A 55946-nucleotide genomic window follows, 5' to 3' on the forward strand; every position below is an offset into this window, starting at 1 on the left:
ATCCGGTGATCGCGGTGCTGCTGGGTGCGGCGTTGAACGGCGAACGTTTCGGCTGGCGCGACTTCCTGGCCATGGCAGTGATACTTCTGGGTGTGGTGGTACTGACAATGGCAAGGACACGCAAGCGATGAGCATGGACGAGAAAGAACAACGCCGCGGCCTGCTGGTTACCGCGTCCACCTTCGTGCTGTGGGGGCTGGTGCCGGTCTACTGGCATCTGCTGAACGAAGTGCCGTCGTTCCAGATCATCGCCCACCGCATCATCTGGAGCACCGTGCTGGTGGTGGCCTGGCTGCTGATCGCATCGCGGCTGGGTTGGTGGAAGAAGATCGCCGCGCAACCGCGCGCGCTGCCGATCCTGGCGGTATCGAGCCTGACCATCGCCTTCAACTGGGGCCTGTACATCTGGGCGGTCAATGCCGGTCACGTGATCGAGACCAGCCTGGGCTACTTCATCAACCCGCTGGTGAATGTGCTGCTGGGCGTGCTGGTGCTGAAAGAGCGCCTGCGCCGCGTGCAGTGGCTGGCCGTGGCCATCGCCGCGGTGGGCGTGGCCTGGTTGACCATCGATGCGGGTACGCCGCCGTGGATCGCGCTGGGCCTGGCCTGTTCGTTCGGCCTGTACGGCCTGCTGCGCAAGTTGGTGTCGGTCGACCCGGTGGCCGGGCTGGGAGTGGAAAGCCTGTATCTGTTCCTGCCGGCGCTGGGCTTTGCGCTGTGGGCTGAGAACGGCCATGGCGGCGGCTTCTTCGGTGGCTGGGGCTGGGGCAACGATCTGCTGCTGATCTTCGGTGGCGTGGTCACGGCGGTGCCGCTGATCGGTTTCGCCTACGGCGTGAAGCGCATTCCGCTGTCGCTGGTTGGCATCCTGCAGTACATCGCACCGAGCCTGCAGCTGCTGCTGGGCGTGTTCTTCTTCCACGAGGCCTTCGACACCGGCAAGGCGATCGGCTTTGCGGCGATCTGGGCCGGGTTGATCCTGTTCGTCGCAGACAACGTGCGTGCGATGCGCGCCGCCAGGCGGTAGCGGTAGCGCCGGGCCATGCCCGGCGAACCTATGGGTCAGAGCCCTTCGCGGAGCGAAGGGATCCGACCCCGCAAAAAAAGAACGGCGCCCCGAGGGGCGCCGTTCTGCTTCCATCCACGGCCAGGAGAGAGTTGGCCGGGGCGGGAACGCGGTTGCAGGCTTAGAAGCGCTGCTGGTACTTCATGTACATGAAACGACCGATATCGAAGCCACCGTAGTAGGTGAAGCTGCTGTTCGGCTGGCTGTACATGATCGGACCCTGGTGGTCGAACACGTTGTTCAGGCCCAGCGACACGGTGCCATCCCACGGCAGGCTGTAACGCACCTGCAGGTCGTGGAAGGTGTTGGAACCCACCTTGCGGCTCGGCTGTGCATCGGTATACGGCGAGGAGAAGTCGGCCATGTTGCAGTCCGGGCCACCGCCCAGATCGTACGAGCAGGCTTCCTTCATGCCCGAGTAGTAACGGGCGGTCCAACCGATGCCCAGGTTGCCGTACTGCCAATCCAGGTTGACGGTCGAACGCACGCGGAAGTCGCCGGCCCAGCCCACGCGCTGTTCCACCGGGGTGGTGGCGGCGCTGTCGTTGCGCTGCTCCAGGTAGTCGGTGTAGGTGGTGTTCCAGTTGATGGCGAACTTGCCGTATGCGGTTTCCGGCAGGCGGTAACGCACACCGATGTCATAGCCGGCGGTTTCGCGGTAGCCGGCGTTGACCAGCGAGCGATCCAGCGCCGAGACCTGGCCACGGGTGGCCGCAGCGGTGGAACGGGTGAAGCGACCGCAGGCCGAATCCACACCCTGCACGTAGCATTGGTTGAGGATGTCGGTGGCCGACTCGCCGACGATGGCGTTGTCGATGCGGATCTTCCACCAGTCCAGGCTGACGTCCAGGCCCTGCACGAACTCCGGGCTGTAGACCAGGCCGACGGTCCAGGTCTTGGCGGTTTCCGGCTTCAGTTCCGGGTTGGAACCGGAGTTGAAATCGGAGGTGGCCTGCTGGCCCGGGCGGTTGGCAAGGTTGCCGTCCGAACCGGTCTGCTGACGGAAGTTGGCCGGAACGTTCAGCGCCTGGCAGCGTGCTGCCACGGTCGGGCTGCTGGCGGCGATGCCGAACTTCGTATCGCACGGATCGGTGAACGAATCGCGGCTGGACACCGCGCCGCCGTAGAGATCGTCCACGGTGGGTGCACGGAAGCCAGTGCCGTAGGTGGCGCGCACCAGCAGGCTGTCGATCGGCTTCCACTTCAGGCCGAACTTGCTGTTGGTGGTCGAACCGAAGGTGTTGTAGTCGGTGTAGCGACCGGCCAGGTCCAGCGACAGCTCACGGGCGAAGGCCATGTCGGCCAGCAGCGGCACCTGCATTTCCAGGTAGACCTCGTTGAGCGAGTAGTCGCCACGGGTCGGCTGGCCGGTGGTACCGGCGATCTGGCCCTTCTGCACCATCAGGTCCGGGGTGTAGCTGGCTTCTTCGCTGCGGTGCTCGAAGCCCATCGCGCCCATGATGTCACCGGCCGGCAGGGTGAACAGCGAGCCGGAGATGTTGGCGCTGGCGACCTTGGTGGTGCTGCGCATTTTGTCGACGAAGCGGGTGAACAGGTAGTCCTGCACGTCCTGGTTGCCCAGCGAGCCCGGGCCGGTGTAGCCCATCGGTGCAGCCGGATTCCACGGCACGCAGCCGGCGATCACCGCACCCGGCGTACCGCAGCGGGCAACGCCGCCGTCCATGAAGGACGGGCCGACGGCCAGGTTGACGTGCGGCTGGTACATGCTGCCGGTGCCAACGCGCTCGCCTTCATTGCGGTTGTACATGTAGCTGACGTTCCAGTCCCAGTAACGCGAACCGGTTTCGAAGCTGCCTTCCAGGCCGAGGCTGGCACGCTTGGTCTCCAGCGTGTTCTCGGTACCGCGCGGCAGCTCTTCGGTGCGGTGCGAGAACAGCACGTCCTGGCCCCACTTGTTGAAGGTGCTGTCCTTGGACAGGGCAGCGCGGGTGCCGTTGCGGGACTGCGCAGCCGAGACCGAGTACGGGTAGCCGGCCAGGTGCTTGGTCGACTCGCGCTTGCTGTACAGCGCGTCGGCGACGATGCGCAGGTTGTCGGTGATCGAGAAGCCGCCGTTGGCGAACACCGAGGTGCGCTCCAGGCCGCTCAGCAGGCTCATGTTGGTCTTGGCGTTGGCACCATCGGCCGGGTTCGGCGTGTGGAAGTTGCCAGCACTGCTCGGGTCGCCGCCCGGGCCGACGGTCAGCGGCTTGCCACCGACGGTGACGGTGCCCCACTGGGTGGTCGGGCTCAGCGCGTCGACGTCGTCGGCGTGGCGCGGGCCGCCCGGGTAGCGGCTGAACTCGCGCGCATCGCCGAGGATCTCGTCTTCCTTGGTGCGCTCGGCGCCGACGCTGAACCAGCCGCGGTCAAAGGTCTTGCCGAAGGTGGCGCTGTAGGAGCGCTTCTGGCCGTCGCCTTCGCCGTACTGGCCGACATAGACGCTGGCTTCGCCACCGTCGAAGTTCTTGCGGGTGATGATGTTGACCACGCCGGCGATGGCGTCCGAGCCGTACAGCGCCGAAGCGCCGTCGGTCAGCACTTCCACGCGCTCGACGATGGCGGACGGAATCGAGGCCAGGTCGGAGTAGCCGCCGGCGCTGACGCCCATGCGGCGGCCGTCGATCAGCACCAGGCTGCGTTCCGGACCGAGGTTGCGCAGGCTGACATACATGCCGCCGAAGTCGCGCGAGGAGCTCAGCGAGGACGAACGGCTCAGGCTCGGTGCACCGGCTGCCGTGACGTCCTGCAGGATGTCGGCGACGTTGACGTAGCCCTTCTTCTCGATGTCGGCGCGGTTGAGTGCCACCACCGGCTGCGCGGTCTCGACACTGGCCTGGCGGATGCGCGAGCCGGTGATCTCGATGCGGTCGAGGTTGGTGGGGGTATCGCCGGCTTCCTGTGCGAAGGCGGGCGTGGTGCAGCTGGCGGCCAGCGCGATGACGATCGCGTTGCGCAGCGGGGTGGTCTTCAGGGACATCCGTGAAATCTCGTGTTTCAGAAAAAACATGCGTCCGTTCTATGGACGCGTGGGGTGCTGCAAACCAACGTGGGGGCCGGATTCTAGAGTGTTTTCATCGGTAACTGTTTGTCCGCGCGCGCTGTAACGCCGCGAAAATGAATCGCAACCAACAATCCACAGGTGCACTGTGCGCAACGTCACGCCCGTTGTGTCTGCGATGGGCAGAGGCATCGATAGCGGCGGTGTTTGCGCAATCTGTAGCGATGCGAGTGCGCATGCATCCATCCACGCATGGCGTGGATCTACTGGATCCCGCACGCGCCACATCGGTAGATCCACGCCATGCGTGGATGGCGCGCAAACAAAAAAAAGGGACGGAGCCTTCGCTCCGTCCCCTGCGCAACGCTCATTCAATCAATCCCTGGTGCTCAGGTCTCGCGCAGCGCCGTGGTGATCGGCAGCCGTGCTGCGCGCAGCGCCGGGAACAATCCACCCACCAGGCCGATGCCCAGCGCCCACTTCAACCCACTCCACAGCAGTTCCGGCGATACATGGAACTTGAACACCACCGCGCTGAAGTTGCTGCCGATGGTGGACACGCTGTAGCCGTTGAACAGCAGCCACGCCACCGCGCACCCCAGCAGTCCGCCGAGCAGGGCCAGCAGCATGGTTTCCAGCATCACCGCAGTCACCACCGGCAGGCCACGGAAGCCGATCGCACGCATCGTGGCGATCTCGCGTGCGCGCGTGGCCACGGCGGCATACATGGTGTTGAGCGCGCCGAACACTGCGCCTACCGCCATGATGGTGCCGATCACCTTGCCAAGGATGTCGATCAGCTTGGTCAACCCGCCACCCTGCTTGCTGTAGTAGACGCGGGTGGTTTCCACGTCCAGCTTCAGGCGCGGATCGGCGGCGACGGCGGCCTTGAACTGCTCGAAGCCGGCCTTGCCGTCGGTGCGCACGCTGATCGACTGCCAGGCGCTGCGCTGGTAGGTGGTGGCCAGCGTGTCAGCGTCGGTCCACAGTTCCGAGTCATGCGCATCGCCGGTAGCGAACACGCCCACGACCGTCCAGGTCTGGTTGCCCAGGGTGAGCGTCTTGCCAACGTCCATGTCGCGGAACTGGCTTTTGGCGCCCTGGCCGACCACGATCTCGCGCAGGCCGGCGGCGAACCGGCGACCTTCGACGATCTTGACCTTGTCATGCACGGCCCACGCCTGCGGGCCGACACCGCGGAACTGCGCGTTGACGTCGGTGCCGTCGGCCTTGGACACCAGGTTGACCACCTGCGAGAGCTCCGGCGACAGCAGCGGCCGCCCCTGCGCATCGCGGGTGATGCCGGGCAGCGTGGACAGCGTGGGGACCTGTTCGCGGGTGATGACCGAGTTGGTCTCGGCCTGCGAACCGCCGCGCAGCACGATCGCGGTGGTGTCATCGCCGGTGTTGTTGAGCGTGGCCTGGAAGCCTTCGCCCATCGCAAGCATCGCCACCAGCACACCGACCACGCCGGCGATGCCGACCACGATCACCGAGGACGCGCCCCAGCGCTGCGGCAGGCTGGCAATGCCGATGCGGGTGGCGGCCAGTGCCAGCCGTCCACTGCGGGTAAGCGCCAGCCACAATCCCACCAGCACCGCGATCGCCAGCACGCCGATCCACGGCAGGCCGATCCACACGGCCAGGCCGACGGCCAGCAACAGCACGGTCACCGCGTTTCCCAGCCATTTCTTGAGCTTGTTCATGTCGGTGTCCTCTTCAGCGGCCGGCGAGCGCGTCGACGATCTTCAGGCGCTTGGCGCGCAGTGCGGGCAGCAGCCCGACCACGATGCCGATCACCACGATCAGGACGATGCCCACCAGCCAGGTCGGCGTCGGTACGTGCGGCGGCAGCATGCCCATGCTCTTGGGGCTGATGGCCGGCAGGATCAGCGCCGCCAGGCCCATGCCGAGCAGTCCACCGAGGCCGATCAGCAGCACCGATTCGACCATCACCAGGGTCAGCACCGTGCTGTCCTTGAAGCCCAGCGTCTTCAGCGTCGCCAGTTCCGGAACGCGCTCGCGCACCGCCTGGGCCATGGTGTTGCCGGTCAACAGCAGCAGGGTGAAGAACACCGCGCCCATGATCGAGGTGACGATCATGCCGATGTCGGCGAACTGCTTGACGAACGCCTGCTGGAACGCCGACTCGGTCTGGGTCTTGGTTTCGTGGTCGGAGTTGGCCGAGATCGCATCGATGGCCTGTGCCACCCGCGAAGACTGCTCCGGGTTGTCCAGCGTCACCGTGTACCAGCTCACCTGGTTCTTGATGTAGTCGTTGGACTCATCGAAGTACTTCCAGTTCATCATCAACTGGCGTTCTTCATTGGCCGCCAACGCGCGATCCTTCGAGCGGTAGATGCCCTTCAGCTCCAGCGGCCAGTCGTTGCTGCCGCCACGCGGGAAGATGGTGGCCTGCAGCGGGATGGTGTCGCCGACCTTCCAGCCGAACTGCTTGGCCAGCGTCTCGCCGACGATCGCACCGGTGCGGGTCTGCTGCCAGTCCTGCAGCTGCGCCGGGTCGATCTGCAGCTCACGGTAGACATCGAAGTAGTTGGGCGCCACCGAGAAGTTGGGGAAGAAGTTCTTCGGGTCCTGGTAGATGCCGCCGAACCACATGCCGTAGGTGACATCACGCACGCCGCTGACCTGGCGGATCTGCGTTTCCAGGCGGATCGGCAGCGACTGGGTGATCGACAGGCGCGAGGCTGTCACCAACCGGTTGGCGCCTTCCACGCTGCCACCGGAAGAGAACGCCACACGTACCGAGTCGAGCATGCCGAACAGCAGGAACGCGGCCACCACCGACAGCAGGGTCAGCAGGGTGCGGGTGCGGCTGCGGAACAGCTGCGCCCAGACCAACGAGAAGTATTTCATCGCTGTGGCCTCCGTCAGTGGGCCAGCGGGGCGTCAGCCAGCTCGCCCTTGTCCAGGTGCACCGTGTGGGTGGCGTACTCGGCGGCCTTCGGGTCATGGGTGACCATGATGATGGTCTTGCCGTGTTCGCGGTTGAGCTGCTGCAGCAGGCCCAGGATCTCCTCGGCGGACTGGCGGTCGAGATCGCCGGTCGGTTCGTCGCAGATCAGGAAGGTCGGGTCGGAGACGATCGCGCGGGCGATCGCCACGCGCTGCTGCTGGCCGCCGGACAGTTCGTTGGGGCGATGGCTGCGGCGGTCGGCCAGGCCGACCAGGGTCAGCGCGATCTCGGCATTGCGCTTGCGCTGCGCCGCGCTGAGGTGGGTCAGCAGCAACGGCAGTTCCACGTTCTTCTGCGCGGTCAGCATCGGCATCAGGTTGTAGAACTGGAACACGAAGCCGACGTGATGGCTGCGCCACGTCGACAGCTGGCCGCCGCTCATCTGATCGATGCGCTCGCCTTCGATGCTGATCTCGCCGCCCGTGGGGTTGTCCAGGCCGCCGATCAGGTTGAGCAGGGTGGTCTTGCCGGAACCGGACGGGCCCATCAGCGCGACGAAATCGCCGCTGGCGATATCCAGGTCGATGCCATGCAGCACCTGTACCTTTTCGGGGCCACGCTGGTAGGTCTTGGTGATGTTGCGCAGTGAAACCAGGGTCGACATGGGTGGTTCTCCACGGAAGGCGGGAAACGGGGAAGCGCACCGGCGGAGGCCGCGGGCGTGCGTCGAGCGGTACTGCCGGCGGCGCCCGTGGGCGCCAGGCCGTTACTGCGCTTGTTTCTGTTGCACCTTGGTGCCATCGCGCAGGGTATCCGGCGGATTGACCACCACCGACTCCCCCGCGCTCACGCCCTTGAGGATCTGGCGGTCCTTGCCCATCGCCTGACCGGCTTCGACCGTGCGCTGCTGCACGCGGTTCTCGTCGCCCAGCACGAAAGCCACGGAGGCGCCCTCGCGCTGGACCACGGCACCGCCCGGCACGCGAACACCCTGCGGCTTGCTGGCCGCCTGCGACTGCGCCTGTTCCAGGAAGCTGACCCGCACGCCCATCTCCGGCACGATGCGCGGGTCTTTCACTTTCAGCGCCACCCGCACCTTTACCGTGGCCTTGCCGCGGTCAGCGGTGGGAATGATGGCGATCACCTCGGCCGGGATCTTCCAGTCCGGGTACGCGTTGAGCGTAGCTTCCACCGGCATCTTCGGCTGCACGCGGCCGATGAAGGCTTCACCGACCTCGACTTCGATCTCCAGCGATTCCATGTCGACGATGGTGCCGATGCCGGTACGGGTGAAGCCACCGCCGGCCGACAGCGGCGAGACGATCTCGCCGGGCTGCGCGGCCTTGGCGGTGACCACGCCGGAGAACGGCGCGCGTACGATGTTGTTGTCCACGCCGAGGTCGGCGATGGACAGCTGGTCGTTGGCAACCTTGACGTTGCGTCGTGCGGTTTCCAGCTGCGCACGCAGGCTGTCGCGCTGGGCCACGGCCTGGTCGTACTGTGAGCGCGAGACCAGCTGCTGGCCGACCAGTGCCTGCAGGCGGCTGGCCTCGGCGGTGGCCTGCCTCTGCTGGGCTTCCAGACCGACCACCTGGCTGCGCGCGGACTGCAGCTGCGAGGCATACAGGCTGCGCTGCGCGTCGGCGTCGATGGGGTCCAGGGTGGCCATGATCTGCCCCTGTTCCACCCGCATGCCTTCTTCGATCATCACCTCGCGCACCTTGCCGGTGATCTTGGCCGACACCGTGGCCATGCGCCGGGCGACCACGTAGCCGCTGGCATCGAGCACCGAACTGCTGGCGCTGCCCTGCTGGATGGCCACGGCCGGCGCGGTGTCCACTTCCACGGTGGGCGCACGGCCGAACAGCGCGAACGCACCGCCGGCCAGCAGCACGATGATCACGACCACGGCGACCCACAGCCAGCGGCGGCCACCACTGCCGCCACTGGAGGCCGGCGGCGGCGATTTGCGGTCGATACGGAGTTCCTTCAACAGCTCGGCAGAAGCGTTCATTCGTTCCATCACAGGCGTTCGGGCGGGTGTGACCGGAAGGGCAGGCAGCGGCGGTTCCGGCGGTGGAGCGTGCGGCACAGCATGAAGGCAGGTGCATCGGCGATGGCAGTGACAGCTGTCATCCGATGTCATTGACGGCGGCAACTGCGAAATGTGACCACGGCGGCACAGGATGGCAACGTCCCCGCTACCGGTACTGCCCATGGATCCGATCGCTCCGTCGCTGGCCCGCCTGCAGCAGGTGCAGGTGCGTTACCGCGACCATACCGCCCTGCACGGCATCGACCTGCAGGTCCGCGCTGGCCAGGTACTGGCCCTGCTGGGCCGCAACGGTGCCGGCAAGAGTACCGCGATCAGCGTGTTGTTGGGCCTGCGTCGCGCCGACGCCGGCCAGGTCGAGCTGCTGGGCGGTGATCCGCAGCAACGCGATCATCGGCTCGGCCTCGGCGTGATGCTGCAGAGCACCAGCCTGCCGCCGATGCTGCAGGTGGATGAACTGGTGGCGCAGGCCAGTGCCTGCTATCCGGATCCGCTGCCGCTGGGCGACGTACTGCAGCGTGTGGGCCTGCAGGACCTTGCCCGGCGTCGCTATGGCCAGCTGTCCGGCGGGCAGCAGCGCTGCGTGCAGTTCGCCATTGCCATCTGCGACCGCCCGCGCGTGCTGTTCCTCGATGAGCCCACCACCGGCCTGGACATCCAGGCGCGGCAGGCGATGTGGCAGGCGATCCGGCAGCTGGTGGCCGAAGGCTGCGGTGTGCTGCTGACCACCCACTACCTGGAAGAAGCCGAGGCGCTGGCGCAACGGGTGGTGGTGCTGGAGCAGGGCAGGGTAGTGGCCGATGCGCCGCTGTCCGAACTGCGCCTGGCCGACCGGCCGCGACGCATCCGCTGCCGCAGCACGCTGGCTGCCGACGAGGTGCAGCACTGGCCCGGCGTCCAGCAGGTGCAGCGCGATGGCGAACATCTGCAGGTGCTGGCCAGCCCGGCCGAGCCGGTGGTGGCCCGCCTGCTCGCCGCCGATGCGCAGCTGCGTGAACTGGAAGTACAGGGCGCGGCACTGGCCGACGCCTTCCTCGACCTGACCCGGGAGGCAGCATGAACACCTTGACCCGTACCACCGGCGCCGCAGCGCCCTCCGCCTGGCTGCGTGTGCTGCGCCCCTATCGCGCTGAACTGCTGGCCGAGCTGCGTCGCGCCTGGCGCTCGCCATCATTCGTGCTGCCCTCGTTGTTGTTCCCGGTGCTGTTCTACCTGTTGTTCGGCGTACTGCTGGGCCGTGGCCACGCACCGGTCTATCTGCTGGCCACTTATTGCGTGTTCGGCGCGATGGCGCCCTCGCTGTTTGGCTTTGGCGTGCAGCTGGCGCTGGACCGCGAAGGCGGCCTGCTGACCCTCAAGCGCGCACTGCCGTTGCCTTCTGCAGCGCCGCTGCTGGCGCGGTTGGCAATGGCCATGCTGTTCGCGGTGCTGATCGCCGCGATGCTGATGGCGGTGGCGTGCCTCTTCGGTGGCGTGCAGCTGCAGGCGGTGCAGGTATTGCAGCTGCTGGCCGTGGCGGCGTTTGCGGCATTGCCGCTGGGGTCGATCGGCCTGCTGATCGGCAGCCACGTCGGCGCCAGCGCAGCGCCGGCCATCGTCAACCTGGTCTACCTGCCGCTGGCCCTGCTGTCGGGGCTGTGGCTGCCGTTGTCGGCGTTGCCGACGGTGTTTTCGACGATGGCGCCGCTGTGGCCGACCTGGCATCTGGCGCAGCTGGCCCTGCCCATTCTTGGCCAGCCGGCACGTGGCGGTGCCGTTGGCCATCTGCTGGTGTTGCTGGGTGTGAGTGCAGTCGCACTGCTGCTGGCGCGTCGCCGCCTGCGCCGGGTTGGCTGAACTGGCATGATCGGCAGCGATCGTCCCCGCCTGGAATCTTCCGTGCCACCGAGCTGGCTTGCGTCCCTGCTGCGCCCCGCACCGGATTCGGCGGTGGCCGACAACCTGCGCCGTGGCAAGCCGGTGTGGGCCGACGCTATCCACCTGCTGTGGACGGTATGGGTGTTCATGACCCCGGTGTTCAGTGGCGGCTACACCCTGCGTTGGGTACTGCTGACGCTGGGCAGCTATCCGCTGTTCCTGCTGCTGTACGTGCGCCTGTTGTTGTCGCCGCGCCACCACGCGCCACGCTATGCGCTGGCGATGGTCGCCTTGGCCACGCTGCTGGTGCCCTGGTACCCCTCCGGCATCAGCTACTTCATCTTCGGCTGCGTGATGCTGCGCGTCTGCGGGCGTGGCAGCTGGTGGCTGTACCTGCTGCAGCTGGCGGCCCTGAACGCGGTGTTCTGCACGGTGGCCATGCTGTCGCACTATCCGTGGCAGAGCCTGGTCTGGATACCGGCCGTGTCGTTCATCATCGGCATGGTGGTGAACGTGGAAGCAGTTAACAAGGACAAGGACGCGGCCCTGCAGTTGTCGCAGGAGGAAGTGCGGCGCCTGGCCACCACCGCCGAGCGTGAGCGCATCGGCCGCGACCTGCACGATCTGCTCGGCCACACGCTGTCGCTGATCACATTGAAGCTGGAGCTGGCGCGCAAGCTGTACGACCGCAACGATGCGCGTGCACGGCAGGAAATAGGTGAAGCCGAAGACATCGCGCGCGAGGCACTGGCGCAGGTGCGCAGTGCGGTCACCGGCATCCGTGCCAGTGATCTGGCGGGTGAACTGGCCTCGGCGCGGCTGCTGCTGGAATGCCAGCAGGTGCATCTGCAGTACGCCGTACCGCCGCCGATGCCGGTGGATGTGGAACGTGGATTGGCTTTGGTGCTGCGCGAGGCGGCCACCAACATCGCGCGGCACGCACAGGCCACGCAGGCACGGGTGGACTTCATGATGGAAGGACGACAGTTGGCGATGCATATCCGCGATGACGGCCGGGGCGGCGTGCAGACCGAAGGCAATGGGCTGTGTGGCATGCGCGAGCGCGTGGTGGCTCTTGGTGGCCAGTTGGCGGTGCAGTCGGCGCGTGGCGAAGGCACGGTGTTGACCGTGCGCGTGCCACTGGCAGCAGCGACATCACCGCTGCCCGCCGCCGCACCATGGGTACAGGGCGGTGCCGCATGATCCGCATCGTATTGGCCGAAGATCAGGCGATGGTGCGCGGCGCATTGTCGGCGTTGCTGGGCCTGGAACCGGATATCGAGGTACTGGGCAGTGCTGCCGACGGCGAAGCCGCCTGGCGCATGCTGCAGCAGCTGCAGCCGGACATCCTGGTCACCGACATTGAAATGCCCGGGCTGAGCGGGCTGGAGCTGGCCCAGCGCATCGCCCGCCATGAACTGCCGATCAAGGTGGTGATCGTGACCACCTTCGCCCGCGCCGGTTTCCTGCGCCGTGCGCTGGAAGCGGGCGTGCTGGGCTATCTGTTGAAGGATGCACCGGCCGAGAACCTGGCCGAGGCGCTGCGCAAGGTGAAGCAAGGGATCCGCGCGATCGATCCGCAACTGGCGCTGGATGCCTGGTCGCAGGCCGATCCGCTGACCGACCGCGAGCGCCGCGTGCTGCGCCTGGCGGGCGAGGGCCGCACCGCCAGCGAGATCGCTGAGCAGCTGGGGCTGTCGCACGGCACGGTGCGCAATTACCTGTCCGAATGCATCGGCAAGCTGGGCGTGGCCAACAGGATCGAGGCGTATCGGTTGGCGCGGCAGAAGGGGTGGTTGTAGGGGTCATTTCCGCGACCGCGGGGGGTGTCACTTTCTTTGCTCGTGCAAAGAAAGTAACCAAAAAAACACGCCGCCAGGTCGCGAGCCGGTGCTGCGCACCGGTGCCCTGCGCTTCTCGGTGAATCAGGGGACGGCGCCGAACTCGCTGCGCTCAGACATCGGCGCCTCTGCGCCCCTGATTCCTCTGCGATGCTCGGCTCGCTAGAAGGCGGACCCAACTTCAAGGGCAACAGCTGCACCCAGTAGATCCACGCCATGCGTGGATGCTGTTGCTGTTGCTGTTGCTGTTGCCCTTGCCCCTCCCGTCCGCCTTGAGCGAGCCGAGCACCGCAGGTCCGGCGAGGGCGCAGAGGCGCGGGTGTCTGAGCGCAGCGAGTTCCCGCGCCGTCCCTCGACGGACCGAGGAGCGCAGGGCACCGGCGTGCGAAGCACGTCGGCTCGCGGCCGGCGGAGCGTTTCTTTGGTTACTTTCTTGATGGCGCACATCCATGTGCGCCACCCTACGGGCCGGCTACGCCGTTCCGCGCTGCTCCTGCAGCGCGGTGCACGAGCAAAGAAAGTGACACTCCTCCGCGGTCGCGGAAATGACCCGCCGGGAACAACCGGCAAACCCCGTCAATCCTTCCCGCGTGCCATCGCCTGGAACATGCCATCGCGGCGCACCCACAGGTGGAACAGCGCCGCACCCACGTGCATCAGTACCGTGGCGAACAGCACGTAGGCCAGCAGACTGTGCGCATTGCGCAGCGCGGCGTACAGCGCTGGAGCGTGCGGCACGATCGGTGGCAGGTGCAGACCACCGCCCAGCACGATCGGGTAGCCGCCGGCCGACAGCATCGCCCAGCCGATCAACGGCATCGCCAGCATCAACGCGTACAGCATCCAGTGCGAGGCCTTCGCCGCCAGCACCTGCCACGCCGGAAGATCCGCTGGCAGCGGTGGTGGACGGTGGCGCAGGCGGTTGTACAGGCGCAGCACCACCAGCAGCAGGATGGCGATGCCCAGCGGACGGTGCAGGTCGATCAGCATCGGTCGCAGGTGCAGCGAGGCGACCATGGTCACGCCGATGAACAGCATCGCGATGATCATCAGCGCCATGGACCAGTGCAGCACCCGGGCGAGCAGGTTGAAGTGGCCGTTGCCGGTGTTCATCGCGCAGCCTCCTTCGCTTGCTCGACGTTGCCGCTGGCGCGCTCGCGTTCGCGGCGGTTGAACGACTGCGAATACACCGCCGAGCGCGCCGCCAGGATCGGGTCATCGCTGCCGCGCACGCCGCTGGGCACGATCAGCGGGTCGAAGTTGAGCTGGCCGCAGGCACCTTCTTCCTGCGACTGCATGCGGTCGAGGCTGAGCACACCGGCCACCACCTGATCGCGCGATTCCGGCCACGGCACCGAGGGGTCATCGATGGCATCGCCGGGCGCAGCCAGGCTGACCACCAGGTTCCAGCGAACCGGGCCGCTGGCCAGACGCTGCTGCAGTTCCTGGCTGAGGAAATCGACGCTGGCCTGCTTGCGCGTTGCCGCATCCATCTCCACCACCGGCGCCTGCGGCTGCCAGCGCCAGCGCACCGCGCGCTTCTGCCCCTGCGCGTTGGTGAACCAGAAGCTGTTGACGCTGTTGAAGGTGGTGTTGGCCCAGCTGCTGGTCCACGGTGCGCTCTTCGCCCACTGCTGGAAGGCCTGCGCGCTGGGGTATTTCGCCAGTACGGCGGCCATCTTCTGCGGGTCGGGCTTGCCGGTAGCCGGGTCCGGAATCTGCGCGCGGGTCTGCTCGTAGAAGGCTTCGGCGGTGGGCACCGCGAAGAACGGGAAGCTGTTCATCGCCATCCGCCATTCCTGGCCGTCATCGCCGACCATCTGCACGGCGATGCTGCGTACCCGTGCGGTGTTGTCGGCGCCGTAGGGGTCACCGCCGCCGATCGACAGGCGGCCCATCACCGGCACGCGCGCCTGCGAGAACACCCTCGCACTGGACAGCGTTGGTGCCTGCGCGCTGGGTTCGAACCAACCGCTCACGCACACACCCTTGCTGTGCGCACGGCGGAAGCCGGGATGCGCAGGGCCGGTGGCCTCGATGGTGTCGGTGAAGCGCTGTGCAGTCAGCCGGTCGCGGCCGATCCAGCCGGCCAGCCAGGCGAAAGCGAGGGCGACGATGCCCAGGATCAGCGCGATCAGGGCGATCCAGGGCAGCGGGGAATGCTTGCGCGGTGACTGCGGCCCCTGGCCGGCGCGGGTGTAGCGGAAGAGCGACATGGTCGGAGTCCTGCCTTCACGGACGTGTGGGTGGGCGACCACCACATCCTCGCAGAACCCGGCCGGGGCCGAAATTCAATTTTTCGTCAGATTTGCCGGGTGACGCGGTGCCGACCAAGGCCGGCACCCACCGGAATTGCGGATCAGCACCCGCCCCGGCATCGTTAGCGCCGGGCCATGCCCGGCGGCTGCATCAGGCGTAACGCGCTTTCAGCATCGCCCAGGCCGAGCGCAGGGCGAGGGCTTCGCCACCGGCCGGGCGGCCCGGGCGCTCGCCATCGTTCCAGGCATACACGTCCAGATGTGCCCAGCGCTGCCCATCTTCCAGGAAGCGTTCCAGGTACAGCGCGGCGGTGACCGAGCCGGCCATGCGCGAACCGGCGTTGGCCAGGTCGGCGATGCCGCTGCTCAGGTAACGCAGGTACGGGCGCCACAGCGGCATGCGCCACACCGGGTCGCGGGTGGCGTCGCCAGCCTGCAGCCACTGCTGGGCGAGCGTGTCATCGTTGCTGAACAGCGCCGGCAGATCCGGGCCCAGCGCGATGCGCGCCGCGCCGGTCAGGGTGGCGAAGTCCAGCACCAGGTCCGGCTTCTGCTCACCGGCGAAGGTCAGCGCGTCGCACAGGATCACCCGGCCTTCGGCGTCGGTGTTGTCGATCTCCACGCTCAGGCCCTTGCGGGTGGCGATCACTTCGCCCGGACGGAAGGCATCCGGGCCGATCGCATTTTCCACCGCCGGAACCAGCAGCGTCAGGCGCACCGGCAACTGCTGGGCCATCACCAGCCCGGCCAGTGCCAGCGCGTGTGCGGCGCCGCCCATGTCCTTCTTCATGTTGCGCATGCCATCGGCCGGCTTGATGTCCAGGCCGCCGGTATCGAAGCACACGCCCTTGCCGACCAGCGCCAGCGCCGGGTCGGACGCCTTGCCCCAGCGCAGCACGATCAGCCGCGGCGCGCGGTGCGAGGCGCGGCCCACCGCATGGATGGCCGGGAAATTCTGCGCCAGCAGTTCGTCGCCGGTGATGGCTTCAACCTGCGCGCCATGCGCTTCAGCCAGGGCGCGCGCGGCGTCTTCCAGCTGCTGCGGGCCCATGTCTTCGGTCGGCGTGTTGACCCAGTCACGCACGCGCAGGCTGGCGGCGATCAGGTCGGCCACCTCGCCGGTCGGTGCGGCAACCAGCTGGGCCGGCGTGCGGTTGCGCTTGCGGTAGCGGTCGAAGCGGTAGCTGCCCAGGCCCCAGCCCAGCTGCAGCAGCGCCTGTTCGGCGGGCGGCAGTTCGCTGGCCAGCTGCCACACGCTGCCTTCCGGCAGGGCATGCGGTGCATGGGCGTAGCTGTAGGCATCGCCGCGATCGCCGACGCCGATCACCGCGCCCGCCAGGCCGTCGGCGCCGGGTAGCAGCGCAACCGAATGCGCGCCGGCAGTGAACCCCTGCGACTTCAACCACGCCTGGGTCGCAGCGGACTGGCTGTTCTTCCACGCCTCGAACTGGCTGCGGTCCAGCACGTGCAACGGCAGCGCGGCGGTGGTGTCGGCGGTGAAACCAGTGATCTCGCTCATGCGTCAGGTACTCCGGGATTCGTCAGCGTCGGCGGCGTCGAGGTTGGCATCGAGCCAATCGGCCAGGCCGGTGAGGGTGTCGAACTGCAGGTCAGGTTGCAGCTGCGGATGGTTCCAGGTGGCCGCTTCGCGGTTGATCCAGCAGCCGCGCAGGCCGGCAGCCATCGCGCCGGCCACGTCCATCTCGACGTGGTCGCCCACGTGCAGCACCTGTGCCGGGGCGACGCCCAGGCGGTCGCAGGCCGCGTGGAAAATGCTTGCTTCGGGCTTGGCTGCGCCATGCTCGCGCGCGCCCAGCTGGAAGCTGAAGTGATGGGCCAGGCCGATTCGTTCCAGGTCGGCGTTGCCGTTGCTCAACGCGGCCACCGGCACCCGCGCGGCGATCCGCGCCAGGGCGTCGAGCGCATCGGGGTAGCACTCCACCTGGTTGCGCGCGGCGTAGAACACTTCATACGCCGGTTCCAGAAGGTCCAGGCTGGCGCCACTGTTTTCCAGCGCCTCCTGGATCGTCAGCCGGCGCAGCGCGCTCAGGTCGAAATGCAGGTGGGGGTTGTCGCGGAACGAGCGCTCGCGCAGTTCGCGCATGGCCGCCACCGGATACATCGCGGCGGTGGCGGGGCTGTGTTCACGCATCCAGTCGAACAGGACCTGGTCGATGCGGGCGCCGATCGGAGCGAACGGCCACAGCGTATCGTCGAGGTCGAGGGTGATGGCAAGGACAGGGAATTTCACCCCGCCATTCTACGCCTGCCCGCGCACGCTTTCATGCGCGCGACGGGCAGGGGGCGCTGCAGGGTGCGTCAGCGCAGGTCGTAGGAGCAGCCGATGGTGGTCTGGCCGTCGAACCGCTGCACATCCAGGTTGTGCCGGCCCACTTCCCGCGTGTAGCTGCCTGCCACTGGGTCGGACAGCTTCGCCAGTGCCGCGATCTGTTCGACGCTGGCGGTGCTGAAGTACGCGGTGAAACTGTCGACGCCATCCTCGCCGCTGTCGCCGTCGTACGCCTGCAGGCGGTTCACTGGCTGACCCAGCACCATCAGCGGCGTGGTCAACAGGAACTCACCGCTGGACTCCCCGTTCTCCGCCCGCAGCGGCGGCGGCGCCAGCAACTGGGCGATCGTTTCGAACTGCTTGGGGGTGAGGTGGCGCTGGCAGGTGACCGCTTCGACCAGCTGGGCACGCGCCTGCTCGACTGCCGGCGGCGTCGCGGCGAAAGCAGGGGTGGCAAGGCAGGCAAGGGCGAGGCAGCGTGTGGCGAACGAGGTCATCCGAACGGATCCATCCGAAAAAAGGGGGACTATTCTGCCAGTTCTGCCCTTGTTTCCGGCCCTGCCATCGGCGCGATCATTGCCCTGGCCGACTCACTCCAGCAAGCGCGCCCAGCCCTGCATGCCCTCCAGTCGTGCCAGCACCAGCTTGATGCAGACCAGCAGCGGCACCGCCAGCAGCAGGCCGATCATGCCCCAGGCCCAGCCGAACACCATCAACGCCAGGATCAGCACCAGCGGTGACAGTTTCATCTGCCGGCCAAGCACGATCGGCGTCACCATCTGCCCTTCCAGGGTATGCAGGGTGAGGTAGGCGGCCGCAGGCAGCAGCGCCTGCAGCGGGTCGCGGAACTCGACGAAGCCCATCAGCAGCATCAATGCCACGCCGAGCAGCGGGCCGACATAGGGCGCGAAATTCAGCAGCGCCGCCACGGTGCCCCACAGCAGGGCCTCCTGCAGGCCGATGCCGAGCAGCATCAGTACGCCGGCCAACAGCAGGCCGACCACGGTGTTGATCACGCTGATGGTCAATACGTAGCGCGATACCTCATGCTCGATCGAGCGCAGGATATCGCTGGTGAAGCGCTGCTGCTGCCGGTTCGGGAACAGGGCGATCGCCGCGCGCTGCAGGCTCTGGCCGTAGATCATGAAGAACAGCGTCAGCAGCACGACGGCCAGCACCGAGGCCGCCAGCCGCGGCGCGCGGGTGAGCATGCGGTAAGGATCGTCCAGCTGGGTGCGGATCACCTGCACCTTGCGGTTGCCGTCGCCACCGGCCACGCGCGCGAAATTCTCCGCCGCCTGGTTCGCCTGCTGCACCGGCTTGGTCAGGTCCTGCACCTGGCGCGCGACCTTGCGCAGCTGCTGTGGTGCTTCCTGTGCCCAGTCCATCGCCGGGCCGATCAGCTGCACCGCCAATGCACCGGTCACGCCCAGTCCGGCGCCCAGCACCAGCAGGGCGCCGAGCGCGCGCGGAATCCACAGCTTCTGCAGCAGCCGCAGGATCGGGTTGCCGACCAGGGCGAAGAACATCGCCAGCAGGACCGGCAGGATGATGTCCTGTGCCGCCCACAGGGTGAATGCCACAGCCAGGGTCGCCAGTATCACCAGCGACATCGGGCCACGTGGGCGCGAGGTGGGAGGCAGCGGTACGGGGGCGTCCGGCGCAGGCGACGACGGGGACAACAGGGACTCGCTCATCGACGCACCGACCGGGAAGAGAAGCCCATTATCGGCCCGCCGCGATCAACGCGGCGGGTAAGGATCGTCAACGTTCGGACAATTCGGTGGCCGCTTCGGCCGGACGGGGGCCACGCAGCTCCGAGTCGGGCTCGGGCGCCGGCTGCGCTGCCGGCCGTGCTGTCGGACGTGCCGCTGCGGGTGGCGGCTGCTCGGCGGCTTCATCGGCCTGGTCGGCGGCGTCGTCTGCGGTTTCTGCCGCCTGCGCCGCCACCACAGTGGCAAACGCGGCCTGCGCGCTGGCGAACAGGCTGGACACCGAGCCCACCATCTGCAGCCAACGTGCTCCGTTGACCTTGCCCGGGACCTCAAGCTTGCCGGCGATGAAGCCGCCGGCCAGACCGACCACCACGATGCGCAGTGGCGACCAGCCCTGTCGCCAGACCTGGCTGAGCACGCCCCAGTTGCCCTGGGTTTCGCCGATGCGCACGGCCATCACCTGTTCGCAGCGCTTCACCCGCCGCTGCAGTGCACCGAACTTCATGGCTTGCCCTCCGGAATCTGCACGCCGGCATCGGGATCATCATCGGTCGGCTCATCGAACAGGCCCAACCGCGACAACTGGCGCCGGGTGGCGTGCATGCCGGTGTGGTGGAAGAAGTACGAAACCCGCCAGATCGCATAACCGGTGACGGCCAGGCTCAGCAACGAGGTGATCAGCAGCGCCTGCAGCCAGCTCAGGCCGAAGCTCTGCAGCAGGGCGATCAGGGTGGCGGCCATCAGCAGCCACGCCGAGGCGCCGAACACGATGGCGACGCCTGCCCACGCCAACGCACGCCCGAACGCGCTGCGTGCAAGCGCGAAGTCCGCTGACGCCAACCGGCGCAGCGAACGCAGCGAGTGCTTGGCCGAATCGACGGTCGCCCGGCCGGCAGCGCCGACCTGGCGGATGCTCTCGTCCAACGGCGGCGTGGCCGCCGGATCGGGACGTTGCGTGGTGTCTTCGCTCACGCCGCAGCTTACTTGTCGCTGCCGCGGGCCAGCTTGGCGATGATCCAGCCGGTAGCGAAGGCCACGCCGAACGAGGCCAGCGGACGTTCGCGGATCAGTTCAGCGGCGCTGTCGATCAGGTCCTTGCCCTTGTCCATCAGTGCGTCGACCTGTTCCTTGGCGGCGGCACCACCGAACTCGGCGGCAGCCAAGCCCGACAGTGCGCTGTCGGACAGTTCAGCCTTGACGTTGGCCTTGCCGATGCGCAGTTCGTCGGTCGCGGCGCCGGTAGCGCCCTTGATCGCACCGCCGGCAGCGCTGGCGGCCTGCTTCAGGTGGGAACCGGCTTCACCCAGGTGGTCCTTCAGGTTCTCGGTATTGGTGGGGCTCATCGAATCACTCCTGTTGCGATGGGGGAACGGGCGATCGGCTCAGCCGACCTGGACATACAGAGATAGCATCACGCGGGTATAGGGGGCGTTACGGCCAGGCGATCACCGCATCACCAACTGGCCCTGCTGCTGGCCATTGTTGCGCAGGACGCGCAGCACCAGGGTTGGCGGGCGCTGCTGGAAATTGGCACGCCAGCTGGCCAGGTCGGCGAATTCGCCAACCGTGGCATCGGTGATGATGTCGCCCTGCTGCAGGCCATTGGTCGCCGCGCGGCTGCCGCGCTTGACCTCGCTGACCAGCACGCCGCCCACGCCGGACTGACGCAGCGATTCAGGCAGGTCGACGAAGCTGGCACCGGTCAGGCGCGGGTCCAGACTCTCACCGCTGACGACGCGCGCCTGCTCCTTCAGCGTGGCCTTGATCTGCAGCGGCTTGCCTTCGCGGCGAACGTCCAGGGTCAGCATGCTGCCCACCGCCGCCAGGCCTTCCACGTTGTGCAGTGCTTCGGCACTGTCCACACGCTGGCCGTTGGCCGAGACCACCACGTCGCCCGGCTTCAGCCCTGCGGCGGCACCGGCCGAACCGGCCAGCACGCGGGTCACCAGTGCGCCACGGGTTTCGCCCAGGCCCAGGCCCTGCGCGATCTGCGCGCTCAGGTTCTGGCTTTCGATGCCCAGCGTGCCGCGCACCACCACGCCATGCTTGACCAGCTGGTCCACCACGCTGCGGGCCAGGTTCGACGGAATCGCCAGGCCCAGGCCGATGTTGCCGGCCATGCTGCCCTGCGGGTTGAAGCTGGCGGTGTTGATGCCCACCAGCTGGCCCTGCAGGTTGACCAGCGCGCCACCGGAATTGCCCGGGTTGATCGATGCATCGGTCTGGATGAAGTTCTGGTAGCCCAGCCCGCGGATGCCACTGCGGCCCACCGCCGAGACGATGCCCGAGGTGACCGTCTGGCTGAAACCGAACGGATTGCCGATGGCGACCACGAAGTCGCCCACCCGCAACTGGTCGCTGTTGCCCAGCTTGATGTCGGTCAGGTTCTGCGCCGGAATGCGGATCAGCGCGATGTCGGTGTCGCGGTCCGAGCCGAGGAATTCGGCCTTGACCGTGCGCCCGTCGGCCAGTGTCACCTGCACGTCATCGGCGTTGTCGATGACGTGGTGGTTGGTCAGCACCAAGCCTTCGGTGGCATCGATGATGACGCCCGAACCGAGTGACTCGTTGATCCGCTCCTGCGGAATATCCGGGAACAGGCGGCGGAAGAACGGGTCGTTGAAGAACGGGTTGCGTACCCGCACCACCTGCTTGGTGTTGACGCTGACCACCGCCGGCATCGCTTTTTCCAGCATCGGTGCAAGCGATGGCACCGCCTGCCCGGCGACCGATGCCGGCAGCGCTGCGGTGGTGGGCAGCACCGCCGGCAGTGGAGCGGCGTCGGCTCGGTTGTCCAGGTGCGCGTTGAGGCCGGTGGCAACGAAGCCGCCGAAGGCAGCAGCGATTGCGAGCGTAAGCAGGGTGGGAAGCGGTCGCATGGGAGTCGGTTCGCAGGCTGGGGTGGGGGCCGTTGACGCATACGGTAGAACAAGCTGAATGAGTGTGTCGCGATCTGGATAAATGCCCCATGAAAATCCGACCCGTGCCGAGGGCGCCGAAAAGGTGCCGTGCGCGTCGTACCGCTGTTCGCGACAGCCGCGCGCGAGCGCCGCACGGCAAGCCGACGGCGCCGTGATACACCGCGACACTTGCGCAGTTCCGCGCATCCTGACCTTGCGATGACGCTCATTGCTGCGCGGATGCGTTGCTGCTGCCAGTGTCTGCTCCGGCATGCCGGCAGCAGGCAGGCTGCGCAGCACACTGCTTAAAAAAAGGGATTTCCTGACTGCGGGGCGCGTCAGTCGCCGCCATCACTTACACCAGTTGCGTCGCAACAGATGCGATTGACTGGCCGTGCCCGTTCCACGATAGCCATTGTCGGTATAGCATCGCCCCGTTTTGACAATCCAGGCCCCTAGGAGGGCAACATGAGCAACGGTAATGGTGTGTCGGTCGTGACCGACGCCGTCGAGAACGTGAAAGAAACCGCCACCAACGTCGGCGAGACCATCGCCCACGCCGCCGAAGACGCAGTGAAGTCGGTCAAGAAGACCGTCAAGCGCGCCCGCAAGGCTGCCACCACCCGCGTCGCCAAGGCCAAGAAGGTCGTGGCCAAGGTCGAGAAGACCGTTGCCAAGAAGGCCGAGAAGGCCGCCAAGTCGGTCGGCAAGACCGTTGCCAACGCCAAGAAGAAGCTGGAAGCGGCCAAGAAGAATGCCAAGGCCGAAGCGGCTGCCCTGAAGAAGGAAGTGGCCAAGAAGAAGGCGGCTGCCGGCAAGACCGTGACCAAGAAGGCTGCTGCTGCCAAGAAGACCACCAAGGCTGCCGGCAAGAAGGTCGCCACCGTGAAGAAGGCCGCCACCAAGAAGGTTGCGACCGCCAAGAAGGCTGTTGCCAAGAAGACCGCTGCTGCCAAGAAGGTTGTCGGCAAGAAGGTCGCTACCGCCAAGAAGGCTGTAGCCAAGAAGGCTGTAGCCGCCAAGAAGGTTGTCGGCAAGAAGGTCGCTACCGCCAAGAAGGCTGTGGCCAAGAAGACTGTCGCTGCCAAGAAGGTCGCCGGCAAGAAGACCGTCGCTGCCAAGAAGGTTGTCGGCAAGAAGACCGTCGCTGCCAAGAAAGTTGCCGGCAAGAAGACCGTCGCTGCCAAGAAGGTTGTCGGCAAGAAGACCGCCGCTGCCAAGAAGGTCGTCGGCAAGAAGACCGCCGTCGCCAAGAAGGTTGTCGGCAAGAAGGTCGCCGCTACCCGCAAGACCGTGGCCAAGAAGGCTGCACCGCTGAAGAAGGCTGTGGCCAAGAAGGCTCCGGCCAAGAAGGCCGTGCGCAAGGCTGCCAAGCGCAAGTAATCGCGCGTGGTTCGAAGGCCCTTCCGCTCATCGGGCGGGAGGGCCTTCTGCGTTTTCGGGGGCGCTCATCCGCGCCTGACGTGGATCTGCGGCAGCAGGCTGGGGCAAGATGAAGGTCTTCCGCAGGAGCCCTGACCATGCGCGGTATCGATTTCAGTTCCTGGCAGGGCGTGCTGTCCACCCTGGCCGGGTTGGTCCTGATCACCCTGCTCGGCGTGGGTATCCGCCTGCTGGTGATGCAGACCCTGCAGCAGCGCCGCGAACGCGAGAACCGCCAGATCAACGAGCGGCTGCGTACGTTGATGGCAGCCTACAAGACGCTGGGTGGTTCCTTCACCGGTGAGCTGGGGGTCGACCCGGCCCATCTGCGCGATCTGCGCCAGCGGGCCCACGAAGAAGGCATCGCCGAGCCGGGCTCGGATCGGGCCAGGCGTATCCGCGATGCGGTCGAAGCGGCGTTGTCGGACATCCTGCTGCTGGGCACCGACGAGCAGGTACGACTGGCTGCCCGCGCTGCCAGTGAACTGGCGCAGGGGCGCCCGGTGCACACACACGAACTGGTGACCTCGCTGCGCGACTTCGTCCGCGAGGCGCTGGACCTTGCGCCGGTGCCGGCCGACCTGGAGATCCCGCGCCAAGGGCCTACCCGCCCTGCGGGCAGCGGTGGCGGAAGTGGTAAGGGCCGCAACGAGGGCGAAGCCAAGGGCGGTCGCGCCGGTGGTGGTGGCGGCATGGGCGCCGGAATGGGCGGGCTGGGTGTTGGCGCGGGTGCTGCGCTGGGTGCCGGCCATGCAGCCGGTGAGGATGAAGCGGGCGCCCGCTGAGGACGCCCGCCGGGGTCAGCGTTTGAGTTCGAAGATCGGCTCGAATCCGCCGTAGATCATCCGCGCACCGTCGAACGGCATGGGATTCTTCGTAGGGTCCAACCGCGGGTCTTCCATCATCTTCTGCATGCCTGCATCGCGGGTGGCCTTGTCCGGCCACTCGATCCAGGAAAACACAACCGTTTCCTCCGTCGTGGCTTTCACCGCGCCGAAGAAGTCGGTGGTCTTGCCATGTGGCACGTCATCGCCCCAGCCTTCGACTACCCGCAGCGCTCCGTATTCCAGGAACACCACATCGGCGCTGCGGGCGTGGGCGAGGAATTTCTCCTTGTTGGCGGTCGGCACCGCCAGTACGAAACCATCGATGTAACTCATCGCTTGCCTCCGGAATGGACCATGCCGGGTGCACGGCCTTCATTGAGTCGACGCTTCAGGGCGCGGGAAATCGACATCGATTGCCGCACCGTTGAATCGAAGCGCGTGCGCGTACCGCGCGCGTATGCCTGAGCCTTGCTGAATCAATGCAAAAAATTCAGCAATGCGAAGACTGCTGTTTTCAGGGAGCGTTGTGGCGAATAACGGAGAATTTACATTCCCGATGCGATGGCGCCCTGGCGCTGCTGCACACCATAAGAAAGTAAAAGGTGTACCCCCATGAAGAATTCGCTGATTGCTCTGGCTCTGGCCGCTGCCCTGCCGTTCACCGCTTCGGCCGCCGAGAACCTGTCCTACAACTACGCCGAGGCTGATTACGCCAAGACCGACGTTGACGGCATCAAGGCTGATGGCTGGGGCGTGAAGGGTTCCTACGGCTTCCTGCCGAACTTCCACGCGTTCGGCGAATACAGCCGTCAGGAAGTCGACCACACCAACATCAAGGTTGACCAGTGGAAGGTCGGTGCCGGCTACAACGTCGAAATCGCTCCGTCGACCGACTTCGTTGCCCGCGTTGCCTACCAGAAGTTCGACCGCAAGCACGGCCTGGATTTCAACGGCTACAGCGCTGAAGCCGGTATCCGTACCGCGTTCGGTGCCCACGCTGAGGTCTACGGCCTGGTCGGTTACGAAGACTATTCGAAGAAGCACGGCGTCGACATCGACAGCCAGTGGTACGGCCGTCTGGGTGGTCAGGTCAAGCTGAACCAGAACTGGGGCCTGAACGGCGAGCTGAAGATGAACCGTCACGGCGACAAGGAATACACCGTCGGCCCGCGCTTCAGCTGGTAATTGCATCTACGGCGCGCCCGCGCGCTGTTCGTGCTGCAACAGGCCCGGCATTGCCGGGCCTGTTGCGTTATGGGAATCAAAACAGAGTCTGACTGCGATGCGCGGCGTCATGTTGCATTGCAATGAATTGGATTCCGCCACCGCCAGTGGCGGCCTACGGTGGATATCCCGTGCTGCCGGATACACCGCGATGCCGCCCGTACTCCCACCGCTGCTCCCCGATCGGCCGCGCCGTCTGGCACTGCTGGATCCGCATCCGGTGCTGCGGCTGGGGGTGGAAGTGTTGCTGCGCCAGCAGAGCGGTGTGCACGTGCGGGGCAGCTACGCCAACGAACGTGATCTGTTGCAACTGCTGGAAAGCGAACCGGGCTGCGTTGACCTGCTGGTGATCGATGCACTGCCGCTGGGCGATCTTGGCGATGGCCTGCAGCTGCTGCGCGGGTTGTCCCGGCGCTGGCCCAGCGTGCCGATACTGGTGCTGTCCGCGCACTGCAATGCCAGTACCGTGGCCACGACGATGCAGGCCGGTGCACGCGGCTTCCTGTCCAAGGCGACTACGCCGGAAATGCTGCTGCGTGCGGCGGACGTGGTTGCCCGCGGTGGGCGTTTCGTGCCCCCGGATCTGCGCACGCAGCTGAATCGATCACGCTCGCGGCGCATGTCGGCGCCCTCCCTGGCGCCCTTGAGCAGGCGTGAGCGCGAAGTGCTGCGGCTGCTGCTGCAGGGCTGCAGCACCGGCGAAGTGGCGCGGCGCTTCCAGCGCTCGGCCAGCACCATCAGCACACAGAAGAAAGCCGCCTACCAGAAGCTGGGCATCCGCAGCGATGTCGAACTGTTCCGCATCCGCCACCTGCTGGAGTGCGGCTGACGGGCGTGCTTACTCGCCCTGGTACTGCTTTTCCTCGACCAGCGCCGAACCGGCGACACGGTTGATCTCGTTCTTCACCTGCACGCGTTCGCCATTGGTGCCGTACACGCCGCGCGCCAGCTGGATGAACGCCGCGTCGAACACCTGCGCCGCTTCCTTGTCGCGCAGCTGGTCCTGGATCTCCCACATGCGCTCGTTGATGGCCTTCAGCTGCGTCTTCAGCGCGGCCAGTGCCGGCTGTGCGTCAAGCTGCTGCTGCAGCAGCGGCAGCAGGCCGTCAAGTTCGGTGCGCACGTTGGCCAGCTTGGTCGCATCGTCGATGCGCTCGGCCTTGATCTCGAGAATGGTGATCTTGTCGATCAGCTCGCCGATCGATACCGGGGTCAGGATGGCGTCCACGTGGTTGGTCCCTGGAAATAGGCCCGCATGATACCGCGCTCACCGCGGCGCGGATTTACGCCGAATTTGCGCTGGCACGGCGGCATCGCCATCGAACCGTTACGGCCATGCCGTCGACACTGCCGTCCCGGCGGACAGACCGCCTTCGACGAGGAAGTGAGTGCAGTGAAGAGCAAGGGGATGATCGTGGCCAGCGCGGCCGCACTGGCGGGGCTGCTGTGCGCCGGCAGCGTGCAGGCACAGGTACAGGTACAGGTGAGTGGCACGGCGGCATTGACCAGCGACTATGTATGGCGCGGCAGCTCGCAGAGCGACGGCGATCCGGCCGCGCAGGTGGGGGCAAAGGTGACGGTGGGGTCGGGCTGGTATGCCAGCGCCTGGGGCTCGAATGTCTCGTTCACGCCGGACAACGGTGCTCGCAGCGAGTTCGATCTGGTCGCCGGCTGGTCCGGTGCGCTGTCGCCGGACTGGAGCCTGGATGCGAACCTCACCCGGTATGTCTATCCGGGTACCGGCCGCGCACTGGACTGGACCGAACTCAATGTCACCACCACCTGGAAGCAACGCGCCTGGCTGCAGGTCGCCCACTCCAGCGATGCCCTGGCCGGCGGCCGTCGCGGCACCTACGCGCAGCTGGGCGTGCGGGTGCCGGTGAACGAACGCGTGCGCCTGGAAGCAGCGGTGGGGCAGTACTGGCTGGCCACCGCGCAGGGGCCGGACTACCTGCATGGCCAGCTCAGTGCCATCGCCACGTTGACGCCGGCCTGGGAACTGCGCGCCACCGTGCATGACACCGACAGCGCCGCCAAACGGTTGTTCCCGGGCAATGCGGGTGGACGCTGGGAGCTGGCGCTGCAGGGCAGCTTCTAGTCGGCCGATGTTGCCTGGCGGGTGCGCCAGGCGGAGGGCAGCCACACCAGCAGGGCCAGTACCGCCACCGCGGTACCGGCCACGCACACACCGGTCCAGCCGAAGCGCTGGTAGACCTGCGCCGACAGCAGCGAGCCCAGCGAGCCACCGATGAAATAGCCGGTCATGTAACCGGCATTGAGGCGATTGCGTGCCTCCGGCTGCAGCGCGTAGATCAGGTTCTGGTTGCTGACATGCAGCAGCTGCGCGGCCAGATCCAGCACCACCACGCCGATCAGCAGCGCCAGCAGCGAGTGCGCCGACAGCCCCAGCGGCAGCCAGGACAGCAGCAACAGCACCAGCGCAATGGCCGTGGCTCGACCGGTCTGGCCACGGTCGGACATGCGCCCGGCCAGGCCGGCAGCCAGGGTACCGGCGGCTCCCACCAGGCCGAACAGGCCGATGGTGGCGTCGCTGTAGGCATACGGCGTCTGCGCCAGCAGGAAGGCCAACGGTGTCCAGAAGATCGCGAACATCGCAAAGCTGCAGGCACCGAGCAGCGTGCGCTGGCGCAGCACCGGTTCCTGTAGGAACAACGTGCCGATCGAACGCAGCAACGCGAAATAGCCCAGCCCGGCGGTGTGGTGGAAGCGCGGCAATCCACGCTGCAGGGCCAGTGCGGTCAGCACCAGCGTACCAGCGGCGATCGCATAGACCAGGCGCCAGTCGCCCAGGCTCGACAGCAGCCCGGCCACGGTGCGTGCCAGCAGGATGCCCAGCAGCAGTCCGCTCATAAGGGTGCCGACCACGCGGCCGCGATGCTCCGGTGCAGCCAGGGTGGCGGCGAACGGCACCAGTACCTGCGCCACCACCGAGAACAACCCGGTGATCGCGGTTCCGGCCAGCAGCCACGGCAACGACGGCGCGCATGCGCTGATCACCAGTCCGCTGGCCGACAACAACGTCATCACCACGATCAGCCGGCGGCGCTCGAACAGATCACCCAACGGCACCAGCAGGATGAGGCCGGCGGCGTAGCTCAACTGGGCAGCGGTGACCACCATGCCGACCTGGCCGAACGGCACGCCGAAGGCATCGGCGATGGTATGCAGCAACGGCTGCGCGTAGTAATTGCTGGCTACCGCGACGCCGGTGGCGACCGCCATCAACAGGATCTGCCAACGCTGCAGGGGAGGAAGGGAAGGGGACACGCGATGTTCCGTGAAACAGGGCAGTACAGTGTCCGCCTGCTGCGGGCATGATGGAAATGAATCATCATCATCCCTGTCATCTGGAATTGAGATACTGGCGTGAACCTCAAGCAGCTCGAGTTCGCCGTGGCCCTGGCGGAAGAAGGCAACTTCACCCGTGCGGCCGCGCGCTGCCACGTGGTGCAGTCTGCCCTGAGCCATCAGATCGCCCATCTGGAGCAGGAGCTGGGCACGGTGTTGTTCGAGCGGCTGCCGCGCCAAGTGCGTGCTACGGCCGCGGGCGAAGCGTTGCTGGTGCACGCGCGGCAGGTACTGGCCAGCCTGCGCCACCTGCGTGCCGACGTCGCCGCCGTCAGTGGTGAGGTGCGCGGGCTGCTGGCGATCGGGCAGATCTCGTCGCTGACCGGCATCGACGTGGTCGCGATGCTGGCGGCCTTCCAGCAGCAGCATCCGCAGGTCGAATTCCAGTTGCGGGTGGACAAGAGCGAGACCCTGCTGGAGCAGGTGCAGTCACGTGCATTGGACGTGGCGCTGGTGGGGCTGGCACCGTCGGCCGATCTTGAAGGCGTCTGCCACCAGATGCTGCAGGAAGAGGATCTGGTGGCCGTGCTGGCGCCGCAGCATCGGCTGGCCACGCGCCAGCGATTGCCGTTGGCGGCGCTGCAGGATGAGGCCCTAGTCGATTTCCCGCGGGGGACCGGCGCGCGCAGGCAGACCGATGATGCGTTCGCCGCAGCGGGCCTGCCGCATCAGGTGCGTTTCGAGGTCAACCTGATGGAACTGGTCGAGCGCTTCGTCCGCCACGGCCTGGCGGTGGGCATCGTGCCGGTGCGGATCGCCGACGGTTTCGAAGGGGTGGTGCAGGTGCCGCTGCAACCGACCCCGACCCGGCGCGTACATCTGGTCTGGCAGCGCCTGCCGACGCCGGCCGCACGCGCCTTTGTCGATGCCGTGCTCAGCCGCGCAGGCGCAGGCTCAGGCCCTTGAGGAAGTTACGCAGCATCTGGTCCAGACAGCGCCGATAGTTCTTGTGGCCGGGCTGGCGGAACAGCGCGCCGAGTTCGGATTTGGAGACAGTGAAGCCGATGCTGGTGAAGATCTCCATCATGTCGACGTCGCGCAGCTGGAAGGCCACGCGCAGCTTCTTCAGCACGAGATTGTTGTCGATGCGGGTTTCCACCGCGCGCGGCGCCTGGCCCTCATCCTGACCGCGCAGGTGCAGGATCAGGCCATCGAGGAAGTGCGCCAGCGCACTGTCGCTCATCGGCTGGAAACCCGGCTCGTCTTCACGCAGCAGCCAGGCCTTGGCCTGCTCGACATCCACGTCGAACGCCGGATCGGCCATCTGGCACAGGGTCACCACGTGGTGGTCGCCGAGGTCCAGGGAATAGCGCACGCTGCGCAGCACATCATTATTGATCATGGCCCATTGTACCGGCCCGGCGGCTGTAACCGGACTGTCACCGGATTGCAGCATCGTGAGCGCTGTTCTGCAGGGATTCCCTTCGATGCGCCGGTACCTCCTCTCCATTCTGCTGGTCGCCAGCAGCTTCGCCGCCACCGCCCAGGACCGCTACGTACCCGTGGAGCAGCGTCTCAGCGCGGCCCAGCTGGCCGAAGTGGGCCTGGACGCGACCCAGCTGCAGACTCTGAACCGCGTGCTGCGCGAGGCCGAGGCATCTGCGCCTGTTCCCACGCGCGCATCGGTTGCCGCCAGCACCGGCGCACCGTTGCCGGCCAACGTTCCCGCCCCGGCGGCGATGCACCTGGGCCTGGAAGAGGGCCCGGTCAGTGCCCGCGTGGTCGGCGACGTTGCGGGCTGGGAGCCGGGCACGGTGTTCACCCTCGAAAACGGCCAGCAGTGGCAGGTGATGAAGGGCCAGATGAAGCTGCGCAAGACCCTGCAGGCACCGCAGATCGAGGTGATTCCGGGTATCGCCGGGCGCTGGTTCCTGCAGGTCGACGAAGATCTGCCGAAGGCTCGCGTGTTCCGCCTGCGCTGACCGCGCGCACCGCAGCAGGCCGATCAGGCAACGCAGCCGTGGACCGACGGTGCCAGAATGGCGGTCTGGTTTCCCACGGAGTTGTCTGATGACCCGAACCGTCCTGATTACCGGCGCCACCTCCGGCTTCGGCGCCGCTGCCGTACACCGCTTCGCCCAGGCGGGCTGGAAAGTGATCGCCACCGGCCGTCGCAGCGAGCGCCTGCAGCCGCTGGTCGAGCGTTACGGCAAGGAGGTGGTGCACGCGGCCGTGTTCGACGTGCGTGATCCGATCGCGATGGAAGCGGCGCTGCTGGCCCTGCCGCCGGCCTTCGGTGACATCGACCTGCTGGTCAACAATGCCGGCCTCGCCCAGGGCACCGCGCCGGCGCAGAGCGCCAGCCTGAAGGACTGGACGACGATGATCGACACCAACATCACCGCGCTGGTCACCCTGACCCATCGCCTGTTGCCGCAGCTGGTGGAGCGCAAGGGCGCCATCATCAACATTTCGTCGGTGGCCGGTGTCTATCCGTATCCGGGCGGCAATGCCTATGGCGGCACCAAGGCCTTCGTCAGCCAGTTCTCGCTGGGCCTGCGTTCGGACCTGCACGGTACCGGCGTGCGGGTGACCACCATCGAGCCGGGCATGGCCGAAACCGAGTTCACCGTGGTTCGCACCCATGGCGACCAGGTCGCGTCGGACAAGCTGTACACCGGCGCCAACCCGATGACCGCCGAGGACATCGCCGAGCAGATCTTCTGGGTAGCGAGCCTGCCGCCGCACCTGAACATCAATCGCCTGGAACTGATGCCGGTCAGCCAGTCGTTCGCCGGCTTCCAGGTTGCCCGCGAGGGCTGATCTGCGCCCTGGATGCGTTCTGTAGAGCCGAGCCGATGCTCGGCTTGATGGGCGATCAGCCGAGCGTGGGCTCGGCTCTACAGGCAAAAAAAAGCCGGGCAATGCCCGGCTTTTTTCATTCATGCCCGCAGACTTACTGCGCCTTGATCGCCATCGCCTGCAGGCCGGTGCCATCCAGTTTCTGCTTGGCTTCGGAAAGCTCACCGGCGCTGCCATAGGGCCCCATGCGTACGCGGTACACGGTCTTGCCGTTGATCTGCGCCGACTCCACGCGTGCGGCCAGGCCCATCATCGCCAGCTTGGCCTTGGTCGCTTCGGCATCGCCGGAAGCGCCGAACGCACCTGCCTGCAGGATGTAGCGGGCATTGTCGGCCGGTGCCGGGGCTGCTGCAGCGCTGGCGGCGGCAGGCGTGGCTTCGCTGCGTGCCGCAGGAGCGGCGGCAGCGGTGCTGGTGCTGGCCGGCGCGGTGGTGCCGGCCGCGGGCGACGCTGCCGCCGGGCGTTCACTTACCGGGGTCGGCAGCGGACGGCTGGTGGCGGTCACCGGCGCGGTGCTGGCAACGCTCGCCGTCGCCGCAGGTGCCGTGGCCGCAACCGCCGGCACCGGCTTACCTTCCAGTGCCGCCTGCGCGCGCTGCGCTTCGGCCTTGCTCCGGCGCAGTTCTTCGGCGCGCGCGCTGGCGGCCAGTTCGGCGTCGGACATCTCCACTTCCTTGCCAGGCAGCAGGGTGTAGAAGTCGTACTGGGTGGCCGCCGGCTTTTCCGGTTCAGCCGGCTTCGGCGTGGCTGGCTGTGCGGCCGGCTGGGTGCCGACATCGCTTTCGCCATCGGCCACCGGCGCCGGCTGCGCGTTCGGGTTCGGCTGCGGACCGGCGCGCAGGAAGCCATCGCCCTCGCCCTTGAACAGGTTCGGCGCCGCCAGGAACACCACGGCGGCGATCGCCACGCCGGCAACCAGCCACACCCACCCGGGCGTGCCTTGGCTGCTGTTGCGCCGAGCCTGTGTCTTGCCGCGTCGTGCTGCCATGTCTACTGCGTCTCCTGAGGCTTACATTTTTTCCGGGGCGGAAACGCCCAGGAGGTCGAGGCCGTTGGCCAGTACCTGGCGCGCTGCGCAGGCCAGGGTCAACTTGGCATTGCGATCGGTCGCGTCGTCCACCAGCACCGGCGTCCCGTGATACCACGTGTGGAAGGCGTGCGCCAATTCGCGCAGGTACTGCGCGACCAGGTGCGGTTCCAGCGCCACGCCGGCTGCTTCCACCACTTCCGGATAACGCGAGATTTCGTTCATCAGGGCCAGCGATGCCTCATCGGCCAGACGGCCAAGGTTGGACAGGCCGGCGCCCTGTTCGTAGACGAGACCCTTCTCCTGCGCCTGGCGCAGCAGGCTGCAGACGCGGGCATGCGCGTACTGCACGTAGAACACCGGGTTGTCGTTGCTCTGCTGGCGGGCCAGATCGATGTCGAAGGTCAGCTGCGAATCGGGCTTGCGCGCGATCAGGAACCAGCGGGTCGCATCGCGGCCGGCTTCTTCGATGAGGTCGCGCAGGGTGAAGTAGCTGCCGGCACGCTTGGACAGCTTCACTTCCTCGCCGCCGCGCATGACGGTGACCATCTGGTGCAGCACGTATTCCGGCCAGCCCTGCGGGATGCCCACTTCCATGGCCTGCAGGCCGGCACGCACGCGCGCCAGCGAACCGTGGTGGTCCGCGCCCAGTTCGGTGATCGCGCGCTCATAGCCGCGCTGCCACTTCGACAGGTGGTAGGCCACGTCCGGCACGAAGTAGGTGAAGGTGCCGTCGGACTTGCGCATTACGCGGTCCTTGTCGTCACCGAAGTCGGTGCTGCGCAGCCACAGCGCACCGCCTTCTTCATAGGTATGGCCCGACGCCTGGAGCTTGGCTACCGCCTCGGCAACCTTGCCATCGGCGTACAGCGAGCTTTCCAGGAAGTAGATGTCGAAATCCACGCCGAACGCGGCCAGGTCCAGGTTCTGCTCGTTGCGCAGGTAGGCGACGGCGAAGCGACGGATCGCCTGCATGTCGTCCGGGTCCTTGGCGCCGACCACGAGGGTGCCTTCCAGGTCGACGCTGGCGCCGGTCATGTAGGCACGTGCCACGTCGGCGATGTAGTCGCCGCGGTAGCCGCCTTCCGGCCAGCCTTCCTGGTCCGGAGCGATGCCCTTCACCCGGGCCTGGGTTGACAGCGCCAGGTTCTCGATCTGCACGCCGGCATCGTTGTAGTAGAACTCGCGCTTGGCGTTCCAGCCGTTGGCATCGAGCACGCGTGCCACGCAGTCGCCGATGGCCGCGGCGCGGCCGTGGCCGACATGCAGCGGACCGGTCGGGTTGGCCGACACATACTCCACGCCCACCGTGCGGCCATTGCCGGACAGGTTGCGGCCGTAATCGGCGCCTTCCTTGATCACGGTGACGGCTTCACGCTGGTACGCGGCCGGTGCCAGGTGGAAATTGATGAAACCGGGGCCGGCGATCTCGACCTTGCTGACGTCTTCACTGCGCGGCAGCGCCTCGACCAGCGCCTGTGCCAGTGCGCGCGGATTGCTGCGCGCGGCTTTGGCCAGCAGCATCGCGGCGTTGGTGGCGAAGTCGCCATGGTCGCGGGTCTTCGGGCGCTCGACCACGAAGTCCGGCGGCAGGGAGTCGACGGGCAGGGTGCCATTGGCGCGCAAGGCTTCGATGCCTTGGCTGATCAGGGCGCGGAGGAGATTTTTCACGAGGCCTGCTGTGAGAATGAGCGGCGGAATCGCCCATTTTAGCGCAGATGCCGGCCCCAACGCTGACCGAGGCCTGCCTGCCAGGGCACGCGTGGCCGCCTGCTGCTGCGGGGCTCATCCGACCAGGCGGGCCTGAAGCGGCGGTAGAAGACCCCGTTCAGCAAACGAAACGGGACGCCCTTCGCCCACCACGAAGTGGTCCAGCAGGCGGATGTCGACCAGGGCCAGGGCGCGCTGCAGCTCCTCGGTGATCTGTGCGTCGGCGGCCGACGGTTCCGGGTCGCCGGAGGGATGGTTATGGCTGAGGATGACCGCGGCGGCGTTGTGCAGCAGGGCTCTGCGCACCACTTCGCGGGGGTACACCGGGGCCGCGTTGATGGTGCCGGCGAACAGTTCCTCGCAGGCGATCAGGCGGTGGCGGTTGTCCAGGAACAGGACCACGAACAGTTCCCGTGCCTGCCCGCGCAGGCGGTGCTGCAGGTAACGACCGACGGCCGAAGGGTTGTTGCCGACTGCTTCGCCCTGCTGCAGTTCAGCGGCCAGGTAGCGGTGGGCCAGCTCCAGCCCCGCAGCCAGCGTGCAGCTGCGGGCCGGCCCCAACCCAGGCAGTTTCGACAGCTCGCGGGCGGGGCGGTCCAGCAGCACCCGCAATGGACCGTGGGCAAGCAACAGGTCGCGCGCGGTCTGTACGGCGTCCCGGCCGCCAATGCCGGAACCCAGGAACAGGGCCAGCAGTTCGGCGTCGGACAGTGACGTGGGCCCCCGGGCCAGCAGCTTCTCGCGGGGGCGCTCTTCTTCGGGCCATTCATGGATGGGCATGGTGCCCATCATGGCGATCATTGCCGACCGCTCCCATAAGCGCTTGCCGTACCCGTGGGTCGGCCAAGTCCTCAGTCGCGCCGGGTCTGCAGATAGTCGTACAGCTCCTGGTTGTTCTGCAGGCCCAGCTTGCGCATGGCTTCGGCCTTCTGCCGGCTGATCGTCTTCGGGCTGCGTCCGCTGCGGTCGGCGATGGCATTGATGTTCAGGCCATCGGTCAGCAGTTGCAGCACTTCCAGTTCGCGTGTCGACAATGCAGCCGGTGGATGCGGGAACAGCAGATCGCGGGCCTGCAGGTGGCGCCGCAGCTGATCGGAAACGAATATCTGCCCTGCCATGGCGGCATGCAGGGCCTGCGGCAGCTCGGCGAAGTCGGCGCTCTTGTCGACCAGGCCGTGTACGCCATCGCGTAGCAGGCCATCGAGCAACCCCGGGTGCCTGGCCCCGGTCAGCACCACCACGGGAAGTTCGGGATGGCGTTGGCGCAGCACGGCCAGCAGTTCGGGACCATCCGGGCCCGGGCCGGGCATGGACAGGTCGGTGAGTACGGCATGGCAGGGCTGCTGTACCAGTAGCTGCAGCAGTCCAGCACCGTCGGCAGCGGCACCGGCCACGTCCATCTGGTGACGCTCGAGCACGATTCGGATGCCGTGCAGGACGACCGGATGGTCGTCGGCAATGATGATGCGCGGTTGCACGGGGAACTCCTGGGAAATCGAACGGCACACCTGGGTGGCCAGCGACGATTCTGCAAAGTGGGGACGCGAAGAGGTATAGGAAAGTTCCGAATCGGCATGCAGCAAACCCGGAAAACTCCCTGGGGGCTGTCCATGTGCTGATAGCCGCCCGCTATGTGCCGCGTGCACCGGGAGGTTGCTGGCCTTCGGGTAAGCTAACGCCCTCGTTTGCACAGGAATTCCAGGTGGCTGATTCTCCCAACGCTTCCCCGACGCGGATCCGCGCGCTGGAAGGCCAGAAACTGCTCTTGTGTGTCGGCGGCGGGATCGCGGCCTACAAGGCCCTGGAACTGGTTCGACGCCTGCGTGATGCCGGTGCACTGGTGCAGGTGGCGATGACGGCCGGCGCCCAGCAGTTCGTTACACCACTCAGCTTCCAGGCCCTTTCCGGCCAGCCGACCCGCACCACGTTGTGGGACAGCGCCGCCGAACAGGCCATGGGCCACATTGAACTGGCACGCTGGGCCGATCGCATCGTGATCGCGCCGGGCACCGCCGACCTGCTGGCACGCCTGGCCCAGGGCCACGCCGACGACCTGGTCAGCACCCTGTGCCTGGCCAGCACCGCGCCGCTGACCGTGTGCCCGGCGATGAACCATCGGATGTGGCTGCATCCGGCCACCCAGGCCAATATCGCGCTGCTGCGCCAGCGTGGCGCGCAGGTGATCGGTCCGGTCGATGGGCCGCTGGCCGAAGGCGAGTCCGGCCCCGGCCGTCTGGCCGAGCCAGGCGACATCGTCGCCGCCCTGGCCGCCAACGGCACTGCTGCTGCCGTCGCTGCAGCGCCGGAGACGCATGCGCTGCAGGGTCTGCGCCTGCTGATCAGCGCCGGCCCGACCTATGAAGACATCGATCCGGTGCGTTACGTGGGCAACCGCAGCAGCGGCAAGATGGGTTACGCGCTGGCCGCCGCTGCCGCCGGGCTTGGTGCCCAGGTGGTGCTGGTCAGTGGCCCGGTGCAGCTGCCGACGCCGCCCGGCGTGCAGCGCATCGATGTGCGCTCTGCCGCGCAGATGCGCGAAGCGGTACTGAATGCGCTGCCGGCCGACATCTACATCGGTGCTGCCGCCGTTTCCGACTACACCCCGCGCCAGGTGGCCGCGCAGAAGCTGAAGAAGACCGCCGACAGCCAGTCGCTGGTGATCGAGCTGGTGCGTACCCCGGACATCCTGGCCGAGGTTGCCGCGCAGACGCAGTCGTTGAAGCTGGTGGTCGGCTTTGCCGCCGAGACCCACGATGTGGAGAAATATGCGCGCGGCAAACTGGTCGACAAGCGCCTGGATCTGGTGATCGCCAATCAGGTGGGCATCAGCGGCGGTGGTTTCGAAAGCGACAACAACGCTGCCACGGCCTTCTGGCAGGATGGCGAACAGGTATTCCCGGCTACTTCCAAGCGTGAGCTGGCCGAACAACTGCTGGCGCTGATCGCGCGGAGACTTCAGGCATGACCCAGGCAAGCAACACCCACGGATTCACCCCACAACCGTTGCAGGTCAAGCTGCTCGACCCGCGCTTCGGTGACAGCTGGCCGCTGCCGGCCTATGCCACCGAAGCCAGCGCCGGCATGGATCTTCGCGCGGCGCTGGAAACCGCGCTGACCCTGCAGCCGGGCGATACCGCACTGGTCCCCAGCGGGCTGGCCATCCATATCGCCGACCCGCATCTGTGTGCGGTGATCCTGCCGCGTTCGGGCCTGGGCCATCGCCATGGCATCGTGCTCGGCAACGGCACCGGCCTGATCGATGCCGACTACCAGGGACCGCTGCTGATCAGTGTCTGGAACCGTGGCCGCGAGGCCTTCACCATCGAGCCGGGCGATCGCATCGCGCAGCTGGTGGTCGTGCCGATTGCCCGCGTCAGCCTGCAGGTGGTGGATACTTTCACCGACAGCGTGCGGGGAACGGGTGGATTCGGCCATACCGGGGTGCGTTGACAGGGGACATCGATGAGCGGCATCGGGGAAGCACAGCGGGGAAAGTCGTTGGGACGGAGCGCGCCATTGCTGGGTGTGCTGCTGGTACTGCTGGCCGCGTGGTTCGGCTGGAGCGCGGTACAGCAGTGGCGGCAGGCAGCCAGCGGGGACGCGCTGGAACAGGCGCGCGACCAGGCCGTGCAAGGGCTGCAGCAGGCTGCTTCCGGCCAGTTGCAGCAGCTGCAGCAGCAGTTGAAGGGCGACCGCGTCCAGCAGGCGCTGCAGGCGGGTGATGCCGCCGGCGCCGCGCTGGCGCTGCGGGAAAGCTGGACCGGCGTCGAGCAGGTGGAGGTGCTGGGCGCTGACCTGGCCGCGGGCTACGCCGATGCGGCCACCTTTGGATATGCACGCCTGGCCCTGCTGGAATCGGCGCTGGCCGATGGCAAGGCAACCCTGCGCGTGGTCCGCGATGGCGGCGGCAACCGCCTGGGTCTGGCCGCGCCGGTACAGCTGGCCGGTGTGGGACCGGCGGTGGTGTATGTGCGTCAGCCGCTGCTGCGGTTGACCGCGCCGCTGGACCAGGTGCGCGCCCCCGGCAACGGCTTCCTGGCGCTGCGCCAGGGAATGCACAACATCGTGGTGCAGGGCGATACCGGCCTGTCCGAGAGCGCCGAGGCAATGGCGCGCCCGGTGGCCGGAACCACGCTGCGACTGGCCGCCGGAGTGCCCAATGTGGAACCCGGCCCGCTGGGGTTGGGCGCCCTGGCCAGCGCGATTGTCGCCCTGCTGCTGGCCTTCATCGCAGTACTGCTGGTGGTAGGCCGTGGCCGACTGCCGAAGTCACTGCCGCTGCCCAGCCGGCGCAGCACGGTGGCCGACGCCGATCACGGCCCGACCCTGCGTGAAAGCCTGCAGATGGTCCCGCCGACGGTACCCGGCGAGGCGGTGGCCGAGGCTGCGCCGCCTCCGCCGCCACCGGTTCCCGCCGAGCAACTGGCTGCGGGCATCTTCCGCGCTTACGACATCCGCGGCGTGGTCGGCAGCGAACTGACGGCGCGCACCGCCGCGCTGATCGGCCAGGCCATCGGCACCGTCGCCCTCGAGCAGGGCCTGCGCGAGGTGGTGATCGGCCGCGATGGGCGCCTGTCCGGTCCCGAGCTGTCGGCGGGGCTGGCCGAAGGCCTGCGGCGGGCCGGCTGTGCGGTGATCGATATCGGCCTGGCGCCGACCCCGGTGGTGTATTTCGGCGCCTTCCATCTGCGCACCGGTACCTGCGTAGCGGTCACCGGCAGCCACAATCCGCCGGACTACAACGGTTTCAAGATCGTCATCGGGGGTGAGACCCTGTCCGGCGATGCCATCACCGACCTTTACCAGCGCATTGTCGAAGGCCGTCTGGTGCAGGCCGCGGAACCGGGTGACTACCAGCAGCGCGAGGTCGCCGCCGATTACATCCAGCGTATTGCCGATGACGTGCAGCTGGACCGCCCGCTGAAGGTGGTCGCCGACGCGGGCAACGGTGTGGCCGGTGCCTTCGCGCCGCAGCTGCTGGAGGCGATCGGCGCTGAAGTCATTCCGTTGTACTGCGATGTCGACGGCACCTTCCCCAACCATCACCCCGATCCCAGCGAACCGGCCAACCTGGAAGACCTGGTGCAGACGGTCAAACGCTTCGGCGCCGACCTCGGCGTGGCGTTCGATGGTGATGGCGATCGCCTTGGCGTGGTCACCGGTGAAGGCAAGATCATCTACGCCGACCGTCTGCTGATGCTGTTCGCCGCCGACGTGCTGATGCGCAACCCGGGCGCGATGGTGATCTACGACGTGAAGTGCACCGGCAAGTTGTCCGATCACGTGCTGCGCAATGGCGGCAGCCCGTTGATGTGGAAGACCGGGCACTCGCTGATGAAGGCGAAGATGCGCGAGACCGATGCCGAACTGGCGGGTGAGATGAGCGGCCACTTCTTCTTCAAGGAACGCTGGTTCGGCTTCGACGATGGCCTGTACGCCGCTGCACGCCTGCTGGAGATCCTGGCCCAGCGCGAAGAAGCGCCGGACGAAGTGCTGGCCGAACTGCCGGAAATGGTGGCGACGCCGGAGCTGAAGGTGCCGGTGGCCGAGGGAACCCCGCATGCGTTGGTGGCGATGCTGGTGGCCGCTGCGCAGTCGCCGGACAACCCGTATGTCGGCGGTCGCCTGTCGACCATCGACGGCCTGCGGGTGGACTTCGCCGACGGCTGGGGCCTGGTTCGCGCCTCCAACACCACGCCGGTGCTGGTGCTGCGCTTCGAAGGCAACGACGAAGCGGCACTGGAACGTATCCAGGCACTGTTCCGCAGCCAGCTGCACCCGGTGCTGGGCGACACCCCGCTGGGATTCTGAGGTGGCGCCGGGCTGCGCCCGGCACGCCCTGCTCGGCTGTTCTTGGTGGGTGTCGACCTTGGTCGACACGGTAGATCCACGCCATGCGTGGATGCGCTTCAATTCAATGGATGTCCATCCACGCATGGCGTGGATCTACTTGTCTGGTGGGTGCCGACCGTTGGTCGGCACACCTCACCCCTTGAACCGCAACCCCACACCGGGCTCGGTAAAGAGGTAGCGTGAATCCAGCGCCGAGTCGCCCAGCTTGTGCCGCAGCTTGCCGACCAGGATGCGCAGGTAGTGGGTGTCGTGCTGGTGGGTGGGTCCCCAGATTTCCTGCAGGATCTGCGGCTGGGTCACCACGCGCCCGGCATTGCGCAGCAGCAGCGACAGCAACGCGTACTCCTTGCGGGTCAACGCCACCAGTTCGCCATCGATCGCCACTTCGCGGCGCACCAGGTCCACGTGCAGGTGGCCATCGTCGAACACCGGCGGTGTGCCATCGGTCGGTACGCTGCGTGTGCGAAGCAGCGCCCGCACCCGCGCCATCAGTTCCTGGGTACCGAAGGGTTTGGTCACGTAGTCGTTGGCGCCGTTGTCCAGTGCACGCACCTTTTCGGTTTCACCGGCACGCACGGTCAGCATGATCACCGGCACCTGGCTCCACTGCCGCAGCTGCTCCAGCACCTCATGACCTTCCATGTCCGGCAGGCCGATGTCCAGGATCACCAGGTCCATGTCCTCGCTGGCGGCCATCTGCAGGCCTTCCTGGCCGCTCGCGGCCTGGCGCACCTGATAGCCCTGCGCGCGCAGGCTGATGTCCAGGAACCGGCGGATCTGGGTTTCATCGTCGATCACCAGCACGCGCGGGGCTGGCGCGCTGGCGTCAGTCGGGGTCGGACTCATCGTGGGAGGCTGGCTTGAGCAGGGGCAGGGTGATGCGGATCAGGGTACCGCGACCGTCGCGTCCGGGCAGCGCCTGCACGCTGCCGCCATGCGCACCGATCATTCCCTGGCAGATGGTCAGGCCGAGGCCGGTGCCGTGGCGGCCGCGGTCGCCGCGTTCGACGCTGTAGAACATGTCGAAAATGCGCGCGCGCTCGTCGTCGGGAATGCCGGGGCCGGCATCGATCACGTCGATGCGCAGCTGACCATCCAGTTCGCGCGCCAGCACCTGCACGGCGGCATCGGCCGGCGAGAACTTGGCAGCGTTCTCCATCACATTGAACACCGCCTGCTCGACCAGTGCCGGATGCACCCAGATCGGTGCCAGCGTCGCCGGAATATCCAGCTCCAGCCGCACCTTCGGCTGGTAACGCTGCAGGCGCCGGGCGGCCGAACCAATCAGCTCATCCACGCCGATCCAGTCGCGGTTGATCTTCAGGCCCTCGTGGCCCAACCGGGTCATGTCCAGCAGGTTCTGGATGTAGCGGTCCAGGCGCTCGCCTTCGACCAGGATGGTGTCCAGCAAGGCGCGGCGGTCGGCCAGATCCATCGCCGCGCCGTAGCTGGCCAGGCTGTCGGCCGAGCCGATCATCGCCGCCAGTGGCGAACGCAGGTCATGCGACACCGAGGAGAGCAGGGCAGAGCGCAGCCGCTCGGTCTCGTTGCTGACGTGCGCCTGTTCCAGCTCGGCCACCAGGCGCGTGCGCAACGCCGCCTGAGCGATGTCATCGACCATCGCTTCAGCCAGTTGGCGCTGTTCGGGCAGCAGCCGCGCCTGCGCACCCGGCAGGTACAGGCCAGCCACGCCGATCGCACGGTCCTCGCCGTCCAACAGCGGCAGGAACCACCATTGCGCGCCAGCGAGGGTATCGGTGAAGCGGCCACTGGGCTGGCCATGGCGCAGGGCCCAGTCGGCCGCCGCCAGGTCGGTATCACCGGGCAGGTGACGGCCACCGGCGGCGATATCGGCGCCGATCCGCAGCCATGCCGGAACATCCATGGCCTGTTCCAATGCCTGCCGCCCGGCCTGTGCCACTTCACCGTTGCCGGCTGCGCTGGCCAGCTGCCGACCCAGTTGCTGGCGCGCACGCGCATGGCGGTTGGCCGCGCGCAGTGCGATCACCTGCATGCGCAGGCGTGATGCCAGACGTCCGGCCACCAGTGCCGCTGCCAGGAACAGGAACACGGTGATCACGCCCTGCCGCGCGCCGATGGCGAAGGTGAAGCGCGGTGCGATGAACAGGAAGTTGTAGGCGAGGAAACACAGGATCGCCGCCATCACCGCGACGCTGGCGCGGGTACGCGCGGCCACCAGCACCACGGCCACGATGAACACCATCGACAGATCGGCCATGCCCACCCAGCGTTCGGCCAGCCACGCCACCAGGCAGGCCAGCGCAGTAGCCAACAGCGCCTGCAACGGCTCGTGACTGATCCCGCGCATCGGTGGCAGCAGCCCCTCCCGACGGGAACGCGCACGCGCCTGCGGCGTGCTGATGATGGTGATCTCGTAGTGTGCGCCGCGCTGGATCAGCTGCTGGGTCAGGGTGCGGTTGAACATCCGCGCCAGCGGTCGCTCGCGGGTGCGGCCCAGGACCAGCGTGGACACGCCGTTGTGCGCGGCGTGGTCGAGCAGTGCGTCGGCGATGCTGGAGCCGTGCAGCAGCTCGGCGTCGCCGCCCAGGCGGCGGGCCAGCGCGAACGCAGCATCGATCTCGCGCCGGGTCGCTTCGTCCTGGCGGCGTCCCTGCACCGTCACCACCGTCCACGGTGCATCGCGGCGTTCGGCGATGCGTCGCGCCACCCGCACCAGGTATTCACTCTGGCCACCGCCATCGATCGCCACCAGCACGCCACGTCGCAACGGCAGATTGCTCTCACCGCGCGCGGCACGTGCTTCGCGCAGGCTGCTGTCGACGCGGTCGGCGGCCTCCTGCATGGCCAGCTCGCGCAATGCGGTCAGGTTGGCTGGAGAGAAGAACGCCTGCAGTGCCTGCGCGGCCTGCTCGGGCACGTACACCTTGCCCTGCTGCAGGCGCGCGATCAGTTCGCGCGGCGGCAGATCGACCAGCACGATGTCGTGCAGGCGGTCGAGCACGCCGTCCGGGACCGTCTCGCTGACGCGTACGCCGGTGATGCGCATCACCACATCGTTGAGGCTTTCCAGATGCTGGATGTTGACCGTGGTCCAGACGTCGATGCCGGCGTCCAGCAGTTCCATCACGTCCTGCCAGCGCCGTTCATGGCGGCTGCCCGGCGCATTGCGGTGGGCCAGCTCGTCCACCAGCACCAGCGCCGGCCTGCGCGCCAGCACGGCGTCCAGGTCCATCTCCTGCAGGTCGTGGCCATGGTAGGCCACATCCTTCAGCGCCAGCCGTGGCAGCCCTTCCAGCAAGGCCTGGGTATCGGCACGGCCATGGGTCTCCACCAGCCCGACCACCAGGTCCACGCCACGGCGCAATTGTTCCTGCGCGCGGGTCAGCATGGCGTAGGTCTTGCCGACGCCCGGTGCTGCACCGAGGAACACGGTGAGCTTGCCACCGGCTTCGCGTTGCAGTCCTTCCACCAGGGCGTTGGCCTGGCGGGTCCGCAGGTCAGTCATGGGAGCCGCTGTCATGGCCGCCATTGTGCGCGCAGCGGGTGCAGGCCTGCATCACGGCACGCGTGCCGCATGGTCCAGGGCGAAGTTCAGCGTAACCACGTTCACCCGTGGCTGGCCGAACACGCCCCATTGCCGGCCTTGCGTGTTGGCCTTCACCAGTGCCTGCACGCGCTCGACCGGCAGGCCACGCGCACGGGCAACGCGTGCCACCTGCAGCTGCGCTGCCGCCGGCGACAGCTGCGGATCCAGGCCACCGCCGGACTGGGTGACCAGGTCGGCAGGAACCTGTGCGGGCGTTATGCCTTCGCGCGCGGCCACCGCTGCGGTGCTCGCCGCCACGCGCTCGGCCAGCGCCGGGTTGCTGCGAGCCAGGTTGGAACCGGCCGCCGCCATCGGGTCGTAGTTGGCCGCCGACGGTCGCGCCTGGAAGTAGCCATCGCCAGTGAACGGCTGCGACAGCCATGCCGAAGCACGCACCTGGCCGCTGCCATCGCGCAGCAGGCTGCCCTCGGCCTGCGCCGGGAAGGACAGGCCGGCGAAACCGGTGGCGATGCCGGCGTAGACCGCACCGGCCAGCAGCAGGGTAGCCACGCCCAGGCCGATGGCCGGGCGCCAGCTGGCGCCATCCTGCAACGTGGCCACGCGCGCCTCGCTTTTCAGCTCGCGGGAAAGGGAAGGGGAGTCAGAACGGTTCATGCGCCGAATACCAGGACAAGAAGAAGGTCGATCAGCTTGATTGCCGCGAACGGCAGCAGCACGCCACCCAGGCCGTACACCAGCATGTTCCGGCGCAGCAGCGCCGTTGCGGTGGCCGGGCGGAAGCGCACACCGCGCAGCGCCAGCGGAATCAGGGCGGGAATCACCAGGGCATTGAAAATCAGCGCCGCCAGCACCGCATTGCGTGGGCTCGAAAGCTGCATCACATTCAATGCGGCCATCGCAGGAACCGTGGCGGCAAACAGCGCCGGCAGGATCGCGAAGTACTTGGACACATCGTTGGCCAGCGAGAACGTGGTCAGCGCGCCGCGGGTGATCAACTGCTGCTTGCCCACCTCCACCACCGCCAGCAGCTTGGCCGGATCCGAATCCAGGTCGACCATGTTGCCGGCCTCCTTGGCCGCCTGCGTGCCCGAGTTCATCGCCAGGCCGATGTCGGCCTGGGCCAGCGCCGGCGCATCGTTGGTGCCGTCGCCGACCATCGCCACCAGGCGGCCACCGGCCTGCTCGGCACGGATGCGTGCCAGCTTGTCCTCCGGCCGCGCCTCGGCGATGTAGTCGTCCACACCAGCTTCGGCAGCGATTGCGGCGGCCGTCAGCGGGTTGTCGCCGGTGATCATCACCGTGCGGATGCCCATCGCCCGCAGCTGCGCGAACTTCTCGCGCATACCGTGCTTGACCACGTCCGACAGCTCGATCACGCCCAGTACATGGCGACCCTCGGCCACCACCAGCGGCGTAGCACCGTTGCGTGCGACCTGGTCCACGCGGCCGGCCAGTTCGGCCGGTACGGTGCCGCCGAGCGCCAGCACATGGGCGCGGATCGCATCGGCAGCGCCCTTGCGGATCTGCCGGCCGTGCATCAGGTCGACACCGGACATGCGGGTCTGCGCACTGAAAGCCAGGTAGTCGGCCTGGTCCGGCTCGGCGGTGGTGCAGCCCTGTTCGCGGGCCAGGCGCACGATCGACTTGCCTTCCGGGGTCGGGTCGGCCAGCGATGACAGCAGTGCCGCTTCACGCAGCTGGTCGGCGTCGATCCCGGCCAGTGCATGGAAGTGGCTCGCCTGGCGGTCGCCGTAGGTGATGGTGCCGGTCTTGTCGAGCAGCAGCACGTCGACGTCACCGGCCACTTCCACCGCCTTGCCCGACTTGGCCAGCACGTTGGCGGCCAGCGCACGGTTCATGCCGGCGATGCCGATGGCCGGCAGCAGGCCACCGATGGTGGTCGGGATCAGGCACACCAGCAGTGCGATCAGCAGCAGCGGATCCACCTTGACGCCCACCGAAGCACCGATCGCCGGCAGCGTCGCCACCACCACCAGGAAGGTCAGCGTCATCGCCGCCAGCAGCAGGGTCAGCGCGATTTCATTCGGCGTCTTCTGCCGGTTGGCACCTTCCACCAGCGCGATCATCCGGTCCAGGAAGCTGTGCCCCGGCTCGGCGGTGATGCGTACGACGATCTGGTCGGACAGCACCTTGGTGCCGCCGATCACGCCGGAGCGATCCGTACCCGCCTCGCGCAGCACCGGTGCCGACTCGCCGGTCACCGCCGCTTCGTTGATGGTGGCCAGGCCCTGCACGATCTCGCCGTCGGCCGGCACCAGCTCGCCGGCACTGACGATCACGTGGTCGCCGGGGCGCAGCTCGGCGGCGGGCACCTGGGTTTCACTGGCACCGGCCTGCGCCGACGCCAGACGGCGCGCCACCAGGTCCTGGCGAGCGCGGCGCAGCGAGGCGGCCTGGCCACGGCCACGTGCTTCGGCCACGGCCTCGGCGAAATTGCCGAACAGCACGGTGACCAGCAGGATCGCCGTCACCGCCAGGCCGAAGCCCAGTGGCGCATTGCCGGTCAGGGTGATGATCGCGGCGACGATCGTGCCGGCCATCACCACCGCCATCACCGGGCTGCGCACCAGGTGCATCGGCGACAGCTTGCGTACGGCCTCGATGAGCGCGCGGCGCAGGCCGGCGGCATCGAGCAGGGCCGGGCGGGACGCCACGGAAGAGGAACGGTTTGCGGTTGCGTGACTACTCATGGGGGTGTCCTCAGTGCAGTCCCAGGCTCAGGTGGTCGGCGATCGGGCCGAGTACCAGCGCCGGCATGAACTGCAGCACGGTCAGGATGACGATCACCGAGACCAGGGTCAGGGCGAAGGTCGGGGTTTCGATCTGCAGGCTGCCAGCCGATTCAGGCGCCTGCCGCTTGGCGGCCAGCTGCGCGGCCACCACCAGCGGAATGATCAGCAGCGGAAAGCGACCCAGCAGCAGTACCAGCGAGCAGCTCAGGTTCCACCACGGTGTGGCGTCGCCCAGGCCCTCGAAGCCCGAACCGTTGTTGGCGTAGGCCGAGACATACTCGTAGAACACCTGGCTGATGCCGTGGAAGCCGGGATTGGAGGTGCCGGCCAGCCCGGGCACGGCCAGCGTGATCGCGGTGAACAGCAGCAGGGTGATCGGCTGCAGCAGCACCAGCAGGGCCAGCAGGCGCACCTGTGGCGTTTCCAGCTTGCGACCGAACAGCTCCGGCGTACGGCCGGTCATCAGCCCGGCCAGGAACACACCCAGCAGCAGGTACACGATGAACTGCTGCAGGCCGCAGCCGATGCCGCCCCAGATCGCGCTGACCAGCATGTTGACCATCGCCAGGCCGCCAGACAACGGGCTCAGCGAATCGTGCATGCCGTTGACCGAACCGTTGGAGACCTGGGTGGTCACCGCCGCCCACAGTGCGGTGCCATCGGCACCGAAGCGCACTTCCTTGCCTTCCATCAGCAGCGGCGTGGCCGCGCTGGCGCTATGGCCCTCGCTCCACACCATCGCGCCGGTAGAGAGCAGCGACATGCCGAGCATGCAGCTGAACACCAGTGCGCCGAATCGACGGCGCCCGGTGAACGCGCCGATCATGAAGATCACCGCCATCGGCACCAGCAGGATGCCGATCACCTCCAGCATGTTCGACACCGGGGTCGGGTTCTCCAGCGGGAAGCTGCTGTTCGGGCCATACCAGCCGCCACCATTGGCGCCCAGCTGTTTGGCCGCGACCATCGCCGCAACCGGGCCCAGCGGCAGCTTCTGCTGCGCCATGCCGGCGCTGGCATCGATGGGCGTGGCCTGCGGGCCACCGGCCATCGTGGAGGGCACGCCCTGGCTGGTCAGCAGCAGCGTCCATACCAGGCACAACGGCAGCAGGAAGCGCACGCACAAGCGCACGACGTCCGCGTAGTAATTGCCCACCGCCACCTGGCGGTCATCGCCCGCGACGGGCGCGGTGACCGATTTCGGCGCACGCGAGAACAACGCACGCAGCGTCGCCACGGCCAGCGCCAGGCCCATCATCGGCGTCACCACCTGCAGGCCGGTGATGCCGGTCATCTGCGAGAAGTAGGACAACTGCGCCTGACCGGAGTAGTGCTGCTGGTTGGTGTTGGTCAGGAACGAGATCATCGTGTGCAGCGCCGTGTCCCAGCGCATGTTCGGGATCTGGTCCGGATTCAACGGCAACCATGCCTGAGTCATGAACACGGCCTGGGTCAGCACCGCGATCACCACGTTGCTGAGCACGAACGCCAGCACGTAGCCCCGCCAGGACATCGAACGTGAGGGATCGACGCCGAGCACCTTGTACAGCGGCTTTTCGATCCAGTGGAACAGCACGTCGACCTTCATCGGCGTGCCGCGCATCACCCGGGCAAGATAGAGGCCCAGGGGCCAGGCCAGCAGCAGGCTGGCGGCAAGAATGGCAAGAATTTCAGTCATGGCAGGCTCCGCTCAGAACGACTCGGGCCGCAGCACGACATAAAGAAGATAGGCGGCGGCAACCAGCACCAGCACGCCACACAGCAACGACAGCCAGGGGGACATGGAATTGAGACCTGGTGGAACCCCTCCACCTCAGGCCGTCATCGTCGTCCCCACCCCCATAAACGCACTACGCGCCGGACCGGGCCGACGCGTAAAGAGTGCATAAATTTCAGGGTCCAGGCCGTAACCAGCCCCGCCTGCTGTAGAGCCGAGCCTACGCTCGGCTGCTCTTTCCCGAGGTCAAGCGGAGCCGAGCGTGGGCTCGGCTCTACCGGCAATCACGGGGCTTGGCTCGCCGGCGCCAATCCCTTCAGTTGCCGATAGCGCTGCAGGCTGCTTTCGATCTCGACCTTCAATGCCTGCTGCTGCTGTTCGAAGCTGGCCAGCAGCCGCTGCTGCGACTTCAGCTGCGCATGGCGCTGGGCGATTGCCTGGGCCTGCTTGTCGGCCACCTTGCCGCCGGCCAGTTCGCGGTCACCGGCGGCAGCAAGCAGGGCCACCAGCGAATCGCGCAGGCTGGCCACGTTGTACTGGGCGGTCTTGAGGTTGTTGTCGAGCACCTCCTGGCGCTCGGCGAACACGCGCCGCAGCGCGTTCTCGTCACCGTAGGTGGTCAGCATCGCCTGTTCGGTGCGCTGGCGGGTCTGCTCGGCCATCTGGTCCAGCTGGACCTGCGCCGCCGCCGTGCTGGCGGCAGCGCGTTCCTCATCGCTCAACGCGCGCTGCACCTGTGCATTGCGCAGGCCGCTGTTGGCGTTGAACTCATCGCGGGCGTGGTTGACCGCATCGGCTGGCAGCGCATCGCTGCAGATCCGCTCCTTGCCCTCGTTCCAGCAGTACAGCTTCTTGTCTGCAGCCTTGCCGCCGGACTGTGCCAGCAGCGTCTGCGGCATCACCAGCAGCAGGCTGGCGGCGACGATGGCAGGAACTCGGAACATGCGACCTTCCCCCTGGTGGTCAGCGCGTGGAACGGACGCCGTACTGGGCGCGATAGGCCTCCAGCGGCTGCCGGTAGCCTACAAGTTCGGGATTTCCGGACGCGAAATCAAGCAGGTCGGCCAGCGTTGCCACGGCGATCACCGGGATGCCGGCCTCTTCGGCCACGGCCTGTGCGGCGGAGCGATGGTCGGTGTCCGAGGCGATCTCCTGGCGGTCCAGGGCCACCACGATGCCGGCCGGAATACCGCCCGCAGCGCGGATGATCGCCAGCGCCTCGCGGATGGCGGTGCCGGCGGTGATCACGTCGTCGACGATCAGCACGCGCTTGCCGGTCATGTCGGCGCCGATCAACTGGCCGCCTTCACCATGGTCCTTCACTTCCTTGCGGTTGAACGACAGCGGCAGATCGCGGCCACGCTGGGCCAGCTCGCAGGCCATTGCGGTGGCCAGCGGAATGCCCTTGTAGGCTGGGCCGAACACCACGTCGTACTTGATCCCGGTGGCGTCGATGGCGTCGGAATAGCACGCGCCCAGCTGCGACAGCAGGGAACCGGAGTCGAAACGGCCGGCGTTGAAGAAATAGGGGCTCAGCCGGCCGGACTTGAGGGTGAACTGGCCGAAGCGCAGGGCATCGGCGGTCAGGGCCAGCTGCAGGAAACGGTGACGGTGGTCGCTCATCAAAACTCGATTCATCTTCATTTGGAGCGCAAATCCTAATCCAGCTGGGCTTTCCGCGCTCGTCCGGCTCCTTCACGCGGGTATCCGGGGCGGCTCCCGCGGGCTGCTCAGCCCGGCAGGCAACCGGTATGCTTGCCCGGTTTCCCGCCGTAGGTTCTTCCGCATGCGCATCATCAGTTTCAATGCCAATGGCATCCGTTCGGCCGCCACCAAGGGCTTCCTCGACTGGTTCCGTGGCCAGGACGCCGACGTCCTCTGCATCCAGGAGACCAAGGCCCAGGAAGACCAGCTGACCGACCCGATGTTCCGCCCGGACGGCCACCATTGCTTCTACCGCGATGCCATCACCAAGAAGGGCTACAGCGGCGTGGCGATCTACAGCAAGCGCGAACCGGACCAGGTCATCACCTCGCTGGGCTGGGCGCCGTTCGACGACGAAGGCCGTTACATCGAGGCACGCTTCGGCAACCTCAGCGTGGTCTCCTTCTATATTCCGTCCGGCAGCTCGGGTGACCTGCGCCAGGGCTTCAAGTTCGAAGTGATGGAGTGGTTGCGGCCGATCCTCGAAGAGTGGGCGCGCAGCGGCCGCGACTACGTGCTGTGTGGCGACTGGAACATCGTCCGCTCGGCGCTGGACATCAAGAACTGGAAGTCCAACCAGAAGAACTCCGGCTGCCTGCCCGAGGAGCGCGACTGGCTCAACGCCCTGTGCGCCGACCACGGCCAGGCCACCGACGTGGCCACTGGTCGCGGCTGGGCCGATGCCTATCGCCTGCTCAATCCGACCGGCGAGGATTACACCTGGTGGAGCAACCGTGGTGCCGCCCGCGCCAACAACGTGGGTTGGCGCATCGACTACCAGTTCATCACCCCGGGCCTGCGTGACCGCCTGCGCAGCTGCTCGATCTACCGCGACCAGCGCTTCTCCGACCACGCACCGTTCATCGTGGACTACGACCTGTGACCGAGGCTGCCAAGCCGGCCGGCTATAAGGGCTGGGCCGGCATCAAGCGTGCGTTCGGCACGCCCTCGGCGCTCACCATGGCACTGCTGGGCTTCGGCAGCGGCCTGCCGTTCCTGCTGATCGCCTCGCAGACCCTGTCCACCCGTCTGCGCGATGTCGGCCTCGATCTGGGCAGCATCGGCCTGATCAGCCTGGCCAGCTTCTTCTACCTGCTCAAATTTGTCTGGGCCCCCCTGCTGGATCGCTACGCGTTTCCGTTGCTGGGTTTCCTGGGCCGCCGCCGCTCGTGGCTGCTGGTCTCGCAGATCCTGGTGCTGGTGGGCCTGGTGGCACTGGCGTTCGTGCGGCCAGAGCAGGGCGTGTGGCCGCTGGTGGCCTGGGTACTGGTGGCGTCCTTTGCAGGTGCCACCCAGGATTCGGTGGTCGACGCCTACCGCATCGAGATCGCGCCGCAGACCGCGCAGGCCGCCCTGGCTGCCACGTATACGCTGGGCTATCGCATCGGCCTGATCCTGGCCGGTGCCGGCGCCTTGTACCTGGCACAGTTCGAAGGCTGGATCATTGCCTATCTGGCCATGGCCGCACTGATGATCCTGCCGATCATCACCACCCTGTTCTGCCGCGAGCCCGAGCGGCCGGCCAACGCCGTCCAGCGCCGCATCGACATTGCCGAAGCGTTCGTGCAGCCGATCACCAGCTTCTTCAGCCGCAACGGCATGGGGCTGGCACTGGCGCTGCTGGCGTTCGTCGGGTTCTTCAAGTTTCCCGACCAGGTCATCGGCGTGATGGCCGGACCTTTCTATCTGGATTCGGGCTTCGACAAGGCCGACATCGCTACGGTCTCCAAGCTGTTCGGCGTGTGGATGGGTATAGGTGGGGCGTTCATTGGCGGTATCGCCGTGGCCGCCTTCGGTTTCCGCCGGATGCTGCTTGTCGCCGCGTTGGGTGTGGCCCTGTCGAACCTGGCCTTCCTGCTGATGGCACACAATCCGGGGCAGTTGTGGGCGTTCTACGCCGCGCTCAGTGCCGACAACCTGTTCCAGGGCTTCGCCGGCACGGTGCTGGTGGCGTTCATGTCTTCGCTGACCGATCGCAACTTCACTGCGACCCAGTACGCCCTGCTGGTATCGCTGGCCAACCTGCCGGGCAAGTTCGTCGGCGGCGTCTCCGGCTACATCGTGGAGGCCACCTCGTACAGCACCTTCTTCATGCTCAGCGCTGTCACGGTGGTGCCGACCATGCTGCTGCTGGCCTGGCTGTGGCCACGCATTCTTGATCGTGGGCCGTCACCCACCGCCTGATTGCCTGTCCGCGCTTACTGCGGGATGATCGCCCCGACGCGCCGAGGGGGCGGTGCCTTGCGAACGGGGAAGTGAGCATGGCCGACGTAGTGCTGCGGGACCTGGACCCGCTGCTGCTGGAACGCATCAAACGGGTGTCGGTTGCCCGAGGCTGGACCCATGAACAAACCTGCGCGGTCCTGCTGGAGCAGGGCCTGTTCAGCAGTGAACTGGAGGTCCGCTCCGGTTTCGGCGATCCCGAAGTCGACGCCCTGTCCGATGCGATCGCCGCACTGCAGGCCCTCCCTGCCGGCCAAGGCTTCGATTGATCTGATGTCGGGTTGCCGGGCATGGCCCGTGATCTGATGTCGGGTTGCCGGGCATGGCCCGGCGCTACCCGTCGGCGGCGCGCGGTAGCGCCGGGCCATGCCCGGCGGATGGCGTCACCTCACGCCAAATGGATCGCCCCGAGAATCCGCGGCCCCTTCGCCCCGGTCACGCTCGGCAGGTTACCCGCCAGCCCGTCCATCGTCCGCTGCGCCAGCCACGCAAACCCCATCGCCTCCACATACTCCGGATCCAGCCCGTGCAGTGCCGTGGACTCGACCACCACGCCCGGCAGTCGCGCCGCCAGCCGCCGCATCAACTGTGTGTTGCGCACACCGCCGCCGCATACCAGTACCCGGCGGGTGTGCGGCTGCTGGGCCAGCAGCGCATCCACCACCGTCGCCACGGTCAGCTCCAGCAGCGTCGCCTGTACATCGGCGGCGGCAAACTGGCCTTCCTCCATGTGCGCTTCGGCCCACGGCAGGTGGAACTGCTCGCGCCCGGTGCTCTTGGGCGGCGGCAGCGCGAACCACGGGTCCGCGCGCCAGCCGGCCAGCAGGCTGTCATCCACCGCACCACTGGCCGCGTAGGCACCGTCAGCGTCGAAGCTGCGCCCGGTATGGCGCTGGCACCAGGCATCCATCAGCGCATTGGCTGGGCCGGTATCGAAGCCACGCACGACGCCTTCGCGCGGAATCAGGGTCAGGTTGGCGATCCCGCCCAGGTTCAGCACCGCACGGTCCTCATCGGCCGCACCCACCATGCCCAGGTGGAAGGCCGGCATCAGTGGCGCGCCATGGCCACCTGCCGCAACGTCGCGGCGGCGGAAATCGCACACGGTGGTGATGCCGGTCAGTTCCGCGATGCGGTTGCCGTCGCCCAGCTGCAGGGTGAAGGCCGGATCGGCCAGCGGTCGATGGCGCACCGTCTGGCCGTGCGAGCCGATGGCCCGCACCTGCGAACGCTCGACACCGGCTTCGTCCAGCAGCTGGTTGGCGGCGGCGGCGAAGCTGATCGCAATCCGCGCGTCCAGCTCTCCCAGCTCCTCCAGCGACTGCAGCGGGCCGCCCTCGCCGAGGGCTACCAGACGCGCGCGCAGCACCGGCTCCCAGCGGGCGGTCAGCCCATGCACGAAGCGGCAACCTCCGTCGGCCGGGAACTGCACCAGCGCGGCATCGATGCCGTCAGCACTGGTGCCCGACATCAGGCCCAGGTAGAGGGGAAGGGACGGATCGGCAGTGGTGTTCATGGCGGGCATAAAAAAAGGACACGGCAAGCTTGTGCTGCCGTGTCCTCCTTCGTCAACGCAGGGCTCAGCCGCGCTTGCGGCCTGCCGGCGCCTTGTCCTTGGCGCTGGCCACCTCGGTGGTCGCGCTTTCGGCGGCCGGTGCCGGGCTGGCGTCGGCGTAGATCAGCTTCTCCATGCCCTGGATGCGGGCCATCGCCGGCGCGGTCTGCGCCCGGAAGGCCACCAGCTCGGCGCCCTTCAGCGGCTCCGGCGGCGGCATGGTCACCGTCAGCGGGTTGCGGTGCTCGCCATTGACCCGGAATTCGTAGTGCAGGTGCGGGCCGGTCGCCAGGCCGGTCGAGCCGACGTAGCCGATCACCGTGCCCTGGGCCACGCGCTGGCCGTTCTTGATCCCGGCAAAGCGCGACATGTGGCCGTACAGGGTGGTGTGGCCGCGGCCGTGGTCGAGGATCACCACGTTGCCGTAACCGCGCTGCACGCCGACAAACTGCACCCGCGCATCGCCGGCGGCCATGATCGGCGTACCGGTGCGTGCGGCGTAGTCCACGCCCTTGTGCATGCGCATCTTGCCCAGCACCGGGTGCTTGCGCGCGCCGAAGGTCGAACTCAGCCGCGCGAACGGGATCGGCATGCGGATGAAGCTCTTCTTCAGCGAACGGCCGCTGATGTCGTAGTACTCGGACTTGCCGTTGCGGTCGAAGCGGAAGCCGGAATAGGTCTTGCCGCCGGTGGTGAAGGTCGCCGCCAGGATCTTGCTGGTATCGACCTTCTCGCCTTCGCGCCAGGTCTCGTCCATCACCACGCTGAAGCGGTCGCCCGGCTGCAGGTCCTTGGAGAAGTCGATGTCGTACTTGAAGATGTCGTCGGTCATCGTCGCGATCGCCGACGGTGACAGTCCGGCGCGGCGTGCCGCTGCATATAGCGAGCTGGTGATCTCGCCGCTGGTGACCACCGTCCGCGTGGACGTCTCGCGCTTGGTCACCGTTTCCTTGATGTCATCGCCGCTCAGGCTCAGCTCGACCCGGTTGTCGGCGTCACGGTCGAAGCGGATGCTGCGCAGGTCACCGGACAGCGGCATGTCGAAGGCGATCTCGGCGCCCGGGCGCAGCTTGGTCAGCGATTCGCGCGCACCCGGATGGTCCAGCACCCGGTGCAGGGTGGTAGCGGAGATGCCCGCCTTGTCGAACAGGTCGCTCAGGGTCTGCCCGCGCTGTACCCGCAGCACCTGCCAGCTGTCGCCGGGGATCTGCTGTTGGCGTGCCATTGCCAGCGGGGGCAACGGCAGGGCCAGGCTGGTGTGGCTGTCGGCGTAGGGGGCATCGATGGTGTGCGAGAAGCCCGGCACGATCGTGGCCACCAGCGCGCCGATGGTCACAAACAGGCTGGCGTGCATCCAATGACGGCGCGTCCAGCGCTCATTGAACGCAGCGGGGAGGTGTTGCCTCAGCTTCCGGTGCAGGGCGTTGTCGTGCAGGACATGGAGTCGTTCCTGGAAGCGCTGCTTGCGTGCGCGGCCTTGATCGGAATTGAGCATCAGATGTCGGTCTCTGGCTGACCCGGGAACGCGGGCCCAAACGCCGGTAACATAGACACCTAACAAATTCGCGTCAAACCCTTGTGCCTATTGGCTTTTGTGAAGCCGATCGGGTTAACTTCGCTTTAACACCCCACATAAGAAACGGCGTTGCCGGGAGTAGTCACGTGTCCTCGATTGAAGAAGCCCTTGCCCTGATCGGCCGCGGTGCCGACGAGATCCTCAAGCTCGAGGATCTGCGCGCGCGCCTGCAGGAAGGTCGCCCGCTGCGCATCAAGGCCGGCTTCGACCCCACCGCGCCTGACCTGCACCTGGGCCACACGGTGCTGCTGAACAAGATGCGTCAGTTCCAGGACCTCGGCCACCAGGTCATTTTCCTGATCGGCGACTTCACCGGCATGATCGGCGACCCCTCCGGCAAGAGCCTGACCCGCAAGCCGCTCAGCCGCGACGACGTGCTGGCCAACGCCCGCACCTATGAAGAGCAGGTGTTCAAGGTGCTGGACCGCAGCCGCACCGAGGTCCGCTTCAATTCGGAGTGGTTCGGCAAGATGAGCGCGGCCGACATGATCCGCCTGGCCGGCCAGCACACCGTGGCGCGCATGCTCGAGCGCGACGACTTCGCCAAGCGCTACGCCGCCCAGCAGTCCATCGCCATCCACGAATTCCTGTACCCGCTGGTGCAGGGCTACGACTCGGTGGCCCTGGAAGCGGACGTCGAGCTGGGGGGTACCGACCAGAAGTTCAACCTGCTGATGGGCCGTGGCCTGCAGGAGCACCACGGCCAGAAGCCGCAGGTGGTGCTGACCATGCCATTGCTGGAAGGCCTGGATGGCGT

General features: G+C 67.1%; 54 protein-coding genes (2 of these 54 only partly in view). 21 read left to right on the forward strand and 33 right to left on the reverse strand.

Annotated features, from left to right (window positions below):
• Window positions 1-131 carry the 3' portion of a drug/metabolite exporter YedA gene (gene yedA / locus QOL57_RS21045; RefSeq protein ID WP_089241413.1) on the forward strand. 775 nt of this gene lie to the left of the window's left edge, so the window shows 131 of its 906 coding nt (coding positions 776-906); its start codon lies beyond the left edge, outside the window; it ends in the stop codon at window positions 129-131.
• A complete protein-coding gene (gene rarD, locus QOL57_RS21050; protein ID WP_089241411.1) occupies window positions 128-1027 on the forward strand; it encodes an EamA family transporter RarD in 900 nt (299 codons plus the stop codon). The genes yedA and rarD overlap by 4 nt, the downstream gene beginning before the upstream one ends.
• 160 nt (window positions 1028-1187) lie before the next feature.
• Here rarD and QOL57_RS21055 read toward each other — a convergent pair whose 3' ends face one another.
• The 5 genes from QOL57_RS21055 to QOL57_RS21075 all read right to left on the reverse strand — a co-directional run bounded on the left by QOL57_RS21055 (window position 1188) and on the right by QOL57_RS21075 (window position 8998).
• Window positions 1188-4046, reverse strand: a complete 2859-nt coding sequence (locus QOL57_RS21055) for a TonB-dependent receptor (RefSeq protein ID WP_089241409.1) — start codon at window positions 4044-4046, stop codon at window positions 1188-1190.
• A gap of 410 nt (window positions 4047-4456) precedes the next feature.
• Window positions 4457-5773 (reverse strand): ABC transporter permease, encoded by a 1317-nt coding sequence (locus tag QOL57_RS21060; protein WP_089241407.1) that lies wholly within the window; start codon window positions 5771-5773, stop codon window positions 4457-4459.
• A gap of 13 nt (window positions 5774-5786) precedes the next feature.
• On the reverse strand, window positions 5787-6944 hold the full coding sequence (locus QOL57_RS21065) for an FtsX-like permease family protein (RefSeq protein ID WP_089241405.1): 1158 nt from the start codon (window positions 6942-6944) through the stop codon (window positions 5787-5789).
• A gap of 14 nt (window positions 6945-6958) precedes the next feature.
• Window positions 6959-7648, reverse strand: a complete 690-nt coding sequence (locus tag QOL57_RS21070) for an ABC transporter ATP-binding protein (RefSeq protein WP_025878346.1) — start codon at window positions 7646-7648, stop codon at window positions 6959-6961.
• 102 nt (window positions 7649-7750) lie between these two features.
• Complete coding sequence (locus QOL57_RS21075; RefSeq protein ID WP_089241403.1) at window positions 7751-8998, reverse strand: efflux RND transporter periplasmic adaptor subunit; 1248 nt, start codon at window positions 8996-8998, stop codon at window positions 7751-7753.
• A gap of 202 nt (window positions 8999-9200) precedes the next feature.
• Between QOL57_RS21075 and QOL57_RS21080 the strand changes: the two genes are divergently transcribed.
• The 4 genes from QOL57_RS21080 to QOL57_RS21095 are packed head-to-tail and all read left to right on the forward strand — an operon-like array spanning window position 9201 to window position 12696.
• Entirely contained in the window at window positions 9201-10097 is an 897-nt protein-coding gene (locus tag QOL57_RS21080; RefSeq protein ID WP_089241401.1) for an ABC transporter ATP-binding protein, read from the forward strand.
• On the forward strand, window positions 10094-10873 hold the full coding sequence (locus QOL57_RS21085; protein ID WP_089241399.1) for an ABC transporter permease: 780 nt from the start codon (window positions 10094-10096) through the stop codon (window positions 10871-10873). Before QOL57_RS21080 ends, QOL57_RS21085 begins: the two co-directional genes overlap by 4 nt.
• A gap of 6 nt (window positions 10874-10879) precedes the next feature.
• Window positions 10880-12097, forward strand: coding sequence for a sensor histidine kinase (locus QOL57_RS21090; protein WP_089241397.1), 1218 nt, complete (start codon window positions 10880-10882; stop codon window positions 12095-12097).
• Window positions 12094-12696: a response regulator transcription factor gene (locus QOL57_RS21095; protein WP_089241395.1), complete on the forward strand. Its 603-nt coding sequence runs from the start codon at window positions 12094-12096 to the stop codon at window positions 12694-12696. The genes QOL57_RS21090 and QOL57_RS21095 overlap by 4 nt, the downstream gene beginning before the upstream one ends.
• Window positions 12697-13311: 615 nt before the next feature.
• On the opposite strand, the gene QOL57_RS21100 is transcribed toward QOL57_RS21095, so the two are convergent.
• The 10 genes from QOL57_RS21100 to QOL57_RS21145 form a co-directional block, all read right to left on the reverse strand.
• On the reverse strand, window positions 13312-13848 hold the full coding sequence (locus QOL57_RS21100; protein WP_089241393.1) for a cytochrome b: 537 nt from the start codon (window positions 13846-13848) through the stop codon (window positions 13312-13314).
• Complete coding sequence (locus tag QOL57_RS21105) at window positions 13845-14951, reverse strand: catalase family peroxidase (RefSeq protein ID WP_089241391.1); 1107 nt, start codon at window positions 14949-14951, stop codon at window positions 13845-13847. Before QOL57_RS21105 ends, QOL57_RS21100 begins: the two co-directional genes overlap by 4 nt.
• 193 nt (window positions 14952-15144) lie before the next feature.
• A complete protein-coding gene (locus QOL57_RS21110) occupies window positions 15145-16512 on the reverse strand; it encodes a M17 family metallopeptidase (RefSeq protein WP_089241389.1) in 1368 nt (455 codons plus the stop codon).
• 3 nt (window positions 16513-16515) lie between these two features.
• Complete coding sequence (locus QOL57_RS21115; protein WP_089241387.1) at window positions 16516-17244, reverse strand: HAD-IA family hydrolase; 729 nt, start codon at window positions 17242-17244, stop codon at window positions 16516-16518.
• 68 nt (window positions 17245-17312) lie between these two features.
• Window positions 17313-17780: a hypothetical protein gene (locus tag QOL57_RS21120; protein WP_089241385.1), complete on the reverse strand. Its 468-nt coding sequence runs from the start codon at window positions 17778-17780 to the stop codon at window positions 17313-17315.
• A 93-nt stretch (window positions 17781-17873) separates the two neighbouring features.
• On the reverse strand, window positions 17874-18980 hold the full coding sequence (locus tag QOL57_RS21125; protein ID WP_089241383.1) for an AI-2E family transporter: 1107 nt from the start codon (window positions 18978-18980) through the stop codon (window positions 17874-17876).
• Between the two features lie 67 nt (window positions 18981-19047).
• Entirely contained in the window at window positions 19048-19503 is a 456-nt protein-coding gene (locus QOL57_RS21130) for a protein sip-5 (RefSeq protein ID WP_089241381.1), read from the reverse strand.
• Window positions 19500-19970 (reverse strand): phage holin family protein, encoded by a 471-nt coding sequence (locus QOL57_RS21135; protein WP_089241379.1) that lies wholly within the window; start codon window positions 19968-19970, stop codon window positions 19500-19502. Before QOL57_RS21135 ends, QOL57_RS21130 begins: the two co-directional genes overlap by 4 nt.
• Window positions 19971-19978: 8 nt before the next feature.
• On the reverse strand, window positions 19979-20341 hold the full coding sequence (locus QOL57_RS21140; RefSeq protein ID WP_025878359.1) for a hypothetical protein: 363 nt from the start codon (window positions 20339-20341) through the stop codon (window positions 19979-19981).
• 102 nt (window positions 20342-20443) lie between these two features.
• Window positions 20444-21877 (reverse strand): Do family serine endopeptidase, encoded by a 1434-nt coding sequence (locus tag QOL57_RS21145; RefSeq protein WP_089241377.1) that lies wholly within the window; start codon window positions 21875-21877, stop codon window positions 20444-20446.
• A 489-nt stretch (window positions 21878-22366) separates the two neighbouring features.
• Between QOL57_RS21145 and QOL57_RS21150 the strand changes: the two genes are divergently transcribed.
• Together QOL57_RS21150 and QOL57_RS21155 are read left to right on the forward strand one after the other, a co-directional pair.
• Window positions 22367-23281: a histone gene (locus QOL57_RS21150; protein WP_089241375.1), complete on the forward strand. Its 915-nt coding sequence runs from the start codon at window positions 22367-22369 to the stop codon at window positions 23279-23281.
• 137 nt (window positions 23282-23418) lie between these two features.
• Window positions 23419-24105, forward strand: a complete 687-nt coding sequence (locus tag QOL57_RS21155; RefSeq protein ID WP_089241373.1) for a hypothetical protein — start codon at window positions 23419-23421, stop codon at window positions 24103-24105.
• Window positions 24106-24120: 15 nt separating this feature from the next.
• Here the strand turns inward: QOL57_RS21155 and QOL57_RS21160 are convergent, their stop codons facing one another.
• Window positions 24121-24480, reverse strand: coding sequence for a DUF1428 domain-containing protein (locus tag QOL57_RS21160; RefSeq protein ID WP_089241371.1), 360 nt, complete (start codon window positions 24478-24480; stop codon window positions 24121-24123).
• A 279-nt stretch (window positions 24481-24759) separates the two neighbouring features.
• Here QOL57_RS21160 and QOL57_RS21165 point away from each other — a divergent pair, with 279 nt between their 5' ends.
• Window positions 24760-25332: an Ax21 family protein gene (locus QOL57_RS21165; RefSeq protein WP_089241369.1), complete on the forward strand. Its 573-nt coding sequence runs from the start codon at window positions 24760-24762 to the stop codon at window positions 25330-25332.
• A gap of 190 nt (window positions 25333-25522) precedes the next feature.
• Window positions 25523-26200 (forward strand): response regulator transcription factor, encoded by a 678-nt coding sequence (locus QOL57_RS21170; protein WP_089241367.1) that lies wholly within the window; start codon window positions 25523-25525, stop codon window positions 26198-26200.
• A gap of 9 nt (window positions 26201-26209) precedes the next feature.
• On the opposite strand, the gene QOL57_RS21175 is transcribed toward QOL57_RS21170, so the two are convergent.
• Window positions 26210-26599 (reverse strand): DUF6165 family protein, encoded by a 390-nt coding sequence (locus tag QOL57_RS21175; protein WP_089241365.1) that lies wholly within the window; start codon window positions 26597-26599, stop codon window positions 26210-26212.
• Between the two features lie 165 nt (window positions 26600-26764).
• Between QOL57_RS21175 and QOL57_RS21180 the strand changes: the two genes are divergently transcribed.
• Window positions 26765-27469 carry a TorF family putative porin gene (locus tag QOL57_RS21180; RefSeq protein WP_089241363.1) on the forward strand — a complete coding sequence of 235 codons (705 nt, stop codon included), beginning with the start codon at window positions 26765-26767 and terminating at the stop codon, window positions 27467-27469.
• Here the strand turns inward: QOL57_RS21180 and QOL57_RS21185 are convergent.
• Window positions 27466-28659 carry an MFS transporter gene (locus QOL57_RS21185; protein ID WP_089241361.1) on the reverse strand — a complete coding sequence of 398 codons (1194 nt, stop codon included), beginning with the start codon at window positions 28657-28659 and terminating at the stop codon, window positions 27466-27468. The two genes, QOL57_RS21180 and QOL57_RS21185, sit on opposite strands and share 4 nt — an antisense overlap.
• Window positions 28660-28758: 99 nt before the next feature.
• Between QOL57_RS21185 and QOL57_RS21190 the strand changes: the two genes are divergently transcribed.
• Entirely contained in the window at window positions 28759-29646 is an 888-nt protein-coding gene (locus tag QOL57_RS21190) for a LysR family transcriptional regulator (protein ID WP_089241359.1), read from the forward strand.
• Here QOL57_RS21190 and QOL57_RS21195 read toward each other — a convergent pair.
• Window positions 29615-30082 carry a DUF1456 family protein gene (locus tag QOL57_RS21195; protein WP_089241357.1) on the reverse strand — a complete coding sequence of 156 codons (468 nt, stop codon included), beginning with the start codon at window positions 30080-30082 and terminating at the stop codon, window positions 29615-29617. The two genes, QOL57_RS21190 and QOL57_RS21195, sit on opposite strands and share 32 nt — an antisense overlap.
• 85 nt (window positions 30083-30167) lie before the next feature.
• Between QOL57_RS21195 and QOL57_RS21200 the strand changes: the two genes are divergently transcribed.
• Window positions 30168-30662, forward strand: a complete 495-nt coding sequence (locus QOL57_RS21200; protein ID WP_089241355.1) for a hypothetical protein — start codon at window positions 30168-30170, stop codon at window positions 30660-30662.
• Window positions 30663-30750: 88 nt separating this feature from the next.
• The gene (locus QOL57_RS21205) at window positions 30751-31503 is read left to right on the forward strand and encodes an SDR family NAD(P)-dependent oxidoreductase (protein WP_089241353.1); all 753 of its coding nucleotides are present in this window, start codon (window positions 30751-30753) and stop codon (window positions 31501-31503) included.
• Between the two features lie 133 nt (window positions 31504-31636).
• On the opposite strand, the gene QOL57_RS21210 is transcribed toward QOL57_RS21205, so the two are convergent.
• From QOL57_RS21210 to QOL57_RS21225, 4 genes are all read right to left on the reverse strand, one after another.
• A complete protein-coding gene (locus QOL57_RS21210) occupies window positions 31637-32530 on the reverse strand; it encodes an SPOR domain-containing protein (protein WP_089241351.1) in 894 nt (297 codons plus the stop codon).
• A gap of 21 nt (window positions 32531-32551) precedes the next feature.
• Window positions 32552-34240 carry an arginine--tRNA ligase gene (gene argS / locus QOL57_RS21215; RefSeq protein ID WP_089241349.1) on the reverse strand — a complete coding sequence of 563 codons (1689 nt, stop codon included), beginning with the start codon at window positions 34238-34240 and terminating at the stop codon, window positions 32552-32554.
• Between the two features lie 114 nt (window positions 34241-34354).
• Entirely contained in the window at window positions 34355-35059 is a 705-nt protein-coding gene (gene radC / locus QOL57_RS21220; protein WP_089242000.1) for a DNA repair protein RadC, read from the reverse strand.
• A 71-nt stretch (window positions 35060-35130) separates the two neighbouring features.
• Window positions 35131-35757 carry a response regulator transcription factor gene (locus QOL57_RS21225; RefSeq protein ID WP_089241998.1) on the reverse strand — a complete coding sequence of 209 codons (627 nt, stop codon included), beginning with the start codon at window positions 35755-35757 and terminating at the stop codon, window positions 35131-35133.
• Window positions 35758-35981: 224 nt separating this feature from the next.
• Between QOL57_RS21225 and coaBC the strand changes: the two genes are divergently transcribed.
• From coaBC to QOL57_RS21240, 3 genes are read left to right on the forward strand one after another with little or no spacing between them, the layout of a single operon-like run.
• The gene (gene coaBC / locus QOL57_RS21230) at window positions 35982-37244 is read left to right on the forward strand and encodes a bifunctional phosphopantothenoylcysteine decarboxylase/phosphopantothenate--cysteine ligase CoaBC (protein ID WP_089241347.1); all 1263 of its coding nucleotides are present in this window, start codon (window positions 35982-35984) and stop codon (window positions 37242-37244) included.
• Window positions 37241-37729 (forward strand): dUTP diphosphatase, encoded by a 489-nt coding sequence (gene dut, locus QOL57_RS21235; protein WP_089241345.1) that lies wholly within the window; start codon window positions 37241-37243, stop codon window positions 37727-37729. Before coaBC ends, dut begins: the two co-directional genes overlap by 4 nt.
• Before the next feature lie 12 nt (window positions 37730-37741).
• Window positions 37742-40090 carry a phosphomannomutase/phosphoglucomutase gene (locus QOL57_RS21240; RefSeq protein ID WP_089241343.1) on the forward strand — a complete coding sequence of 783 codons (2349 nt, stop codon included), beginning with the start codon at window positions 37742-37744 and terminating at the stop codon, window positions 40088-40090.
• A gap of 174 nt (window positions 40091-40264) precedes the next feature.
• On the opposite strand, the gene QOL57_RS21245 is transcribed toward QOL57_RS21240, so the two are convergent.
• The 8 genes from QOL57_RS21245 to pyrE all read right to left on the reverse strand — a co-directional run bounded on the left by QOL57_RS21245 (window position 40265) and on the right by pyrE (window position 49754).
• Window positions 40265-40978: a response regulator transcription factor gene (locus QOL57_RS21245; protein ID WP_089241341.1), complete on the reverse strand. Its 714-nt coding sequence runs from the start codon at window positions 40976-40978 to the stop codon at window positions 40265-40267.
• Entirely contained in the window at window positions 40959-43619 is a 2661-nt protein-coding gene (locus QOL57_RS21250; protein WP_089241339.1) for a sensor histidine kinase KdpD, read from the reverse strand. The genes QOL57_RS21245 and QOL57_RS21250 overlap by 20 nt, the downstream gene beginning before the upstream one ends.
• A 51-nt stretch (window positions 43620-43670) precedes the next feature.
• The gene (kdpC, locus tag QOL57_RS21255) at window positions 43671-44315 is read right to left on the reverse strand and encodes a potassium-transporting ATPase subunit KdpC (RefSeq protein ID WP_089241337.1); all 645 of its coding nucleotides are present in this window, start codon (window positions 44313-44315) and stop codon (window positions 43671-43673) included.
• Window positions 44312-46372 (reverse strand): potassium-transporting ATPase subunit KdpB, encoded by a 2061-nt coding sequence (gene kdpB / locus QOL57_RS21260; protein ID WP_089241335.1) that lies wholly within the window; start codon window positions 46370-46372, stop codon window positions 44312-44314. The genes kdpC and kdpB overlap by 4 nt, the downstream gene beginning before the upstream one ends.
• A 10-nt stretch (window positions 46373-46382) precedes the next feature.
• On the reverse strand, window positions 46383-48092 hold the full coding sequence (gene kdpA, locus QOL57_RS21265; protein ID WP_089241333.1) for a potassium-transporting ATPase subunit KdpA: 1710 nt from the start codon (window positions 48090-48092) through the stop codon (window positions 46383-46385).
• A 12-nt stretch (window positions 48093-48104) separates the two neighbouring features.
• Complete coding sequence (locus tag QOL57_RS21270) at window positions 48105-48197, reverse strand: potassium-transporting ATPase subunit F (RefSeq protein WP_005407770.1); 93 nt, start codon at window positions 48195-48197, stop codon at window positions 48105-48107.
• A 218-nt stretch (window positions 48198-48415) separates the two neighbouring features.
• Complete coding sequence (locus tag QOL57_RS21275; protein WP_089241331.1) at window positions 48416-49075, reverse strand: hypothetical protein; 660 nt, start codon at window positions 49073-49075, stop codon at window positions 48416-48418.
• Window positions 49076-49094: 19 nt separating this feature from the next.
• Window positions 49095-49754: an orotate phosphoribosyltransferase gene (gene pyrE / locus QOL57_RS21280; protein ID WP_089241329.1), complete on the reverse strand. Its 660-nt coding sequence runs from the start codon at window positions 49752-49754 to the stop codon at window positions 49095-49097.
• 163 nt (window positions 49755-49917) lie between these two features.
• Here pyrE and QOL57_RS21285 point away from each other — a divergent pair, with 163 nt between their 5' ends.
• The 3 genes from QOL57_RS21285 (at window position 49918) to QOL57_RS21295 (ending at window position 52327) form a co-directional block, all read left to right on the forward strand.
• Window positions 49918-50718 carry an exodeoxyribonuclease III gene (locus QOL57_RS21285; RefSeq protein ID WP_089241327.1) on the forward strand — a complete coding sequence of 267 codons (801 nt, stop codon included), beginning with the start codon at window positions 49918-49920 and terminating at the stop codon, window positions 50716-50718.
• Window positions 50715-52019 carry an MFS transporter gene (locus QOL57_RS21290; RefSeq protein ID WP_089241325.1) on the forward strand — a complete coding sequence of 435 codons (1305 nt, stop codon included), beginning with the start codon at window positions 50715-50717 and terminating at the stop codon, window positions 52017-52019. The genes QOL57_RS21285 and QOL57_RS21290 overlap by 4 nt, the downstream gene beginning before the upstream one ends.
• Before the next feature lie 77 nt (window positions 52020-52096).
• Complete coding sequence (locus tag QOL57_RS21295; RefSeq protein ID WP_025879428.1) at window positions 52097-52327, forward strand: hypothetical protein; 231 nt, start codon at window positions 52097-52099, stop codon at window positions 52325-52327.
• Window positions 52328-52446: 119 nt separating this feature from the next.
• Here QOL57_RS21295 and QOL57_RS21300 read toward each other — a convergent pair whose 3' ends face one another.
• Together QOL57_RS21300 and QOL57_RS21305 are read right to left on the reverse strand one after the other, a co-directional pair.
• Window positions 52447-53574, reverse strand: a complete 1128-nt coding sequence (locus QOL57_RS21300; RefSeq protein WP_089241323.1) for an anhydro-N-acetylmuramic acid kinase — start codon at window positions 53572-53574, stop codon at window positions 52447-52449.
• A 64-nt stretch (window positions 53575-53638) separates the two neighbouring features.
• Window positions 53639-55108 (reverse strand): peptidoglycan DD-metalloendopeptidase family protein, encoded by a 1470-nt coding sequence (locus QOL57_RS21305; RefSeq protein ID WP_089241321.1) that lies wholly within the window; start codon window positions 55106-55108, stop codon window positions 53639-53641.
• Window positions 55109-55275: 167 nt separating this feature from the next.
• On the opposite strand from QOL57_RS21305, the gene tyrS reads away from it, so the two are divergent.
• Window positions 55276-55946, forward strand: the 5' portion of a protein-coding gene (gene tyrS / locus QOL57_RS21310; RefSeq protein ID WP_032977018.1) for a tyrosine--tRNA ligase. 538 nt of this gene lie beyond the right edge of the window; 671 of the gene's 1209 nt are visible here — the first part of the coding sequence; its start codon is at window positions 55276-55278; the stop codon falls past the right edge of the window.

Origin of the sequence: Stenotrophomonas sp. yr243 (genome assembly GCF_900184195.1) — a bacterium.
Lineage (GTDB): Bacteria > Pseudomonadota > Gammaproteobacteria > Xanthomonadales > Xanthomonadaceae > Stenotrophomonas > Stenotrophomonas lactitubi.

What these genes read in the sequence shown, in the direction of transcription:
- QOL57_RS21155 (WP_089241373.1), top strand. Translation starts at nt 23,419, where the DNA reads ATGCGCGGTATCGATTTCAGTTCCTGGCAGGGCGTGCTGTCCACCCTG.
- QOL57_RS21240 (WP_089241343.1), top strand. Translation starts at nt 37,742, where the DNA reads ATGAGCGGCATCGGGGAAGCACAGCGGGGAAAGTCGTTGGGACGGAGC.
- QOL57_RS21250 (WP_089241339.1), bottom strand. Translation starts at nt 43,619, where the DNA reads ATGACTGACCTGCGGACCCGCCAGGCCAACGCCCTGGTGGAAGGACTG.
- QOL57_RS21120 (WP_089241385.1), bottom strand. Translation starts at nt 17,780, where the DNA reads ATGACCTCGTTCGCCACACGCTGCCTCGCCCTTGCCTGCCTTGCCACC.
- QOL57_RS21085 (WP_089241399.1), top strand. Translation starts at nt 10,094, where the DNA reads ATGAACACCTTGACCCGTACCACCGGCGCCGCAGCGCCCTCCGCCTGG.
- QOL57_RS21305 (WP_089241321.1), bottom strand. Translation starts at nt 55,108, where the DNA reads ATGCTCAATTCCGATCAAGGCCGCGCACGCAAGCAGCGCTTCCAGGAA.
- rarD (WP_089241411.1), top strand. Translation starts at nt 128, where the DNA reads ATGAGCATGGACGAGAAAGAACAACGCCGCGGCCTGCTGGTTACCGCG.
- QOL57_RS21070 (WP_025878346.1), bottom strand. Translation starts at nt 7,648, where the DNA reads ATGTCGACCCTGGTTTCACTGCGCAACATCACCAAGACCTACCAGCGT.
- kdpA (WP_089241333.1), bottom strand. Translation starts at nt 48,092, where the DNA reads ATGACTGAAATTCTTGCCATTCTTGCCGCCAGCCTGCTGCTGGCCTGG.
- QOL57_RS21125 (WP_089241383.1), bottom strand. Translation starts at nt 18,980, where the DNA reads ATGAGCGAGTCCCTGTTGTCCCCGTCGTCGCCTGCGCCGGACGCCCCC.
- kdpB (WP_089241335.1), bottom strand. Translation starts at nt 46,372, where the DNA reads ATGAGTAGTCACGCAACCGCAAACCGTTCCTCTTCCGTGGCGTCCCGC.
- QOL57_RS21090 (WP_089241397.1), top strand. Translation starts at nt 10,880, where the DNA reads ATGATCGGCAGCGATCGTCCCCGCCTGGAATCTTCCGTGCCACCGAGC.
- kdpC (WP_089241337.1), bottom strand. Translation starts at nt 44,315, where the DNA reads ATGAACCGTTCTGACTCCCCTTCCCTTTCCCGCGAGCTGAAAAGCGAG.
- QOL57_RS21210 (WP_089241351.1), bottom strand. Translation starts at nt 32,530, where the DNA reads ATGGCAGCACGACGCGGCAAGACACAGGCTCGGCGCAACAGCAGCCAA.
- QOL57_RS21165 (WP_089241369.1), top strand. Translation starts at nt 24,760, where the DNA reads ATGAAGAATTCGCTGATTGCTCTGGCTCTGGCCGCTGCCCTGCCGTTC.
- QOL57_RS21245 (WP_089241341.1), bottom strand. Translation starts at nt 40,978, where the DNA reads ATGAGTCCGACCCCGACTGACGCCAGCGCGCCAGCCCCGCGCGTGCTG.
- QOL57_RS21075 (WP_089241403.1), bottom strand. Translation starts at nt 8,998, where the DNA reads ATGAACGCTTCTGCCGAGCTGTTGAAGGAACTCCGTATCGACCGCAAA.
- QOL57_RS21150 (WP_089241375.1), top strand. Translation starts at nt 22,367, where the DNA reads ATGAGCAACGGTAATGGTGTGTCGGTCGTGACCGACGCCGTCGAGAAC.
- QOL57_RS21095 (WP_089241395.1), top strand. Translation starts at nt 12,094, where the DNA reads ATGATCCGCATCGTATTGGCCGAAGATCAGGCGATGGTGCGCGGCGCA.
- QOL57_RS21145 (WP_089241377.1), bottom strand. Translation starts at nt 21,877, where the DNA reads ATGCGACCGCTTCCCACCCTGCTTACGCTCGCAATCGCTGCTGCCTTC.
- radC (WP_089242000.1), bottom strand. Translation starts at nt 35,059, where the DNA reads ATGCCCATCCATGAATGGCCCGAAGAAGAGCGCCCCCGCGAGAAGCTG.
- QOL57_RS21140 (WP_025878359.1), bottom strand. Translation starts at nt 20,341, where the DNA reads ATGAGCCCCACCAATACCGAGAACCTGAAGGACCACCTGGGTGAAGCC.
- QOL57_RS21110 (WP_089241389.1), bottom strand. Translation starts at nt 16,512, where the DNA reads ATGAGCGAGATCACTGGTTTCACCGCCGACACCACCGCCGCGCTGCCG.
- QOL57_RS21080 (WP_089241401.1), top strand. Translation starts at nt 9,201, where the DNA reads ATGGATCCGATCGCTCCGTCGCTGGCCCGCCTGCAGCAGGTGCAGGTG.
- pyrE (WP_089241329.1), bottom strand. Translation starts at nt 49,754, where the DNA reads ATGAGCGACCACCGTCACCGTTTCCTGCAGCTGGCCCTGACCGCCGAT.
- QOL57_RS21105 (WP_089241391.1), bottom strand. Translation starts at nt 14,951, where the DNA reads ATGTCGCTCTTCCGCTACACCCGCGCCGGCCAGGGGCCGCAGTCACCG.
- QOL57_RS21170 (WP_089241367.1), top strand. Translation starts at nt 25,523, where the DNA reads ATGCCGCCCGTACTCCCACCGCTGCTCCCCGATCGGCCGCGCCGTCTG.
- QOL57_RS21200 (WP_089241355.1), top strand. Translation starts at nt 30,168, where the DNA reads ATGCGCCGGTACCTCCTCTCCATTCTGCTGGTCGCCAGCAGCTTCGCC.
- QOL57_RS21195 (WP_089241357.1), bottom strand. Translation starts at nt 30,082, where the DNA reads ATGATCAATAATGATGTGCTGCGCAGCGTGCGCTATTCCCTGGACCTC.
- QOL57_RS21060 (WP_089241407.1), bottom strand. Translation starts at nt 5,773, where the DNA reads ATGAACAAGCTCAAGAAATGGCTGGGAAACGCGGTGACCGTGCTGTTG.
- QOL57_RS21055 (WP_089241409.1), bottom strand. Translation starts at nt 4,046, where the DNA reads ATGTCCCTGAAGACCACCCCGCTGCGCAACGCGATCGTCATCGCGCTG.
- QOL57_RS21205 (WP_089241353.1), top strand. Translation starts at nt 30,751, where the DNA reads ATGACCCGAACCGTCCTGATTACCGGCGCCACCTCCGGCTTCGGCGCC.
- dut (WP_089241345.1), top strand. Translation starts at nt 37,241, where the DNA reads ATGACCCAGGCAAGCAACACCCACGGATTCACCCCACAACCGTTGCAG.
- QOL57_RS21295 (WP_025879428.1), top strand. Translation starts at nt 52,097, where the DNA reads ATGGCCGACGTAGTGCTGCGGGACCTGGACCCGCTGCTGCTGGAACGC.
- QOL57_RS21275 (WP_089241331.1), bottom strand. Translation starts at nt 49,075, where the DNA reads ATGTTCCGAGTTCCTGCCATCGTCGCCGCCAGCCTGCTGCTGGTGATG.
- QOL57_RS21160 (WP_089241371.1), bottom strand. Translation starts at nt 24,480, where the DNA reads ATGAGTTACATCGATGGTTTCGTACTGGCGGTGCCGACCGCCAACAAG.
- QOL57_RS21285 (WP_089241327.1), top strand. Translation starts at nt 49,918, where the DNA reads ATGCGCATCATCAGTTTCAATGCCAATGGCATCCGTTCGGCCGCCACC.
- QOL57_RS21130 (WP_089241381.1), bottom strand. Translation starts at nt 19,503, where the DNA reads ATGAAGTTCGGTGCACTGCAGCGGCGGGTGAAGCGCTGCGAACAGGTG.
- QOL57_RS21300 (WP_089241323.1), bottom strand. Translation starts at nt 53,574, where the DNA reads ATGAACACCACTGCCGATCCGTCCCTTCCCCTCTACCTGGGCCTGATG.
- QOL57_RS21270 (WP_005407770.1), bottom strand. Translation starts at nt 48,197, where the DNA reads ATGTCCCCCTGGCTGTCGTTGCTGTGTGGCGTGCTGGTGCTGGTTGCC.
- QOL57_RS21100 (WP_089241393.1), bottom strand. Translation starts at nt 13,848, where the DNA reads ATGAACACCGGCAACGGCCACTTCAACCTGCTCGCCCGGGTGCTGCAC.
- QOL57_RS21065 (WP_089241405.1), bottom strand. Translation starts at nt 6,944, where the DNA reads ATGAAATACTTCTCGTTGGTCTGGGCGCAGCTGTTCCGCAGCCGCACC.